Genomic DNA, 55,734 nt, shown 5'->3' on the forward strand with positions numbered 1-55,734 from the left:
CCAGCAGCATGGCCCACAGCCACAGGCCGCCTGCGCGGTGCAGGTCGAATATCAGTTTATAGCTGCCGCCGTGGCGGCGCAGCAGCCAGGACGGGCGCCAGCGCCGCAGCCACGGCTTGCCGCCCGGCGAGCGTTTTTTCAGGCGCGCGGGAAAGGTCAGGGCGGCGCCGATGAAGCAATCGACCGTCCACACGATGGCGACCAGGCCGAAGATGAACAAGCCCGTGTCGCCCAGCGCCAGCGCGTAATGCAGGCGCTCGATGAAGGGCAGCAGGTTGATGGCGCCCTGGCTTATCGCGCCCCAGCGACGCTGGCCCAGCACGGCGCCCGTGTAGGGATCGACGAACACTTCGTCGCTGGCCAGCGGCGCGTCGCCGGGCGGGCGCAGGTAAAACACCATGCTGCGGCCGGGCGGCGCGGACAGGGGCGCGTACGTGACGCTCGCCTGCGGGAAGCGCGCGGCGATGGACTCGCGCAGCAGCAGGGCGTCGAGCGGCGCCGCATCCGGCGCGGGCGGCGCTGCGAGGAAGACGGCGGGCAGCATGGCCGCTTCCAGTTCATCCTTCCATGCGAGCGCGCTGCCCGTGACGCCGGCCACGATGAGGAAGCCGGCCATCAGCAGGCCGGCGTAGCGGTGCAGCGCCGCCAGTGCGGGGCGCATGTGCAGCGATGGCATCAGAACCTGTACATCGCGCTGACGTTGGCCGTGCGTTCCGCATTGCGGTAGCACAGGTTCGGCAGGTAGCCGCAGTCGTACAGGGTCTGCTTGTCGAGCACATTGTTGACGTTGAGGGAAAACTGCCACGGCCCGCGCGACACGCCCAGCGCCGCATCCCACTGCGTCAGGCCGCCATTGCGGATGTTCAGGTTGTCGCCGTCGGAGTTCGAGCGCATGGCGCCGAGAAAGCGCATGCCCAGCGCCGCATACGCGGGCAAGGCCGTGCCCAGGTCGAACGCCTGGCGCGCCCAGGCCGAGGCGCTGTGGCGCGGCGCGCCCGACTGCTGCAAGCCCAGGTCGCCGTTATTGCTCTTCCTGACCTCCGTATCGAGGTAGGTGTATTGCGCGATCAGGCTCAGACGGCTGGCGAACTCCGTGCGCGCTTCCAGTTCCAGGCCGCGCGAGCCCACTTGCCCCGTCTGCAGCAGGCTGCCCGGGTTGCCGATGTCGGAGGTGGTGACGTTGTCGCGCACCAGGTCGAAGACGGCGGCCGTGTAGCTGGCGCGCTGGCCCACGGGTTCATAGCGCACGCCAGCCTCGAATTGCTTGCCGCGCGACGGCTTCAGGGCGTCGCCGTTGGCCGTGACGCCCAGTTCGGGCGAGAACGAGGTGGCGTAGCTGACATATGGCGCCCAGCCGCCATCGAACAGGTAGACGGCGCCCACGCGGCCCGTGGTGGCCGACGGCGACTGGTGGTAGTCCGCTTTCACGCTGCCGGCATGGAGGTCGGTGACGTCGCGCGATTGCGTCGCCTTGTCGCGGCGCAGGCCCGCCGTCACGACCCAGCGGTCCCATTTGATTTGATCCTGCGCATACAGGCCCAGTTGGCGCGACGGGGCGTCCGCGCGGGTCGGCGACTTGGCCGGGACCAGGGGCTGCTTGCCATACACGGGCTGGTACAGGTCGATCGGCTCGATAAATCCCTGCTGGTGGCGGTATTCGTCCGTGTTGCGGATGTTCGCGTAATCGACGCCCAGCAGTACCTGGTGCGCCAGGCTGCCCGTGGCGAAGCGCGCCTGCAGCTGGGTATCGGCGAACAGGCTGTTCGACGCCGTATCGACGGGCATGAAATAGCGCTTCACCGTGCCATCGTCATTCAAGCCCAGGGGGAACATGTCCGTGCGGTCGTTCTTCAGGTGCGTGTAGCGCAGGTTCTGGCGCAGCGACCACGTATCGTTGAACGCATGCTCGAACTCGTAGCCCAGCATGGTGTTGCGGCGCTTGAAGCGGTTGTCGTCGCCCATCAGGTTGACACCGGGGTCGACCTGGCCGCGCTGGCCCGGTACCAGCAGCTGGTTGGGAAACGCGTATTGCTGGTTGTCCTGCTCGTAGCGGGCCAGCAGGGTCAAACGCGTGGCCGGTCCTGCCTGCCAAGTGAGGGACGGCGCGAAGTACAGGCGGTTGTCGCGGTCGCGATCCAGCCGCGTGTTCGCTTCGCGGCCCAGCATGACGACGCGCCAAGTCCAGGCGCCCGGCGCGTCGAGCGTGCCGCCCACGTCGGCTTTCAGCTGGCGGCGCTGGTAGCTGCCGTACTCGATGCCTACTTCGCGCACGGCGTCCGCGCTGGGACGCTTGCTGACGGCGTTGACCATGCCGCCCGGCGGAATCTGCCCGTACAGCACGGACGCGGGGCCGCGCAGCACTTCCAGGCGCTCCAGGCCATACGGCTCGATGGAGGCGCCAAACGTGCGGCCCGAATTGCGCAAGCCATCTTGCAGGATGCCGTTCGTTTCGATGGTGAAGCCGCGCAGCAGCGAGGAATCGTCACTGCCCAGCGGGCGCTGGTTCGGCGTCACGCCCGCCGTGTAGCGCAGGGTCTCGTCGAGCGATTCGGCGTTGCGGTCGCTGATTTCATCGGCCGTGACGACGGACACGGATTGCGGGTTTTCATTCAGGGCCGTATCCGTCTTGGTGGCCGAGGCGGCGCGCCGCGCCACGTAGCCGCGCACGGGGCCCGTCGCCGTTTCGCGTTCGGCCGTGGCATTGATGGTGATGGCGGGCAGGGTGGCGCTGGCCTGCGCCGCCTGTGCGCTTGCCGGCGCCGGCAATGGCGTTGCGGAGGCGTCCGCCCGCAGCGCATAGGCGCCGTTGGCGCCCGCGACGACGCGCACGCCCTGGCCGCGCAGCAGTTCGTCGAAGCCCTGGCGCACGGTATAGCTGCCCGCCAGGCCGCCGCTGCGCTTGCCCTGCAAGAGGGCCGCGTCGGCCGACAGTTCCACGCCGGCCGCGCTGGCGAACGCGGTCAAGGCCCGCTCCAGCGGTCCGGCGGGGATCGCGTAGGGGCGCTTGGCTTGCGCATTCTCAAGCGTTTGCGCGTGGGCGGCAGGGGCCGTGGCGGCCACGGCGCCCATGGCGGCGCCAGCCAGGAACAGGGCCTGGATGGCGACGGCGAGGGGGAATGGACGCAGCTTGGGGGCGGTCGGGCGAGGGGGCATGGTGCAGATCCTTGGAAAGTGGAAGGAAAAAATCGGTTCTTCCCGTATTCCGAACGAAAAGCCAAAACCCTCAACGTTTTTTCATTTATTTTGCCTATATTTTTCAGGACGCCTGGCGCGGCCCCACGCTGACCCAGTAGCGCGTGCGGTAGCGCAGCTGCACGGGCAGGCTCAGGGCCAGGTTGGCCAGCGAGCGGTCCGTGTCGCGCAGCGAATACACGCCCGTCACGCGCAGGCCGGCGATGGATGCGTCGCAGCGCAGCACGCCGTGACGGTAGCGTCCCAGCTCGGCCAGCAGTTCGCCCAGCGGCATGCGTTCGGCCACCAGGCGGCCATCGGCCCAGGCGGCGGCGCTGTCTTCCACCTTGCCGATGTCTTGCACTGCGCGGCGCGTATAGCCGGCCTGCTGGCCCGCCTGCAGGTGTACGGGCGCGGCGCCGTCCTGCCGCGGCTGCAGGGCGACGGCGCCCTGGAACACGGCCACCTTGCTGGCGTCGGCATCGAGGCGCACGCCAAAGCGCGTGCCCAGCGCCGTGGCCGTGCCTTGCGGCGTCGCCACCAGCAGCGGACGGTAGACAGGCGCCGTTTCGTGCGCGCTGGTGACGAGGATGGCGCCCGCGCGCAGCACGATGCGCCGTTCGCCGGCGCTGTATGCCACGTCGATGGCGCTGGCCGTGTCCAGCACCACCTGCGTGCCGTCGGCCAGCACGATGGCGCGCGTCTCGCCCACAGCCGTGCGGTAATCGCTGGCGGCGCGCTGCCACAGGCCCGATTCGTGCGCCAGCAGGGCCGTGCCGCCGCCCGCCGCGATCAATCCCAGCAGCTGCAAGGCGCGCCGGCGGCCGGCGGCATGGCGCCGGGCCGGCGCCAGCGCACCGCGCGCCACCTCGCGGGGCAGGGCCTCGAATTGGCGGGCGAAGCGTTGCAGCCGGGCCCAGGCCCGTTCGTGCTCGGGGTGGGCGGCGCGCCAGGCGGCGCAGGCGTCGGCATCGGCCGCGCTGGCGTCTTCCGCCCACAGCCGCGCCATCCACTCGGCGGCGCGCTGCAGCACGGCGGGGGCGATGGGAGGGCTGTCCAGTTGGGGGGTCATGCGCATTGCGCCATGCAGCAGGCCAGCAGCGCGCGGGCGATGTATTTTTCCACGGAGGAGACGGACACGTCGAGGCGCGCGGCGATGTCGGCGTAGGCCATGCCTTCGAGCTTGCACAGCAAAAAGGCGTCGCGCACCTTGTTCGGCAGGCTGGCCAGGATGGCGTCGATTTCCACCAGCGCTTCGACGATCAGCGCGCGCATTTCCGGCGTCGGCACGAGCGCTTCCGGCTGCGCGGCGATGGCGTCCGCGTAGGCTGACTCGATATGCCGGCGGCGGAACAGGTCGACCACCAGGCCGTTGGCGATCTGCGCCAGGTGCTGGCGCGATTCCACGGGAGCGGGCGCGCGGCCGCGCGCGAGGATGCGCAGATACGTGTCGTGCGCCAGGTCGGCCGCGTCGAAGGCGTTGCCCAGCTTGCGGCGCAGCCAGCCCTGCAGCCAGCCATGGTGGTCGCTGTAGAGGACTTCGATTTGCCGATGCAGTTCCAGTTCGGGGCGTAGCATGCAACCTTTCCATGCCACGGTCCACAGGACAGACAGGCCTTGATGCGATTGAGAATTGTTCGTATTGTAGCCCGATTGCCGGGACTTGTGGCCCGGCAGTGGCTGTCCAGCAACGCTATCGGGCGGCTATCACGTTGAAATCAGCTTGATATCGGCTACCCGCTCCACCAGCCACACGCAAGCGACCAGGGCGATGGCCAGCGAGCCGCCGGTCAGCACTTGCCGGTACAGCCACGTCTTGCGCAGCAGCCAGGCGAGCGGCAGGAAGGCGGCGACGATGGCCAGCTGGCCGATTTCCACGCCCACGTTGAAGCCGAACAGGCTGGCCAGCAGGGAACCCTGCGGCAAGCCCAGGTCGCGCAGCACGCTGGCGAAGCCGAAACCGTGGATCAGCCCGAATACGAAGGCGGCCACGGGGCGCTTGCCGCGGAACAGGGGCAGCAGGTTGTTCAGCGCGGCCAGGATCACGGAAGCGGCAATCGCCGATTCCACCCAGCGCGACGGCAGTGCGACGAGCGACAGGCTGGCCAGGGTCAATGTGATGGAATGGGCCAGCGTGAACGCCGTGACGACCTTCAGCACGTCATAAAAAGCCGTTTTCAAGCCTTGCCGCTGTTCACGCAAGCCCGGCAGCAGCACGGCCGGCAGCAGCAGCGACAGCAGGAACAGGATATGGTCATAGCCGATCCAGATATGCCAGATGCCGTGTTTGACATACGCGCCGAACTGGGCCAGGCGGTCGGGTGCGGCCAGGGACAGCGTCTGGCGCGGGCTGTCCGGGTCGAAGATGGCCGTTTGCGTGGCGCCGCCGCTGTCGATCTTGAGCAGCCCCTTGTGCTGCGGGTCGAGGTCGGCGAACAGGGTGTAGCCGATGCTCAAGGTGGCTGGCGCGGCGTTGCCGGGGCAGGTGGCCGCAAAGCGCAGCACGCTGTAGGCGCCGTCCGTATGCCGGTCGATCAGCTGCTCGACGGCCTTCAAGGGGCACACGCCCCGGTCGCTGGCCACCTGCAGGCGTTGCAGCGCGTAGGCGGCAATGGCGTCGTGGCGCGCGCGGATCTCCTCCCAGGTTAGCGCGCCGTCGCCATTGCCATCGAGGCCGATGGCGAAATCGAGGTCGCGCAGGGCGATATCCCATTGCCCGTCGATCTGCTGGCCGTGCACGGCCAGGCTCAGGTAGCTGTCGCTGGGCTTGTGCGCCTGCGCGGGGGCCAGCCAGGCGCACAGGGTGAGCAGCAACGCGAGCATGCGGGCGTTCACAGCGCACCTGCTTTCTTTGCGGCACTAAGTTTTTGCCCATCCTGCGGCCCCAGCTGCCTGACGAGGCGCTGCAGGGCCACGTCTTCCACGCCATGCGCCGTGATCCAGGCCAGCACCGGTTGCGCCGCCGCGTAGTTGCGCGCGGCCACGGATGCTTCCAGCAAGATGCGCATGTCGGGCACTTCCTTCTGGATGGCCCAGTTTTTCTGCGCCAGTTGCAGGGCGGCCGGCACATCCTGTTGCAAAAACAGGGCGAAACGGGCCTGTTCCCGCTGGTGCACGGTGTCGCCGCGTTGCATGGCGGCATTGAAACGGGCCGCCAGTTCCGCTTTTGCCGCCAGGAAGGCCGTCTGCTGGCCGGGCAGCGCCTGCAGCGCCAGCGCGTAGCGCAGCAGCAGGGCGTCGATGCGCTGCTGCTCTTTCAGCAATTTGACGACTTCCTGCGGGCGCTGCCGGTCGAGCAGGAAATCCGCGTAAGCGCCCAGCAGATAGCTGTCGCGCGGCTGCCGCGCCAGCGCCGTCGTGTAGCGCGCCTCGGCCAGCGCTGCCTCTCCGCGCCGCGTGGCCATTTCCGCCAGCAGGGTTGCGGCCCAGCTGTCGAGCTCCGGCGCCGCGCCGGCGCTGCGTTGCAGGGTCAGGTCCAGCAAGCGCTCGCTGCTGGCGGCCCGGCCCGTGACGCTGGCGATACTGGCAAGGCAGGTGACGGTGACGAGCTGCGTCGTCAGGGCGGACAGCCGGGCGCAGCTGGCTGTCGCCTGGGCGTAGTCGCCCTGCACGGTGAGCACGGTGGCGCGCGTCAGCCAGGCCTGGCCGTTTTGCGGCTGCTGGGCGATGACGGCGTCGAGGTCTTGCAGGGCCGGGCCGAAATGGTGGGTGCTTTGCAGGATGGTGGCGCGCAGCAGGCGCACGGGGACGGGCGGCGCCGCTTGCCGCCACCAGGGCGCCAGCGCCGCTTGCGCGTAGCCCAGGTAGCGCGGGTCCGTTTCGCTGCGCGCCAGGGCAATGTAGCGCTGGGCCAGGCTGGAGGCCAGGGCAAGGTCTTGCGGCGTGTCATTCAGTTGCTGGCGCAGGCCGCGCAAGGCCAGCTGCGTGGCGTCGGCGCGGCGCGGCAATTGCTCGATGACGGCGCTGCCGTCTTTCGGCGTGTAGGGCGCGGCCAGCGCCAGTGCGGGCAGGCAGGCGCACAGCAGGGAAATCGGTGTTTTCATCGTGGACGCCATCGACGGTGGAGTAGGGCGGCAAGGGCGGGCGCCGGAGTACGCTGTCTCCGGCGCCCGCACTCGGTGACCGCGCGTTACAGCGGTACCGGCTCCGTATTTTCCGGAGAGGTCGCCATGATGGCGTCGATGGCGACGCCATCCTTGTCATCGCTGGTGGTCAGGATGACGTTGCTGACGGCCACATAGAAGGCGTCGAGCAAGACCACGGGCGGAGGGGTGACGCCGCCGTCGCCGTTATCGCCGCCGTGGCTGCTGCCGCCGCCACCGCAGCCGGCCAGCAGGGTGGTGAGCGCCAGGGCGCCACATGCATGGAGCTTTTTCATCGTATTCTCCTCGTAGGCTTACAGTTGCGGCGAACCGGCGATGGGGTTTTTCAGGTAGGGAAAACCCGCCGTGAAGTAGGTTTCATCGAGGAAAGCGCCGTCCGTGAAGTGCAGGCCGCCGGCCGGTGCATCGGCCGGGGCGCAGCCGATGTTCAGGGTGCACAGCTTGCCCATGGCCACGCGCAGCACCACGTCGACCACGTCGTCGCCGGGGCGGCGGCCGTTCGGGAAGCCCGCGTTATCGCCATCGATGACGCCCAGGCGCTTTTGCGCGCCGACGGCGGTAGGGGCGATCGAGGTGTTCAGGCGCAGCATTTCGGACGCCGTCACGGTGACGGGCTGGTTCACGCCCTTGATGCCCGTCAGGAAAGTGGCCACCAGGTCGTTGCGGGGGAAGTTGGTGGGCGCCTTGGCGCCTGCCGAGCCAAACAGCACTTCCACCAGGGCCGGCGCCGTGGGGTTGGTGACGTAGTCGGCAAATTGCGCGTCGCCCGACGGCTTGCTGGCGTTGAAGCGGTCCTTGTCCTTCAGGCCGATGACCAGTTCATTCACCAGCGGCATGCCCAGGCGCGACACTTGCACCCACGCGCCGCCTTCCTTCGAGGCCGTGGTGGCCGTGCCCGGCGCCGGGTTCAGCAGGCGGCCCTGGCGCAGGCTGGCCGTGGTCCAGCCGCCGATGACGGGGTCGCTGCCAGCCGTCAGGCAGGCGGTCGGCACTTCCATCTCGATGGCCGTGACGTTTTTCCTGGCCAGGTCATCCTTGGCGGCCGACTCCGCATTCGCGGCGAATTCCGTGGCGGGCGCCTTGATATTGATCAAGTCGAACGTTTCGCCCAGGTTCACGACGAACGGGTCCTTGCGCTGGCCGACGAACATGCGCGCCGGCGTGGCGCAGCCGGGAATATTGACGGCATACACATGTTGCGCAGCATACGCAGCATAGTTGGGGATGGCCTTGTTGCCGATATTGTCGACGGGCTTGTCGAAGGTCGTGCCGCCGCCGCTGGCGTTGGTGACGGCGCTCCTGGTGCCCGTGCGGCGGTCGCCCCGCACCACGGTGACGCTGTACGTTTCGCGCACGTTCAGGCCGGCCGGATTGACGCTGTCGATGGCGCCGCCGTTGATGACGAGCGGAATCGAGACTTTCTTGCCGCCCACGGTGAACTGGCCATCCTTGATGGTGTTGGTGAAGCGGAACTGGAAGGTGAGGTCTTCCTTGCCGTCGCCATTGTTGTCGATATGGATTTCGTACAGGGCGTTGGGGTCCATGGCGAAGTAATTCGGGCCGCCGTAGGCGTCCTGCAGGGGAATGTAGTCGGCCACCAGGGTGGTGTAGGCGCCGCGGCCCGCTTCATAGCTGCGGAACATATAGAAGTCGGTGGCGTCGACTTTGGGGTTTTGCGTGATGAATGGCGCTTCGCGGTGGCTGGAAGCGTGGGCCGCTGGCGCGATGGCCAACGTGAAGGATACGGCGAGCAGGTTGCCCATGAGGGCGGCGCCCAGCGCGGTTTTCGAGTGTGACAAGGACATTTCGATTCTCCCGATTTTTGTTAGCGTTGACAGACAAGTCCAAGAAACTGCAGGCTGCCTGACTTATACGCACGGGGGAGGGAAATGGATTCAACTCTTAGATGGGATCGGAAAAATCAATTTTGGTGTGATATCGGTGAGTGCAATGTTGTGCCAGTCTTGATGCAACGTCCACCGCCTGCGTGCAAAATAATCGTTTTTGTTGAGCGTACCAAGTAGTCGATGGGCTTGGCTATCGTAGCCAACTGTGTGGATGTAGCTCTCAAAAGCACGCGCTCCAATGCGGATGCTTCAGGCGGATATGGCATTCTTCACCGTCTGTTGTGGCGGAGGAGGGCCACAACGTGACCCAGCCGTTCATGGCGCAGAACTAACTTGCTCAAGTGCGCCGCTTACGGACGACCTCACGGCGTTTCTCTACCGACGCGCGCCATTTTTCTAACGTCTCTATATCACTGGAGAGTTCCTCTGGAGACGGGGTAGGAAGATGGGCACCAGCGGCCGGATCGTGGGCAAATTTTGAACATTTCGTCATGCCTGTTTCGATTTGCATGTAGTCATCGTCCTCGACGATTACTGAACGTAATCTCTGAGTTGATATCCCTTCTTCAAAGCGGGTGACGGTGCCAAATAGAAGTACCTCTTCCACTGCTCGCTCCCATGCCAGTCGAAGATGGTAGTAGGCATCACGTGTCCACTGTGTCTGGGCTTCATCATCACCAGTTTTTTTTGCTTCTTTGACCTTGTCGTACATTTTACGCAGTGCTGAGATGCGTTTTGTTGTGACCATTGCATCAAACGGGACGCGTTCCGAATGTACGCCGAACCCCCCTGGAGCTTTGCGGATGCACTGTGGGGTGAGCTCTAAGTCAAGTTCGGTCGCGCATTGCTGCAAGATGCACAGGAAGTAGATGTCGTGCGTAAAGATGATGACTTGCCGCTTAAGCGCTTCCTGTGCTAGCCGTTTGGCAACAAGCCAGCGGCGTCGATGGTCTAACGAGGAAACCGGATCGTCGAAAACCACACCGCCTAGTCCACCACCAAGAGTCACCTCCGCCAGAAAAGCTGCGATGGCGATAGCACGTTGTTCCCCTTCGCTAAGAATGTCTTTGGCGGCTAAATTTCCGGGTGTTTCCAGTACCAGCTTGTATTGGGTCTTCCCTCGCGCCGTTTCCGCCTTCATCACGGCCTTGAGCTCATGTATGTTCAACTCTTCCAGTTCATGATTTAGTGCAGCCACGACCTCTTGGGTTGCAATGGAATTGGATAGCATTGTTGACTGCCGTGATATCCCATTCGTGGTACCAGATCTGGAAGCACAGCTCTCAAGCTTACCGACCAGGATAAGGTTTTGAATAGCGTCCAGTAAGGCCATTTTTACTTCAGCTAGCCGGAAACGCGCTTCGAGTTCAGCGTGCTCCGCGATCATTGCAGCTTTTGCCAGTTCGTTGGCCGACTCGTCCAATGCTTTAGCTTCGGCCATGAGCTTGGTGGTTATGCCTTCCAGTCGAGCTTGAGGACTTTGCGTCAAGATTGGAATCTCACCCCATTTTTCTCCTGGGGCGCACGCTTTTATTGCGGCGGCACGGCGCACTGTCAATGATTGTTGAAAAGTCAAGCAGTGCGCGAGCAGTTCAGGATCGGTTATCTCAAGCTCTGCGGCCAGGCTTCCCTCAATCATTAAGTTAAGCGGGACATCACGCAGTTCCTTGAATGCGAACAAAGCGGCCGCACGTGCCGTCTGCTCACGTTTTTCCGCTTCTTGCTGGACGAACTGGTCGAATAGTACCAAGCGTTCCGCTCCCTCTTTCTCCAGGCGGTTTTGACAAAGAGGACACTCGGACTCCGCACTCAAACGCGGGAATTGGTTCCCTCTGTGGGACTCGGTGGCGAACTGACGCGCGGCTTCAAACAAGACCTTCCATAGTTCACCGCCCGTACCGGGCAAAAGGCCCGGCGTGTCTTTGAACGCTTTGCTCGCAAGCTCTGCCGCTGCCTTTGTCAATTGAGCTTGTTGTACAAGGTCTCGCAGAACGCCCAACTTGGCGTCGGTCACCATGGTATAAGATGAACAAATACGTACGTCCAACTCGTTATAGCGACTTGCTTTGGCCTTTAGTTCTAGCGCTTTTTCTTTCGGATCGCGCTCCGTGAGCGCTTTCACCAATATGGCAAAGCGCTCCTTGTCGACATCGCTGATGGTTGCGAGCAGTTCGAGTTCAGCTGTCTTGGTCTTTGATGATAGCCCACGTATCAAGGCGCCGACCTTCGTTTGCGACTGCCCTAAGTGGGAAAACGCGTCAAGTTTTGGCCGAACGACTTCAAGCTCGGCAGATGCCATTGTTTTGAGTTTGCCGCAGACACCGACCAGCTTTTCAAGAATGTCCAAGCCATAGGGGATGTAAGCAAAATCGCCTTTGTTGTCCACATAAGCGCGTGCGCAGTACGAATCGAAGATTGCGATCGCCGACAAAGATTCGGGTGCGGCTTGATTTGCTTTCCATACGACCTCAGTAGGCAGATCGTCAATAAAGAGATCAAAGCTCGCTTGAGGAGTGCCAGCTTGGCCTGGGGCAAGTCTAGCGTCGGGATGGATCGATTCACTCTGAGCGCGAGCACGACAAGCTTTCTTTAAGGCTCGGGAGTAACCAGATTTGCCAGCACCGTTCTCACCATAGATCACGCTCAGGCCGGTTCTTGCGATCAACAGATGTTGGTCGGGTGCCAAGGCATTGACGTTGAGCAGATTCTTGATTGACGCTAATTGCACACGCTGGCCAATTGGTGCTGCGCCTGCAATTTGATCGGCGGCAAACTTACGTGGCTGGCGTCCAGCAGGGTCCGGGATGCCATGCTCTGCCTTCAATAGCGCATACAGATCGTCCAGGTCTTCTGCTGAAAGGTCGCTCTGGTTATAGATGCGCGCGATGGCATCTTGCTGCCAATCAGGCTGTTCGGTGGACCATTTTTGAATCGCTAGAAGTATGGACATGGCGCCTAGTTGTATTTTTATCTATTAATGATTGATAGTAGGCTAAAGTAAAGTCCCAATGCAATAAATATCGATGACATGTTGCTAAAATTGTCTATATTTGTAAAATTAAAAACTTATTGATGACAGTTTTTTAGTCGCCTCTTGCTCTGAGTGAGAGTGACTTGACCATGATGCGGAAAGATCCAACGGATAAATTCATCCGACCTAAAATGGCACTAAATTGAATATGAGGCTTGCTTCCATATTTATTCAATTTTCAGAATAATGACTAGGACGAATGTGATTGATTTTACGTAGTTTTCTGTCGAAAATATTGTCCACTTTGTGAACGATAATTTCGAACAATTTGGTAGTGATAAGGACGAAGAATTTCCGGCCAACGTACTCGAGTATCTAGCCAGAGGATTTTTTGCCATCATACGACTACAGGAAGGCTTTGCAATTGCCTATAAGGGGAGGTGCCACAGCTTTGGCACCGGTTTTCAGGAAGCAGACCTCATGTTTTTGTATGTGCATCCAGAGTGCAGTCGAATGGGGGTAGGGACGAAACTGATCGAACAAGTGAAGATATCAGTAGCCCCCGATATCGCGATCATTCTCAAATGCGAAACGAGAAAACGAAAAGAATTTTTTGAGAAGCGTGGATTTTCTGTTGTCGAACACCACATGGAAGGCGATCACTATTTGATGCGCTGGACACCGATGAATACTTAGTGGGTGTAGACAAAACCAATACCGAAGTTATTGCATGTTATCTCGATCTGGATACTGCGTTGAAGCCCAATATAGCTACGCCAAGTGCTCACCAGGCCAGCACCTTGGGGCCAAGGGCCGCGCCGATGGCGGTCGGCACCAGCATGCCCAGCACGTACCAGAAACCGACGAAGCTGGCCGCCAGCTCGGGGCAATGCAGGCAATAGACGAGCGCCGCCATGGCGCCGGCCGCGAAGCCGGCAGCCGCGCCCGCCAAGCGCAGGCGCGTGGGCGCCAGCTGGCGCATCAGGCGCAGCACGGCGGCCAGCAGGGGCAAGGAAAGGGTGGCGATCAGCAAAGGGCAGCTGCGCCAGGTGGCGCCCCAGAACAGTTCGGCGCGCTGCTCGGGCGGCGCTTCGTTCAGGATGAGGGCGCCAAGCGCCCACATCAGCAGCAGGGGCACGGCGAGCAGCAGGGGCAGGGCGCGCGTCGGCGCCCCGGGTACACACAGGCGGCGGGTGACTTGCCAGGCCGCCAGGGAGAGGCATATGACGAAACCGACCTTGATCCAGAAGTCCGGCAGCAGGGCCAGCTGTTCCAGGTTGGGCCGCACGCCCAGCAACAGGGTCATCAGCGTCACGCTGGCCAGCAGTCCTGCGCCCAGGGTGGTGGCGGCGCGCCGGCGGGCGCCCGGGGGCGGTGCGGCGGCCACGTCGGGGCCGCTGGCCAGCATGGCGATCAAGTCATCGGTTTTCATGGTGTCCTTATCCTCAAGTTGGCTGCCAGTGCCTTCAAGCCGCGATGCACGGCCACTTTGACGCTGGCTTCCGAAATCTGCATGGCGGCTGCCGTGTCGCGCACGGACCAGCCGTCGAGCTTGGTATGCACGATGGCGTCGCGCTGCTGCGCCGGCAAGCTGGCCAGCAATTTGCCCAGGTCGCGGCTGGCTTCGGCCGCCTCGGCATCGGCGCTGGAAAACAGTTCCTGCGCGCTATCTTCTTCGTCGTACGGCAAGTGCTGCGCCTCGCGCCGTCCATGCCGGCGCAGCCAGTCGATCAATTTATAGCGGGCGATCGCATGGATCCACGACGTCAGCGGCACGCCCGTGTCATACGTCAGCCGCTGGTTGTGGATGGCCAGCAGGCACTCCTGCACCAGGTCTTCCACCTCGTCCGGCCAGCGCTGCAGGCGGCGCCGCAGGAATGCGCGCAAATGGCTGCTGCTGGCCTGCAAGAAACTGCGATACGCCGCCGCATCGCCCTCGAGCCCGCGCAGCATCAAGCCATGCAGCCGCAATTCCGTGCCATGCAGGTGCTCGCTTACAGGTATTCGTTGCATGCAGGCCTTTGGTGACAGGCGTTGAAAAAAATAAATATCATTAATTTTGCCGGCGGCTGTAACCAATCCGGCCATTGCGGCGAATTGACAGGCAAGCACGCTTCTTCATTCACTATAACGGGTAGTCATCATGCATATCAAGCACCGCCTTGCCGCCAGCCTCGTTCCGCTCTGCCTGTGGGCCGCGACGGCACCCGGGTACGCGCAACTGGCGGCCGGCCAGCGCTGCGCCGTGCAAAGCGGGCCGCAGACGGCGGCGCTGGTGGAACTGTACAGCAGCGAAGGCTGTTCCAGCTGCCCGCCCGCCGACCAGCGCCTGAACGCCTTGCGCAAGGAAGCGGGGGAGGCCAGCCTGGTCGTGCCGCTGGCCTTGCACGTCACGTACTGGGACCAGATCGGCTGGACGGACCCGCTGGCGCAGGCGCAATTCGATGCGCGCCAGGCCGAATTGCTGCGCTACCAGCCCCGTCATGTGGCCTACACGCCCCAATTCTTTGTGGGCGGCACGGAATTGCGCGGCTGGGATACGCAACTGCCGGCCGCCATCCGCCGCATCAACGCGACCGCCGCGCCCGTCAATATCAGCCTGTCCGCCACGCCTGGGGCGGGTGGACAATTATTGCTTGAAGCCAATGCCAGCGCGTCGGATGGGCAGGCGGGCGGCCAGCTGTACGTGGCCATCAGCGAAAGCGCCATCGTCTCGAAAGTGCTGCGCGGCGAAAACCGCGGCGCCACCCTGCATCACGATGCGGCCGTGCGCCTGTGGCTGGGACCCGTTGCGCTGGCGCAAGGCCACGCCCGGCTGCGCCGCGAAGTCAACCTGCCCGCCAGCTGGCGCCCGGAGCAGCTGCAAGTGGTCGCCTTCGTGCAGCGGGCCGACAGCAGCGCCATCCTGCAAGCCGTCAGCACGGCATCCTGTGCGAAGGGAGTGATGTGATGAACGGACAAGCGAACGTGATCCACCCCGCCTGGCTGCGCCTGACGCACTGGCTCAATGCCGTGGCCGTCGTGGTGCTGGCCACCAGCGGCTGGCGCATCTATAACGCGGCGCCATTTTTCCCCTTCGAGTTGCCGCGCGCGCTGACCCTGGGCGGCTGGCTGGGCGGCGCCCTGCAATGGCATTTTGCCGCCATGTGGCTGCTGGTGGCCAATGGCTTGCTGTATCTGATCATCAACATCGCCTCGGGCAGGCTGCGGCGCCAGTTCTTTCCCCTGACGCCGCGCCTGTTGCTGGCCGATTTTGTCGCCGCGCTGAAAGGAAAGCTGGCGCATGCGGACCCGCGCCACTACAACATGGTGCAGCGCGCCGCCTACCTGTTCGTGATGCTCGACTGCATCGTGCTGGTGCTGTCCGGCCTGGTGCTGTGGAAGTCCGTGCAATTTCCCCTGCTGCGCGAGCTCATCGGCGGCTACGAGAGTGCGCGCAGGGTCCACTTCATCGCCATGGCGCTGCTGACGGGCTTTGTCGGCGTGCACTTGCTGATGGTGGCGCTGGTGCCGCGCACCCTGGTCGCCATGCTGCGCGGCCGCTGAAGGAGATGAGCATGAAAAAAACCATCCTCGTGCAGGAGCAGGGCCAGGCCATGCTAGACGACGCCTTGCGCCAGATCAAGCAGCCGTCGCGCCGTTTGTTTTTGCAGCGCAGCCTGACCCTGGGCGGCCTGTCCTTGTTGACTGGTTGCAACGTCAGCGACCCGTCCGGCATCGAGACAGCCTTGACGGCCGTGTCGCGCTTCAACGACAGGGTACAGGGCTGGCTGTTCGACCCGACCAAACTGGCGCCGACTTACCCGGACTCCATGATCACGCGGCCGTTTCCCTTCAACGCGTATTACGGCGAAGACGAGGTGGAAGAAGTCGATGGCGACGCCTGGCGCCTGGAATTGAGCGGCTTGATCGCCGACAGGAAGCCGTGGACCCTGCCGCAATTGCGCGCCTTGCCGCAGGAAACCCAGATCACGCGCCACATCTGCGTGGAAGGCTGGAGCGCCATCGGCAAGTGGGGCGGCGTGCCGTTTTCCCACTTCCTGAAGCGGGTCGGCGCCGACACGACGGCGAAATACGTCGGCTTCAAGTGCGCCGACGATTATTTCACCAGCATCGACATGGCCACGGCCCTGCATCCGCAAACCATCATGGCCCTGAGCTACGACGGCCAGGAATTGCCGCCCAAGTACGGCTACCCGATGAAATTGCGCATGCCGACCAAGCTGGGCTACAAGAATCCCAAGCACATCCAGGCCATTTTCGTGACGAATACGTATCCGGGAGGGTATTGGGAGAATCAGGGCTACAACTGGTTCGGCGGCTCTTGAACAATTTTGGCAGTACCCGTAGCACGGCAACAGCTTTACCACCGGGCAATCTCGCCCATATAACCCAGAGACAAGGACATATCATGAAAACCACCATCACCGCCCTGATTGCTTCCGCCATCCTCATGTCGGGCGCCGCGTTTGCCCAGGATGCCATGAAGAAAGACGCCATGGCCAAGGACGCCTCGGCCGACGCCATGCACAAGGACGCCATGGGCAAGGACGGCATGCACAAGCCGATGGCGAAGAAACACATGAAGAAGGACCACATGGCCAAGGATGGCATGGCGAAAGATGCCATGGCAAAAGACGGCATGAAGAAGGATGAGATGAAAAAGGATGGCATGGCCAAGGATGCGATGGCCAAATAAGCGGGCAAGCAAGGTTTTGCATGGGCAGGTGCGCCATCCTCGCCGGGTGGCGCGCCTGCCGTCGTTTCGCCAGCGGCTTGCTGGTGTTCATGGCAATTTGCTAAAATTGAAAACTTATTTAATAGCAATTGCTGGAGTAACGATGCCGATGCATGAAGCAAGCTTCCCATTACGCTGTGCGGCAGCGGTGCTGGCCATCCTGCCCGCGCTTGGCCGGGCGATGCCGGGCGCGACCTGTCCGCCGCAAGTGTATCCGCACGAGGCGCGCCTGTATGAACTGGAAGGTAAAACGAGCATGCGCTTTTCCGTGGGGCAGGATGGCAAGGTGGCAACGGCATCCGTGGCACGCAGTTCGGGGTGGAAAGTGTTGGACGATGCGGCGCTGAGCAATGTGCGGCAGTGCGTGTTCCCTGCTGATAGAGCGGCCAAGGAAAATTTTAGTGTTCAATATGTATGGGACCTGGACGATACCGAGCTCTTGCGTCCCTTGCTGGTACCGGGCAGCTGCCAGCCTTCCCAGCGCGTCCAGGGCTATAACAACCTCGACAAATCGGCCAGCAATGACAGCGGCGTCGTGCTGCGCATGTTTATCGGCAGCGAAGGTGCCCCTGCACGCATCGTGGCCGAAGCGCCAGGCCTGCCAGCGGAACTGGTCGAGGCGGCGGTTACCTATGTGCAGGGTTGCCGTTTTGCCATCGATCCTGAAGTTGGCGGCACGCGTAGCTGGAGCACGTATGGCAAGGTGCTGCTGCGCCGCCAGCCCCTGTAGTAAGCTTGCACTGTCCACATCGTTTTCCTGCCGAAGTCATGACCGAACCATCCGCCGCTGTTGCCACCGCATCGTCCCCCTCCGACAAATCGATCCGCCGCCGCTCGCTGTTCGCCGCCTGCAGCGCGCATGCCGTGCATGACGGCTTGACGGATGTCATCTATGTACTCCTGCCCATCTGGCAGGCGCAGTTCGGCATCAGTTACGCCATGGTGGGCCTGTTGCGCGGTTCCTACTCGGGCATGATGGCCGGCTTCCAGCTGCTGGCCAGCCGCATGGCGAAACGCTGGGGCCGCGAGCGCCTGCTGGTGGGCGGCACGGCGCTGGCCGGCGTCGCCTACCTGATCGCGGGGCAGGCGGGCGGCCTGGCCGTCTTGCTGATCGCCTTGCTGCTGGGCGGCCTGGGCGCCAGCACGCAGCATCCGCTGGCGTCTTCCATCGTCACCGACACGCACGAGGCGGGTGGCGGCGTCAAGGAAGCGCTGTCGCACTACAACTTTGCCGGCGACATCGGCAAGACCCTGATTCCCGCGCTGGTGGGCTTGCTGTTATTGGTGTGCAGCTGGCAAGCCAGCGTCTCCTTGCTGGGCTTGCTGGGCCTGGCGGCGGCCGGCTTGCTGTGGTGGCTGCTGCCGAAAGCGGGCGAGCTGCAGGCGGGTGCGAAGAAGGCGGGCAAGACCATCGCCGGCAGCGGTTCGAAGGCGAGCTTTCGCGCCTTGCTGGCCACGGGCACCCTGGACAGCGCCGTGCGCATGGGTTTTCTCACCTTTTTGCCATTCTTGCTGAAAAGCAAAGGAGCGGGCACGGCCGGCATCGGCGTGGCGCTATCGCTGCTGTTCGTGGGCGGCGCCTTCGGCAAGTTGCTGTGCGGCTACCTGGGCGCGCGCATCGGCATGATGAAGACCGTGTGGCTGACGGAATCGATGACCTCGCTGCTGATCGTGCTGGCCCTGTGGCTGCCGCTGGCCGGCGTCATGGCCATGTTGCCCCTGCTGGGACTGGCGCTCAATGGCACTTCATCCGTGCTGTATGGCGTGGTGCCTGAACTGGCCGAACCCGGCAAGCGCGAGCATGCGTTCGCCCTGTTCTACACGGGCAGCATCGGCGGCGGGGCGCTGTCCCCCGTGCTGTTCGGCGCGCTGGGCGACCATACGAGCGTGCACACGGCCCTGCTGGCGCTGGCGGCCGTATTGCTGCTGACCTTGCCGCTGGCGTGGAAGGTGCAGCGGGGCCTGGCGCACGGCGGCACCGCATGAGGGGACGCTTCGCATGAGCCTACCATTGCCGCGCGATAAACACGATACGCCGAACGCGCGAGCCCTGATCACCTTGAGCTGGGAGGAAGTCCATCCGGCCATGCCGCAGATCCTGGAATGGGTGCAGGATGTGAACTGGCCCGTGGCCGGCGTGCTCCTGCCTTACCTGGCCGGCATCGGTGTGCGCCTTGCCCCCTATATAAAATCGGTGCTGGCCGGTAATGACGAACAATGGAAGTATTTTGTATTGCAGGGCATCGTGCGCCATTCACGGGAGCTGGCATTCGAATTGGACGAGGAATTGCAACGCTTCGCCCATGCACCGACAATGGGAGAACGGGAAGAAGGCGTGGCCGAGGTGGCCCGGGAAATTCTGCAATGCCAGATAATAACTGCGGCCGGCCAGCAATCAGGGGCATTATTGTAAGAAATCAGTATTGAATGTGCGTGCGTGTGGCCATTCCAGTAATAGATAGGAGACAATCCGGTCCGAATATATTTCGACCTCCGGGTTGTAAAACCCTCCCTATCATTTAACAGGAAGATTACATGGGTAATTTTAGTATCCCGCACACGAATAAAGCACTTGCCGTGTATTTTCACGGCAAGATGGTGCCTAGGCTGTTTGCGGTATTTGCGGCGATCCTGGCGGCAGTGGCAGGTTTTGTCTTGTACCTGAGCACGACCATCCCTCAGAAAACACTGACCGATACGCAGGCCATGACCTTGCGTAATGGCGCCAAGCTGGGCACGCACAGCAATTTGACTATTCTGTACGGCTCGGCGGCTTTTCTATTGTTGCTCGCCGTGCTGGTGCTGGTCATGCGCGCGGTAATGCTCAAGCGGCAGAAAAGCCGTTTTGAATTGCATGAAGACGGTGTGGTGCATGAATTGAACGGCATTCGCAGCTACGCCGCCTTTGCCGATATCGAGGACCTGTATCTGTTTGCCGGCGGCTCCACCGCCATGACAGGCATGATCAATAACTTTGCCTACCGCACGGGCGCCGACCAGCCCTGGATATGGGCTACCGGAGAACTCAAGCGCTTTGACGAATTCATGGACGAATTTCGCTCCCGTTACCTGGATTACCGCATGCCCGTCTTGAAGCAAAAGCTGGCGGACGGCGAGCGCGTGACTTTCCGCTACATCAGCAGCGGCGAGGTATACAAGAAACGCTTCTTCGGCAATTTCCTGAATGTCAAGACGCAGGAACTGGCCTTCTCGGCGCAGGGCTTGCATGTGGACGGCGTCACCTGGCCTGGCGCCAGCCTCAAGTGCATGAATCAGAATGACTGGACCGAGAGATTGACGATCAAGGATGCGGCGGGTACGACAGTCTTTTCATGCATCGGCACGGGTATCCTGAGTTTCGACCTGTTCGCCAATATGATAGACGACGAGATTAATCAAGCGTCGTAATTCTGGCGGAAATAAGCCTCCCGATACGGGGAGGCTTGCGACCGGCTTATCCCGGTCGGCGGCCAAATGCAGATAAAAAATGAAAACACAGTTACTGTCGAATGACGAATATCAAAAAACCTTCCATGCGCCTATGCTGAAGGTGACCGAGACCGCCAGGGAAGTCGTCGATCTTTGGGTATATGCCGATCTGGTCATCGGGAGTGACTTTGGCGACGCCGCGGACTGGAATTGGCAGGTCGCGCATATTTATGAGTCGTCAGATGGAAAGTTTCAGCACATCGGCATTCCCGTTCCCCGCGATGATACTTATCTGACTGTGATCGTCGATATGCACGGCAGAAAAATCCTGGGGCATGTTTTTCTTGATTTGCGCGCCAGGCAGTCAAGCCGCAGTGAGGAATAACAGGCAGCGATTGGTGCTGCATGTCGCATTGATAAGTTATTGGCAAGCCGATACGGCATGACTTGCCCGCCAGTCCCCCCATCGTCTACACTCGCCGCATGAAAAATTTTGAAAAGCGGCGCGACCGCTACGACTTGTTCCGGGCATTCGACAATCCCCTCGTCAATATCAACTTCCAGCTCGACGTGCCGGACTTCCGGCCCTGGTGCAAGGAACGGAAAATCCCCGTGTTTCATTTTTTCCTGTTTTGCCTGCTCAATACGGTCAGGGATATCGATCAGTTCATGTACCGCATCTACCAGGGTGAAGTGATCAGGATTGACGATTTTCCCGCTTCCTATACCGTCATCAATGGCGACGATAACCTCAATTACACGCGTTTCACGATGACGGACCAGCTCGACCTGTTCATCGAACGCAGCCTGGCAGCCAAGCGTTTCGCGGAAGCCAGCTCCGCGCTGATTAATACGGGCGAGGGGGAAACCGAGCGCGAGCAGCGCAACAATATCTTCATCACTTGCCTGCCGTGGCTGGAACTGGCGGCCATCGAACACCCGATACACCGCCACCGCGACGCCGATATCCCGACATTTACCTGGGGCAAGTTTGGCCCCGCGCAAGAGGATGGCCGCATGCGGGTGCCGTTTTCCGCGCAAGCCCACCATGGCTTTGTCGATGGCTACCACGTGCAGAAACTGGCACAGGCATTGTCGCAGCGCATCGCCGCCATCATTTCTTAGGCTAAGTAATCGCTGGGCGCCTGCCCCAGCACGCGGCGGAAGGCGGCCGTGAAGGCGCTGGGGCTGGCATAGCCGAGGTCGAGCGCGACACGGGTGACGGCTTGCCCGTCCGCCAGCCGCGTGATGGCCGCCAGCAGGCACGCTTGCTGGCGCCATTGGGCAAAGGCCAGCCCCGTCTGGGCGCGGAATTGCCGCGTAAAGGTGCGCCGGCTCATGCCGGCCTGCGCCGCCATCGCATCCAGGCTGCTGTCCAGGCTCGGCTGCCGCAGCAAGTCCAGGCACAGGTGCGCCAGCCGGGGTTCCTGCGGCAGCGGGGCGCTCAGGGGCAGGGGCTTGGCGGCGGCAATTTCGTCGAGCAGCAAGGCCATCAGTCGTCCGGCGCGCGATGCTTCCGCATACAAGGCATCCACGGTCACGGCCTCGGCCAGCAACTGGCGCAGCAGCGGCGAGGCGTCCAGCACCTGGCAATGGGGCGGCAAGCCCATCCCGGCGATGGCCGGTGCGTCGATAAACACATTGTGCATGGTCACGGCGCCATGCATGCGCATGCCGTGCGAAAGCCGGGCCGGTACCCAGCAAGCCCGTTGCGGCGGCACCAGCCAGTTGCCTTGCGGTGTGTGCACGCTGATGACCCCGCGCGCCGCATAGGCGAATTGCCCGCGCGCATGGCTATGGCTGGGAAAGACGGCATCGGCGGCATGGTCGCGCGCCGTGGCGATCAAGGGGCGGGGCACTTCCGTATAAAAATCATCCATGGCCCATACTCTACAGTATTTGACCTGCCATCGAAGGCGGGCCGCATGCCGGCCGCTTACCATCACACTCTTTTCAGGAGTGAACATGCACAATACCTATCATCGCGTGGGCCATGGCCCGCACGCCGTCATCGTCCTGCACGGCTGGTTTGGCGACGCCCACGCTTTTTCCCCGATGGAAGCAGGTCTCGACGGCGGCGCTTTCAGCTATGTCTTCATGGACAATCGCGGCTATGGCGGCATGCGTGGCGCGGCGGGTGAGTATTCGATGGAAGAGGTCGCCCGCGACGCGCTGGCCTTGGCCGATGCGCTCGGTTTTGCCACCTTCAGCGTGGTGGGCCACTCGATGGGCGGCATGGCGCTGGAACGGCTGGCCTTGCTGGCGCCCTTGCGCTTGCGCAAACTGGTGGCCGTGGCGCCCGTGCCCAGCTGCGGCCTGGCGTTCGACGGGGCGGCGCGGCAACTGTTTCTCGACGCCAGCGGCAACCAGCAGGCGCGGCGCGCCATCATCGACCGCAGCACGGGCGGGCGCTTGCCTGCCGCCTGGCTGGACTGGAAGGCGCAATATTCGTGGGAGAGTGCGGATCGGGCCGCGTTTGCGCGCTACTTCCTCGCGTGGAGCGGGACGGATTTCAGTGAAGAAATCAAGGCGGCGCGCGTGGAACTGCCGTTGCTGGCGCTGGTGGGGGAGCATGACCCCCGTTTTGACGCGGCCCTGATGCGCCGCACGTATCTGGCGTGGTACCCGCAAGCCCGGCTCGAGGTGCTGGGCAATGCGGGACACTATCCGATGAATGAAACGCCGCTGGCCCTGGCGGCCAGCATCGAGGCGTTCTTGACGGAAAAAGACTAGTTACGCGGCCTTGCTGCGCAGGCGCAGCAGGCTCAGGCCCAGCAAGACGAAGGCGCCGCCGCAGATGCGGTTGAACAGCTTGGCCCGGCCCGGCGTGGCCAGCTGGGTTTTCAGCAGGCGCGCCAGGTTGGCGTAGAACAAGTGGGCCAGCATGGCGCAGGCGACAAACGAGGTCGTCAGCACGGTGAACTGGATGGCCACCGGTTCGCCCGGCGTGATGAATTGCGGGAACAATGCCGAGAAGAACAGGATGGCTTTCGGATTCGTCAGCGCCACCGTCAAGCCCTGGCGAAACAGTTTCCAGAACGTGTTGGGATTCGCCGCGCCGGGTGCCACGGGTGCATCGGCCACGACACTGGTCTTGCTGCGCCATTGTTTGATGCCCAGAAACACCAGGTACAGGGCGCCAGCCAGTTTCAGCAGCATGAAGGCCGTGGCCGAGGTGGCCAGCACGACGCCCATGCCGGCCATGGCCACGCCGGAAATGATGAACAAGCCGAAACCGTTGCCCATGCTGCTGATCATGGCGCGGCGCGGTCCGACGGCAATGGCGTTCGAGATGGCCAGCAGGACGGCCGGGCCGGGAGAAAACGTGACGAGCAGGGCGACGCTGCAGAAAAGCAGCCAGTTCGAGAGATGCATGGGTGTTCCTGGGTGGGGCCGGAGCCGGTTCGAGAGTCAAAACACGCTTATTGTACGAAGTTTTCGACTCCCGTGTCGGCTACCCCGGCCCGACACGGGCGAGTGTCATGCAAACAGGCTGGCGACCACATGGTTGATGGCGGCGCCACCGGCGATCAGCCAGCCGAACAGCAGGCCGGCCAGCAGCAGGGGCTTGATGCCGGCGCGGCGGATGGCCGACATGTGCGTCGTCAAGCCCAGGGCCGCCATGGCCATGGCGAGCAAGGCCGTATCGATATCGGTGATGGTGGCTACCATGCTTGCCGGCAGCAGGCCCAGCGAATTGAAGGCGACCACGCCGATGAAGATGAAGGCGAACCAGGGGATGGCCAGCTTGGCCGCCTTGTCGTGGCCGCCGTTGCCACTCCTGGCCTTGCTGCGCGCCAGGACCGCCGACAGGATGACGAGAAACGGCGCCAGCATCATCACGCGTACCATCTTGGCGATCACTGCCGCATTCGCCGCCTCTTGCCCGATCGACTTGCCGGCCGCCACCACTTGCGCCACCTCATGCACGGTCGAACCGATGTACACGCCGAACGCGGTGGGCGTGGCGCCCAGCACATGCCAGTCCAGGTTCCACCGGTACAGCAAGGGATACAGGAAGATGGCGATGGTGCCGAACACGACAACGGTGGAGACGGCCACGGTGACATCCTCGCTGCGCCCCTTGACGACGGGCTCGGTCGCCATCACGGCCGCCGCGCCGCAGATCGAGCTGCCCGCGCCGATCAAGATGGCGCTGTTGCGTTCCAGTTTGAATACGGTGGTGCCAAGGAACATGGCCAGGCCAAACGTGGACGCCAGCACCAGCGCGTCGATGGCGATGCCGGCCAAGCCGACCTGGCCGATATCCTGGAAGGTCAAACGGAAGCCGTAGAGGATGATGCCGAGTCGCAATAATGTCTGCTTGGAAAAGGCCACGCCCGCGCCACAGGTGGGCGCCAGGCGGCCATACACGCTGTTGCCCAGCACGATGCCGAGCATGATGGCCAGGGTCAGGGCGCTCATGCCGTGGCTTTGCATCCATTCCAGCTTGCCCAGTTGAATGGCGCCCCAGGCGATCACGCCGCTGAGCAGCAGGCCGGGCAGCAGGCGGCCGTAGCGGTCGCTGAAACTTGTTGTATTGGTGCTTGAGAGAGAAGACATGCCGTACTCCATGTTTTTATGCGTATGGCATGACTGTACAGTTCGTCGATTAAATGGTAAAACGGATTGTTTTTGTATGTTTAACCGACAAAATAGGTAAATAAAATGGCGTTGACCTTGCGGCAGTTACAGATTTTCCTGGCCGTGGCGGACACGGGCAGCACCAGCGCGGCGGCCGAACACATTGCGTTGTCGCAATCGGCCACCAGTGCGGCCCTGAATGAACTGGAGGCGCTGCTGGGCGCGCAACTGTTCGACCGGGTGGGCAAGCGTTTGCTGCTCAACGACAATGGCCGCCTGCTGTTGCCGCAAGCGCGGCAGATGCGCGACGGGGCCGCCAGCATCGAGCGCCAGTTCGCGGGCGCCGACCCGTCCGTGCCCGTCAGCCTGCAAATCGGCGCCAGCACCACCATCGGCATTTATCTGCTGCCGCAGATACTGGCGCAGGCGGCGCAGCAGTACGGCCGCAGCATTCCCCAGGTGACCATTGCCAACACGGCCGACATCGCGGCCGCCGTGGCGGAATTCCGTGTCGATATCGGCCTGATCGAAGGGCCGTGCCACGAAGCGGGTTTGCTGGTGGAGCCGTGGCTGACGGACCAGATGCTGATCGTGGCCGCGCCCACGCATCCGCTGGCGCAACTGCGCCATCTGCTCAGTTTTACGGAGCTGAATCAGGCGGGCTGGCTGCTGCGTGAAGCGGGCTCGGGTACGCGTGAAGCCGTGGAACAGGCGCTGGTGCCGTATCTGCACTATCTGCGCGCCGCAGGCGAGTTCAGCAACTCGGAAGCCATCAAGTATGGCGCAGCGGCCGGGCTGGGCATCGCCTGCCTGTCGCGGGTGGTGGTGGCCGATTTGCTGGCCAGCGGGCAATTGGTGGAACTGGAAACCATGCTGCCGCCCCTGGAACGCAACTTTTACCTGATTCGCCAGTCCAAAAAGATCCTTTCGCCCCGTTTGACGGGTTTCCTGGAATTGTGCCGCCACGCTTCGCGCATGGCGGGGTAACGCGCTCAAACAGCTTGACTGTTTTTCATATGAGGGATAAATTCCCATATATGGAAAATTCAGCACTCACAGAGAACGATACGGAACAGCGGCTGGCGGCCCGTTTAAAACAGTTGCGCGTGGAGCGGGGCTGGTCGCTGGACCAGCTGGCCAGCACCAGCCAGGTCAGCCGCGCGACATTATCGCGCCTGGAAAATGGCGAAGTCAGCCCGACGACAAACGTGCTGGGCAAATTGTGCGCCGCGTATGGCTTGGCCATGTCGCGCCTGCTGCGCATGGTGGAAGACGATTTTCCGCCCCTGCTGCGGCGGGCCCAGCAAAGCGTGTGGACGGACCCGGACACCGGTTTTATCCGCCGCTCCGTCTCGCCCCCGGCGCGGGCGCTGGCCGGCGAAGCGCTCGAATGCGAGCTGGGCGCGGGCGTGACGATCGCCTATGCCGCCTCGCCCCGGCCCGGCATGGAACACCATCTGTTGCTGCAGGAAGGCAAGCTGAACGTGACCGTCGACGGCCGCTCGCACGACTTGCTGGCCGGCGACTGCCTGCGCTACCAGCTGCACGGCGCCAGCGCCTTCATGACGCCGCCGGACAGCGGCGCCCGCTATTTTCTCTTTCTTGTCTGAGGTCGCCATGCCCGCATCGCTGCGCCATTTCTCATCCGCCGACATTCTCGAACGCTTGCCCGAGCTGGGCGCGCTGCTGCAGGCATGCGTGCACGACGGCGCCAGCATCGGTTTTATCTTGCCGTTCGACACGGCGGCCAGCCAGGCGTTCTGGACGGATAACGTCTTGCCGGCCGTCACGCGCGGCGTGCGCCTGCTGCTGGTGGCCGAGGTGGAAGGGGCGGTGGCGGGCGCCGTGCAGCTGGACTGGGATACCAATCCCAACCAGGCGCACCGGGCCGAAGTGCGCAAGCTGCTGGTCGCACCCGCTTTTCGCCGGCGCGGCCTCGCGCGCCAGCTGATGCAGGCGCTGGAAGAGCAGGCGCGCCTCTTGCCGCGCAGCCTGCTGACCCTGGACACGCGCAGCAGCGACCATGCCGAACCGTTGTATTTGTCGCTCGGCTACGTGGCGGCGGGCAGCATCCCCGGCTATGCGCTGGCGCCGGCCGGCGACCGGCTGGACGCCACCACGGTCATGTACAAGCAGCTATAGCGATTTTGTCGCGGCGCGGCGATGAGCTGGGGAACTCAGGCTTTCAGCCGCGCTCTAACGCTTGTGGCAGTGCGGTTTGCCGGCGCGGTGACGACGTGGCTGGCCGGTGCGGTCACCAGGGTGATGCCGTGCGCCGTCTGGGCGTGGTCACGGCTCAGCTTGAAGATGCCAACCGTGCCTGACAGCAGCGTGGCGCGCTGCTGCATGCTGGCTGCCGCGGACGATGCCTGTTCCACCAGGGCCGCGTTTTGTTGCGTTACCTGTTCCATTTGCACGATGGCGGCATTGACTTGTTCGATGCCGGACAATTGCTCGCCGCTGGCCATGCTGATTTCGCCCATGATGTCCGTTACGCGGTGCACGCTGGCCACGATTTCGCGCATGGTGGCGCCGGCCGTGTCGACCAGGCGCGCGCCTGCGTCGACCCGCTCGACGGAGTCGCCGATCAGTTGCTTGATTTCCCTGGCCGCGCCGGCCGAGCGTTGCGCCAGGGTGCGGACTTCAGCGGCCACGACGGCAAAACCGCGCCCTTGCTCTCCGGCCCGCGCCGCTTCCACGGCCGCGTTCAAGGCCAGGATATTCGTCTGGAAGGCGATGGCGTCGATGACGCCGATGATGTCAACGATCTTTTTCGATGAAGCGTTGATCGAGCTCATGGTATCGACCACTTGCGCCACCACTGTGCCCCCTTTGCCTGCCACTGCGGCGGCCGATTGCGCCAGCTGATTGGCTTGCCGTGCGTTATCGGCATTTTGCTTGACGGTGCCCGTCAGTTCGTCCATCGAGGCGGCCGTGCGTTCCAGCGAACTGGCTTGCGCCTGCGTGCGCTGCGACAAGTCCAGGTTGCCGGCGGCGATTTCGCCCGAGGCGCCCGCGATGTCGTGCGTGCCGCCGCGTACCTCGCCCACGATCGTGATCAAGCTGGCATTCATGTCTTTCAGGGCTTGCAGCAGTTGCCCCACTTCATCGCGGGAATCGACGCGGATATGTTCGCTCAAGTCGCCGCCAGCCACCTTGCGCGCCACTTTGACGGCATGTCGCAAGGGCCGCACGATGCCGCTGCTGATGAACCAGGCCGTCGCCAGGCTCAACACGCCGCCGACCAGGCCTAGCGCAATGATCAGCACGCTGGTATCGTGCGCGCGGGCCATGGCCGCCTCGGCCGCCGTGCGCATCTGCGCCGATTGCGTGGTGATCTGCTGGTCGAGTTCGCGCAGGGCTGGTTGTTCTTGCGTACTGTTGCGCGTGGCCTGCAATTGCGCGATGCGCGCATAGCGCTGGTTCACGCTGCTATCGATTTCCCCGCTCACGGTCGACAACTGCCACGTGCTGATGACCACTACCACGGCCAGTAAAAGCGAAGTGAGCAAAAAGCCTGTGGTCAGGCGCACACCGATACGTATGTTTGAAATATTCATGTCCCCTCAGCTGTTGTCCCATGGTGGCCGTCTCCCATGCCTGCGGCATGGCGTGGCGCTTGTCCCCTGAAGTTGCTGGGGTGAAATGAGTGTAGCAGTGCGGTACTAAGTAATCTATAAATATTTCCATATTGGAATTAGTCACTGCCTGTTTAGCAACAGCGGCATGATTTGTTGCCAGATAAAATCACTCGCCGTATTACAGACGCGTCCTACCTCGATACCCGGTATCGTCCGACTGGCGCATGCCGGTGCAGCGCCTACACTGTTCCTTGCACAGACCCGACGGCGGGTCTTTCTTCTTATTCACAGGAGGCTGACATGGCGAATATCCAGGCAGGATCGGACGGTGCGGCAAATGAGGAAATGTCGGCCAAGCGCCTGAACGTGGTCGACTGGATCTCGATGATCCTGTTGATCGTGGGCGGCTTGAACTGGGCGCTGGTGGGCTTGTTCGATATCGATATCGTGGCCCGCATCCTGGGCGCCATGTCGACGGCATCGCGCGGCGTGTACGTGCTGGTAGGGCTGGCGGCGCTGTATTCCATCTATCTGTGCGTGCGCAAGCTGCCGGCCAAGCCCTAGAGTCGTCTGCGTGATTATGAGGCGGCGGACAAGAAGCGCAAGGGCGTGCTGCAAGCGCCGGGAGTTTGATCTGGCGTCACGGGCTTGATGCCGCCTTGTGCGCGTGCATGTGCCAGCCTGCGTGCAGGTTGGCGCACAGACAGCTTGGACGCTGTCGTCGTTGCATATATTTATTGCATGCGCTTACTGCGTGCGCAGATAGGCCAGCAAATCGGCTACCTGCTGGGCGTTGCCGATGCCCCAGAAGCGCATGTTGTTGCCAGGAATGAAGTCGCTCGGTGCTTTCAGGAAGCCGGCCAGGTTTTGCTCGGTCCAGACGATATTCACGTTTTTCATGGCCGCCGAGTATTTATAGTCGGTAGTGGCACCGGCCTTGCGGCCGATCACGCCCGTCAGCTTGGGGCCGAAGCCGCCGCGCGCCGATGGCCCCACCTGATGGCAAGAGGCGCACTTGCGAAAGGCCGCCTTGCCCGCTTCGGCATTGCCCGTGAGGGCGGCAGGAGCGGCCGCCTGTGCGGCGGCGACTGGCGCCAGCAGCAAGGCTGCGGCGGCGAGAGGGGAAAACCAGTGAAAAAGAAATGGGTATGTCATCGGTGAGGCGGAAGTGCACGATATGGCAAGCAATGACGTATTTTACAGGCGGGCATCAAAACCTGTCCGTCAGCGGCGCAGCGATGCCCGGCGGCGCAGGAATGGCTGCGGGAATGGCGGCAGGAAGGGAAGCGCGCAGGAATCGATACGGGATGGCCTGAAGGCCGCTAGCGCTTGCCGCCCTGTGCGCCCAGCGCCGCCATGGCCGACGCGAACACGATGCAGGCGATGGCCAGCCATTGGGTCAGGCTCAGCAGTTCTCCCAGCACGGCCATGGCGGCCAGTGCGCTGACGGCGGGCGCCGCGCTGCTGAACATGCCGAACACGCCTTGCGGCAAGCGGCGCAAGGCAAAGATTTCCAGAGAGTACGGCAGGGCGCTGGACAGCATGGCAATGGCCAGGCCCATCAAGGCAATCGACGGCGCCAGCAGGGCCTTGCCCGAGTAGGTGATGCCGATGGGCACCGTTACCATGGCCGCCACCGTCATGCCCCAGGCCACGGCTTGGCCACCCTGCAAGGTCGAGGCGCGCTTGCCGAAGATGATATACAGCGCCCAGCACAGGGCTGCCCCCAGCGCATACGCCACGCCGACAGGGTCCAGGCTGCCTGGGCTGCCTTGCAGCGGTAACAGTAAATACAAGCCAAACACGGCGCACGCGACGGCCAGCAAATCGCGCGGGCGCCGCGACGACAGCATGGCCACGGCCAGCGGCCCCGTCACCTCGATGGCGACTGCGATACCGATCGGTATCAGCGCAAACGCCCGGTAAATGAGCAAGTTCATCAACCCCAGCACGGAACCGTAGACCAGCAAATTCAGCACATCCTTGTGCGTCAGCCGGTAGCGCCAGGGCCGAAAGATGGCCAGCAGTATCAGCGCCGAAAACCCCACCCGGTACGCCGTAATCCCTTCCACGCCAATGACAGGAAACAGATTCTTCGCAATCGCCGCCCCCAGATTGACGGAAATCTGCCCTCCCAGGACGGCTAGGGACGGGAGCAAGATGCTGTCTGGGAGGGAGGAGGTCGAGGCGGGGGAGGTCATGGGACGGTATTTTAATATGCCTGAGGCTGGCAGTCGCTGGCAGATTGGTAAGCCGAGGAGATTTAACGAGGTAGTTGCTGACATGACTGGTGCATCGCGGCTTCTTTTTCGATATCATGTTGCAAAATACGCTACAGTTGCGGAATTGTTTACGAATGGTCAGAAGTCGCCGCTCCTAATCGAACAGCCTTTACCATTAGCACGTTAAAGATTGATACTAATGCTAATCGGCATTTTGACTAAAAGAGTCGGTAATCAGCTGCAGATTCAATCGGTCAACGCAACACACTGTTCAAATCGTTGAGCCGGTGTTTGGTAGTGTAGCGTCTTCCTGGGGCGCTCGTTGAGTCGTCTGGCTACCGCATCGAGTTGCTCTTGTGAATAAGTAGAAATATCCAGCCCCTTGGGGAAATACTGGCGCAACAGGCCATTGGTATTTTCATTTGAACCGCGCTGCCATGGATTCTGTGGATCGCAGAAGTAGACCTGGATATCGGTGGCCAATGTAAAGCGTTTATGCCCGGCGAGCTCGCTGCCACGATCCCAGGTCAGTGACTTATATAGTTCCTGAGGCAGCCTGCGGGCATTGTCGATCAATGCGTTGACCACCGTTTCGGTATTCTTGGCCGCGACCTTGATCAGCATGACATAGCGCGTCTGGCGCTCAACCAACGTCACGATCTGGCTGTTGTGGCTGCCGCAGAGCAGGTCGCCCTCCCAATGCCCGGGCACTGCTCGATCCGCTGCCGTCGCTGGACGCTCGCTGATCGGCACGGCGTCGACAATTCTGCCATGGTTGTCCGTCTTTTGGGTGTGATGACGAGAGCGGCGCATGGCACGCGTTCGGCGCAAGTGCTCCAGTAACTCCTTCTTTAGGGCGCCTCGGGCCTGGATATAGAGGCTGCGGTAAATGGTTTCGTGCGACACGTGATACTCCTCGTGGCTCGTGAACAGCTGCTTGAGCCAACCAGCAATCTGTTCCGGCGACCACTGCAATTGGAGCTTGCTGGCAACCATGTTGGCCAGCATGCGGTTCTTCGTCAGCTTACAAGGTTTGGGGCGCCGCGTCTGATCCCAAGCATGCTGATCCGCCTGAGTTGCACGATATGCTTCGCGGCCACCATTGCGCTTGAGTTCCCTGCTGATGGTCGATGGTGCGCGTCCGAGGCGTCTGGCAAGTGCGCGAATGGATACGCCGGTAACGATGGCACGCGATACCTCCTCGCGCTCGGCCAGCGTCAGCGCCAGTCTGGAACGGCATCGCTGCGCTGGCCGTATGCCACCAGATTCAGCCAGAATCCGCTGTATCGACGAGTGATTCCGATTAAACAGCTGGGCTATCATCTGCAGAGAGTCGCCTTGCTTCCAGCGTTCCCACATCAAGGCCTTCTGCGTCTCGGTGTAATAAATGCGTGGTTTCTGTTTCATCTTCAACACTCCTGTAACCTAGGAATTTAGGTTAGAGTGTTGCGACCACCGATTGAATCCGCAGCCAGAAGCAGCCATTCGCGTTGACGTGACAATGCGTGACTTTTCTCGCGGGGTGATTCGTTATGCTCATTTGCCGATGGCAGCGAGAAGCCCTGATCGTTTAGGGCATTTTCTGAAAATTGAAAAATGAGATTAAATCTACTTTCGGACATTAATTGGGAATCTAAGATAGACCATGCTTTTAAGGTGGTGGACACAACATCTTTGGCTGATGTGTATTATGGAAAAGGATTGTCTGCGCTAGTGGTAGTGCTGAATTGCCGGGATCCGGAACTTGGCCATAGGCAGCGAATACGACTCACCAAGGCAACTAATACCTTATACATTGATGTTATGTTGGATCTGCAGTTTTTTGTTCAAGCAACGCATGTCGAGCGTCGGAAAGCACTTTACGAGGATGTCACTGGCCAAGTTCGAAAAGTGCTAGAAAAAAGGCGACTGAAGGACTTTGAACTTGAGCGTTTTCTTGCGGACATGGATGCATTGTTAAATAGCCAGTTAAACGGCGAAACCTCCACCCGATTCGACGCCCTTTGCCTGGAACGTGCATCTGGATTTTAACTGAGTACTATTACGGTTGACGAGTGCAGTGTACTTCTGCATACGGCCAAAAGCAGACAGCCAGTACCTTACTTCAACCTCATCAGATTTGTAATGACCTCAACGTTCATATTCTCACCGGATTCATTTTGGCTACGTATTCCGGCACAAGTAGAAACTATTTCGATAAAGCCGTTTGTCACGTCCTTCGGAGAGACTGACGAATTGCTTTGCTATGTGGGCGAGACTTTGCTTGGCAAGATTGTGAAGTCTGGCGACGGTGAGGGAAAAATGATTGCTCTACTGCCTACACTTGACCGTAAGCGTGCATATCTTTGGCCAAGCCCAGATATGTTTTTGCAAGCGTTGTTGCATGTTCTGCGCTGCGAATCCAACGCTGTCTTGTCTTGTGAGCGTGATACCGACCAGGACAAGGTGTTGCCGCTGAGCGAGTATCATGACGTCGCCGCTGTCCTGACTCAGGTGGTTAAATTTAGCAAAGATGGGGCGGGAACGTGTCCAACATTTCTGTATCAGAAACGGTGATGCCGATTCCGGCCAAATCCAGACGTTCACAAGCGACTCGAACTTGTAAAAACTTTAAAATAAAATATGATTGCAATATCTTAATATGCAAATTATCTCTCTGATCATCTGGCTTGGCTTATTATTCACTTCTGCAAAAATAGTGAATTATTTTGCTAAACGTCCCATGTTAAATCCTTGGGTTTGGCTTGCCGCGAGTTATGCCTTGTTTTATATCCTAGGCTTATTCTTTGGGTTGGCGCGACACGCGCCAAATCTTGCGTATACTTCTGGCTACTTTCTTCCGATTACTTTTTTAGCAGTCGTTATTGGAATTTGGCGTGCGCCCAAGTGGCGTGCTGCGCAATTGGCGCTTCCAAGGAATGAGGCGGTGGAGAAAGATGACTGACGGAAAAGAAAATTCATGATTTCGTGAAATTCTGTCCTGAAGATTTATGCTGAGTTCGGCCAAAAGCAGAAAAACAAGGAATTTGTTTCACCTGCCAACAGCGGCAATCTGCCATTTGCAGGCGAAGATAAAGCGCGAATTTACATCATATGAACGAGCATATAAAATCTGAAGTTCACATAACACTAACTGCTGACGAAGCCCTTGTGTTATTTGAGTTTTTGAGGCGCTACTCTGATTCAGGTCAATTGAACATAATAGACCAAGCAGAACAAAGGCCACTTTGGAATTTGTGCTGCATTTTTGAGAAGAAATCAGTAGCTCCATTTAATATGGAATATGGTCAAGCTCTGTTAGAAGCTCGGGCGAAATTGCGTGACGAGGAATAATTTCGAACTTCCTCTTTGGGGCGGAACCTGCCAACGACAGCAGCCAGCCATAAGCCGCCGTTTAATCCGGTCCCGTACACTTAGCAACTACTTGAATTCGCCCTCACCATGCCTTTTTTTCGTGCCTTCGCCATCTGCCTGCTCGCCATTTTGCTCCATCCAATGAATACCTCTGCGAGCGAAGAAAGCTATCGCATTCAAACTCAGTTGGGTGCTATCGAGGGCTGGCGAGTAGCTCCTGAAGCCATACTGCGTTACTGTAACCGTATAGACCCAGCTAACGACGGCACACGGCGCGTCCGATATGAGGTTTGGATAGACGACAACCGCGAACTGATCGCTGGCATTGATCGCCGGTTCTATGAACTCGTCCCGCTGTTTCCGTTGCCACACTCCGGTGCCGATCCTATCGCTTTTGTAAAGGCGCGGTTGATTATGGATATTCTTCGATCGACGTTTCTGGAGAAAACTCCGGATGAGCAATCTGCGTATTGCCAGAGCTACACTGATTCTCACTTCCCCTGGTTTGATAACAGTAGATTGGAACGCGTCCATGCAGCGATCGCGATCTTAGACGAATGGAGCAAGGAACACGACCGAACGCACTGAACTGCAACCCCAAATCGCTTACTTTGATACCAATTATGATTGCTACGTTCACAGAGCGATAAGGCTATTTAGCGGGGGGGCGCTTCGGGGCGGAAGCGGATATTACAAGTTTTACCTGTTTTACAGAGTAAACGCCCCTTTCTTGCATTCATTGGTATTATTAAAGGTGTAAAGTTTAATGTCATTGCTGTGCGCATTGACAATAGTTAAATTAATATGGTGAAGACACGGCAATCCTGCATTTCTTGCTGTTTATCGCGCCGTCTATTTGCTTGTAACTCAGGAGAAGTATTGAATGACTGTTTTTAGTATCGGCAACACCAATTTTGAAGTGGATGTAGCGAAATCAAGCATTAGTCTGGAAACGCATGGCAGCGGCATGCTGGAGCTGAATATCGATATCCATGGCGACGATGATGTGTTCATGCGCTTGACCGAGCCGGAGGATGCGGAATGGTCGTGGGCGCTGTATCCGCCGGTTTTTTTCCTGCATGGCTTGCGCATACAGGAAGGGCCGGGAGGAGCGTTTGCGATCGGGATGCTGGATATGCATCCCGAGGCGGAGGAATCGGGTATCTATATGATGGAATATGGTGACGTGTCGGCCGTCAACATCATTGAATTGTCGGCGGATCGACTAGCCGTGTCGGGTAGGGTGGACTTGTGCGGCAAGCGCCTGCCATTTCATATCGATATGCCGCGCAGATAGTATCGGGGCCGGGCTCCTCGGGATTGGAATGCGCCCCATTGGTGCGCATTCCTCCGGCGGGGCCGGCCCCGCTCCAGTCTGATTAGTCCAGCTTCAACGCCTTCGCCACATCCCCCCACGCCACATACTTGAAGTTCTGCGGTCCATCGGGCAGGCGCTTGTAGCCGTCCTGGATTACCAGCATGCCTTGCGCGTACGCGCCGCCCAGGTTGGCGGAGGTGACGTCCAGACCATCCGTTTCCGAGGTGCCGTCGATGCCGGCGGGCAGGTTGAATCCCACCTTGAAGCGCCCGCGCACTGCATATGGCGCTTGCGCGTCGAGCACCACGTAGCTGCTGTCGCCCTGGCTGGAAACGATCAGGTAGCCGGTGTCCGGCTTGGCGCCTGGCTGGCGGTAGATGGCCATGCCTTCCACGTCGGCCGTCAGGTGCGTGCCCACGGGCAAGACCATGGTGAGGGCGTCCGGCTTGGCGGCGTCGGCCGAGGTGGTCCAGATGCCGCGCGTTTCTTCGCCCAGGAACAAGCGGGCGTTGGCGTCGTCGGCCACGCAGCCTTCCGGTTGGGTGGCGACCTTGAAGCTGCGCAAGAGGGTGGCGCTGAACTTGTTGCCGTTGAAGCCGATGCTGTATTGCTGGAAAGTGCCGTCCTTGTCGTTGATGAACGCTTCCACGCCGCCGCTGGCCGGCTGGTACAGACACATGCCGTAGATGCTTTTCAGGCCCGTAGGGAAGCGGCCCGCTTCCGCCACCACGCCCTCGGCATTGATTGTGAACAACATCATGCTGTTGTCGTCGCGCTGCGTGGCGACGGCCAGGTCGACCTTGCTGCCATTCAACTGGATGTTCTGCCGCACGTCGACGTTGTTCAGGCGGCCCACTTCCAGCAGCTGGGTCTGTTTGCCTTGCCGGTCGTAGACCAATAAGCCTTGCTTCTTGTTGGTGCCGAGGATGCGCGCGTCGGCCGGGTTGCTGGACAGCCAGATGGCCGGATCATCGGCCGCGTCGCCCTGGCGCGCCATCGGCTCCGTCTGGGCTTGCGGGGCGATGATGGCTACCGCAGGCTGCGTTTCCGCCTTGCCAGCCCATTTCAAGGGCCGCGCCTGCCAACCGTTCTTGCCGCGCAGCAGCAAGGAGTCCTTGTCCAGCGCCAGTTGGCTGTCGCCCTTGCGCACGTTCAAGGCGACGGCTTGGGCTGGCTGCGCCGTCCACTTGCCGCCCTGGTGTGCCAGCAGGTGCAGCTTGTCCGCCTTGCCATCGAGCACGGCGACGCCGCCCGGCAGCACGGCCAGCGCGCCGGCGCCACCGTCCAGCTGGCCATACGGCTTGCGCAGGGCGACTACTTCGCGCTTGCCCATGCCTTCGGACTCGGCGTCATACGCCCATACGCCCATGTTGGACTCGCTTACCAGCAGGCGCTGGGCGCCATCGTCGACCCGGCAATGCTTGGCGTGCGGCGGCAAGGCCAGTTTGCGGACCAGGCTGCGCTGCTCGTCCTGCATCACCCACTGTTCGGCTTGCCCATCCTTGCCGATCAAGAACAGATGGGCCAGCTGCTGGGCGTCGCGGTACAGGCACGACGCTTCCACGGAAAACGTCGGCACGGGAAACGGAGCCAGGCGATTCAACTTGCCGGCCTGCACGTCGACGGAGACGGGCAGGGGGCGCTGCGTGTCCGCCTCGAGGAACACGGCCAGCACCTTGCCGCCATCGCTGCGCGTGTCCAGTTGCTTGGCGCGCACGGCGATGCGGTCCTGTTCCAGACCGGCTGCGTTGAACAGGCGCAAGCCGTGCTTGTCGAGTAGCAGCCAGCCGCCGCCGGGCAGGCGCGCCAGTTCTTCCGCTTCCTGCGTGAAGGAAGGCACAGCGTTGGCAGGCGCGGCTTGCGCCGTGCCCGCGAGGCAAAAGGCAGCCAGCAGGGCGCTGCAGAGTACTGTTTTTTTCATATTGTTGGAAATCATCATCAGAAGGCGCTGGCTTTCAGGCTCACTTTAAAGGTGCGGCCATATTGTTCGTTTTGCACGTTGTATTGCTTCGTACCCTGGTAAACATAGTATTTCTCGTTGTTCAGGTTGGCCGCCTCGAACATCAGCTGGAACTGCTTGTTGATCTGGTACGACAGCGAGAAATCGAGCTGTTTCTGACCGGCGACGATATGGTCCTGGCTTTGGTCGAGGATGTCGTTGCCCATTTCCAGCAGGTAAGGCGACTTGTAGTTGAGGGCCAGGCGGGCGCTGACCGGGCCCGTTTCATAGCCCAGCATCAAGTTCATCACCTGGTTCGACTGGCCCGGCAGGCGGATGTCGCGGTTCAGCTGCTTGTTGCTGGCCTTGTCGAAGCGGCCGATTTGCGCGCTCGAGGTGCTCAGGGTGCCGTTCACGCCGACGAGGAAACGATTGAACGGCGCCGGCAGCATGCGCAGCGGCTGCATGTAGGCCAGTTCGATGCCCTTTACTTTGGCCGCGTCGCCATTCGCATAGGACGTTGCCGTCGTGTAGCCGGCCCACTGTCCCGTGCCGGCCAGGTTCGTCGTGTACGTGAAATTCTTGATGTCCTTGTAGAAACCATACGCCGACATCACGCCGTCATTGCCCAGTACTTTTTCGATGCCCAGGTCCAGGTTGTTGGCCTTCAGCGGCTTCAAGTCCGGGTTGCCGATCACGGCTTCCGTGTTGCTGGCCAGGCTGATGCCGGGAGCCAGCTGGCTGAAGTTGGCGCGCACGACGGCTTGCGTCCAGGCGGCCCGCACGCTGGTATGTTGATCCAGGTCATAACGGGTTTGCAGGTTTGGAAGCCAATTGGTGTACGAGCGTTCGCGCGTCAAGGCCGTGGCGACGCCGGCGCTATCCACCTGCGAGCCGGCCGCTTCGAAACTGGTGCGCTCGGCGCGCACGCCGCCCAGGATGTGCCAGGCGTCGAAGTCGTAGCTGTTTTGCACATACATGGCGTTGATGTCTTCATGCATGCGGTAGTCGTTGATGATGGACTCGGTCGCCAGGCGCGCCTTGGTGCGGTCCAGTCCCGCTACGCGGGCGCGGATGAGGGACGGGTCCAGGGCCACGCCGATGTTGCCCAGGTCGTAGTCGAGCGTGTGGCCTTGCACGAAGTTGCTCATCGACGTGGAACCGGCGCCCCAGTAATTGCCGCTGGAAGCCTTGCTGCTGTTATATGCCCATTGATCTGTGTCATTGGTTTTTTCGCGGCGGCTGACTTTCGCGCCGAACTTCAGGGTGGCGATGTCGAACTTGCGGGCCAGGTCGATGCGCGCGTGGTGTTCATTGTCCTTCGAATAGCGTTTTTGCAGGGTGATGGCGTTGAGCGCGTAGCTGGCCGGGTCGTACAGCGAGGCGGGGCCGCTCAATTTCGGTTCCTGCGTATCCGTGAAACTGATGCCGGCGAAATTGCTGGTGCCGCGGAAACGGCCGTCGTTCAGGGATTCCGGCGTGTCTTCCGTGGCGCGGCTCAGGCCGCCTTTCACGTCCAGGGTCCAGTCGCCCGATTTCTGCTGCGTGCCCAGCACCAAGGAACGCACTTGCTGCGTGTACTTGCGCTGGCGGATGCGGCGCTCGGCGCGCGCGCTGGCCGTCTGGCCTTCGGCCAGGCTGCCGCCCGCGATATTGCTGATGGTCAGGCGGTCGCGCACTTCATTGTCGGAAAATTCGCTGAGGAACGAGCGCAAGAACCAGCTGTTGCCCGCTTCGGGACGGTAATCGAGGTTGACGGCCAGGGCGCCGCGCTTGCGCACGGGCAGGTAGTCGCGCAATTCCAGGCCCGACAATTTACCCTTGCTCCAGGCGCCGCCCGTTTCCACGTCATCCGAGCCGAACGAGCGCTTTTCCGCGCTCAGGCCGGCTGCCACGCCCAGCTTGCCGTCGAGGAAGCGCTGGGCCCACAGGGCGCCGCCGCTGGGGCTGGTCTTGCCCGTCTTTTCATCATAGCTGGCGCCCACGTTGGCCGACAGCAGCTTGCCCGGCAAGTCGAAGGCGGACAGCGACTTGACTTCGACGGTGGCGCCCAGCGAGTTGGCGTCCATTTCCGGCAGCAAGGTCTTCGAGACTTCCAGCGTGCGGATCAGGCCGGCAGGCAGGATGTCCAGCGCCACGGCGCGGCGGCCCGCTTCCGGCGACGGCACCAGCGCGCCATTGATGGTGACGGCGTTCAAGTCCGGGCCCAGGCCGCGCACGGTGATGTAGCGGCCTTCGCCCTGGTCGCGCTGCACGGACACGCCCGGCAAGCGGGCCAGCGCCTCGGCCGCGTTTTTGTCCGGCAAGCCGCCGATATCGTCGCTGCTGATGACGCTGATGATGTTGTCGGCTTTCTCTTGCGCGGCGATGGCGTTGCGCAGGCTGGCGCGCTGGCCGCTGACGACCACGGTGGCGGCCGGCTGGCCATCCGCATCTTGCGCTTGCGCATGGCTTTGGCCGCTGAAGACGGCCATGATGCCGAGGGCCACGGCCGTCAGGCGCAGCGGGGAGGGGAACGATGTGTGCATGGTTTTCATGAAGAGCTCGGTTAGGGGAGGGAACCGGGCGGATTCTAGGCAGCAAATATGACGGTTGCGTGACAGGCAAGGGCTTGCCACCTTGAAAAGAACGCCATGGGAGCGCTTTCCAGCTGGAAATGAATCATGGTGAGCTGAAATGACCTGCCAGCGCAGGGCGCATGGGATGCGGCTTGCCGGATTTGCATCGGCTGCGCTGTTAATGATGAGCCGTTTGCACCTGCCGCACGGGCGTGGGGCATGTCATCGTGCCGTCATGGGCGGGCGCTATCGTGGCGACAGCACCACTTTTAAAGGTTTCCCACATGCTGCCGTTGCACCGTAACAGCCTGATTGCCGCAGCGCTCGCGTTGCCCTTGTTCTTGTTCCTGTACGCCACACTGGGGCACCTTAAACCGTTTGCCATCTGGAAGTGGATGGATATCGTCTGCGAAGGCGGCACGGCCGTCATGGCGGGCATCTGGTTCTTGTTTACCCTCAGCAGCCGTCCCCGCGGGCGGGTGACGCGCTTGATCGCCGGCGGCCTGTGCGCCATCATGCTGGGTTCCTGGGCCGATTGCCTGGACGAATTCTTTGCCGTCGATAAGAGCGCCGTGTGGGATAACTGGCTGGAAGCCTTGATTCCGTTCGGCATGCTGGTGCTGACGATCGGCATGTATTACTGGCGCCAGGAACAGTTCCGCCTGAACGAGCACCTGCAAAAGCGCGAACGCCTGTTCCGCGACCACCGCGCCTTCGACCGCATCACGCAGCTGGCCGACGCCAGCTACCTGCGCACGCAGATGCGCCTGGAACAGGAGCGCCGGCCCGGCCTCGATTGCGCGCTGGTCTTGCTCGATATCGACAGCTTTCATTTGATTAACCGCGAATACGGCCACCGCGAAGGCGACCGCGTGCTGCAAGCCGTGGGCCACATGCTGCTGTTGAACTTGCGCAATGACGACTTGCTGTGCCGCTATGCGGGCGACCGCTTCGCCGTGCTGATGCCGGGCGTGTCGCGCGAGGATGCGGCCGCGAAGGCGCGCCACCTGTGCGCCATGGTGGGGCAGATGCGCCACCACGCCAACGACAACCGCGAAATCCGCCTGAGCCTGCGGCATGCGTGCGCGCTCACCGATGGCGTGCCGGAAGTGGTGTTGGCCGAGCTGAGCCGGGCCGTGGAAACGCCCGGCCGCAGCGCCGGTCCCAGGGCCAGTTCCGCCGCGCCCGCCTGATGCCGCTGAACCAGCAGGGCGACCCCAGCATCGCGGCCCATCACCAGCCGGCGCTGGTGCTCGATTTTGCGCGCAGCCGCGAACTGGCCGTGGCGCCGCTGCTCAAGGGCACGGGCCTCGATGGCGGCGCGCTGCCGTCCGCGGAAAGCCAGGTCAGCGCCGCGCAATACCTGCAATTGCTGGCCAACGTGGCGCGCGGCCTGGACAGTGCCGATACCAGCTTCATGCTGGGCCAGCAAATGCTGCCCGGCCATTACGGCGCGGCCAGCCACGCCTTGCTGCAGGCGCAGAATCTGCGCCAGGCGCTTGGCATCCTGTGCGAATTCCACACCTTGCTGTGTCCGCTGTTGCAGCCGCGCTTGCGCGAGGCGGGCGACATGCATGTGCTGTACTGGGTCGATGCGTTCGGCGCGCCCAGCCAGCTGCCGTTTCTGGTGGAGATGCACATGACGGCGCTGGCGGCCATGTGCCGCTGGCTGGCGGGCGAAGCGCTGCCGTGGCGCTTTTGCTTCAACCGGGCGCGGCCCCGCCACGTCGAGCAGCACGAAGTGCACCTGGGCCAGGCGCTGCGCTTCGATTGCCAGGTCGACGCCATGCTCATCGATTCCAGCTGGCTGGATAAGCCCTGGCCGCGCGGCAATGCCACGGCGGCGGCGCTGGCCTTGCGCGCGGCGGCCGTGGCGCCCGTGCCGGCCGCGAGCCTGCTCGGTGCGCTGTACGACTATCTGCTGGCCAATATCCGCTGCGCGCCGACCCTGGAACGCACGGCGCAGGAGTTCGGCGTCAGTCCCGCCACCCTGAAACGCCACCTGGCGCGCCATGGCACGCATTTCCAGGCCGAGCTGGACCAGGTGCGCGCGCACAAGGCGATCTATCTGTTCCAGGCGCATGGCTACGACAACGACGCCGTGGCCGCCTATCTTGGCTTTCATGATGCCACCAACTTCCGCCGCTCGTTCAAGCGCTGGACGGGCCAAACGCCGCAGTTGCTGCGCCATGCTTTGGCCCTTTTTGTGGCAGGTTGACCGCCGGCGTTGCGCGCCAGCGCCACGGACAGTCGTTCCTGAGGGAACAATTGCCCGTTCTGCTACATCCATAGTACACTCGATCAGAGAGCGAACAGACGCGCTTTGAGGCGCTCCGGCACGGCGTCAAACGACGCCGCAATACCGCCGTCTTGATGGCGGTGCCGGCGGCAGACGACCGGTGTGCCGTGCCTTAACCCAGCCTGGAAACTGGCGTCACCCGTGGGGTGCGCCGGAAACCGGGCAACTTGATAATGCTCAATCGTGTATTCACAATCGCAGATCGATCCAGTCGTCAGTTTCCGCAACACCCAGGGTGAGGCGGTGCGCGGCACGATTTTCAACTTGCAGCGCAATTCGCTGGTCATGGAAATCTATAATCCATACTCGATTGTGCAGGTCAGCGAGGTGCTCAATGACGTGACGGTGCGCATGGGGGCGAAAAATGCCTACGTGGGCAAGGCCGTCGTCATCAGCAGCGTCAACACGGGCCTGACCGCCATCGTTTCCGTGACCCTGATCGACGAGTGGCGCGAGCTGAGCGACGTGGTGGTGGTCAAGGGCGCCGTGCAGAAGGAGTCCAGCGCCTTCGTCGCCGGCTGGGGCGAGCGCTTCCGCATCCGCCGCGATTACCAGATCGTCGTCAACGAAATGCGCGCCTTCCTGTCGGAAGTGTCGCGCTGGGTCGAGCAAGTCGACTTGTCCGACTCGCTGCCCAAGGAAAACGGCCGGCTGCGCCCCGATATATTCGACGAGCTGGCCTTGCCGCTGATGGAGCAAACCCAGCTGTACCTGCGCCAGCTCGAAGTGGAAGCGTCGCTCGTCGAGGAAGAGCGGGCGCCCGCGCACCGCGCCTTCGCCCAAGCGGCGCTGCATCCCTTGATCCTGCGCGCGCCGTTCGTCTTCCGCACGTTTACCAAGCCGCTCGGTTACGCGGGCGATTACCAGATGGTCAACCAGCTGCTGGACGACCCGCGCCAGGGGCCGAGCACGTACTTTCAGATCGTCAATGCGGCCTTCCTGCAGGCGGCCGTGGCCACGGCGCACCGCAACCGCATCGATATCCTGACGGAATTCCTCTCGCAAAAGGCGGCCGCGGCGCGCGCTGCCGGGCGCGTGTATAAAGTGCTCAACGTGGGCTGCGGCCCGGCCATCGAGGTGCAGCGCTTCCTGGAAACGTGCCCGGACGCGCAGTGGCTGGCCTTCGAACTGGTCGACTTCAGCAGCGAAACGCTGGACTGGACGCGCGCGCGCCTGACCACCATCATGCAGCGCACGGGGCGCGTGGTCGAGATCGATTATGTGCACGATTCCGTGCACAACCTGCTCAAGCGCCGCCATGGCGCCGGTATAACGGGCTTGCCCGGCAGTTTCGACGCCGTGTATTGCGCCGGCCTGTTCGACTATCTGTCCGACAAGGTGTGCGCGCGCCTGCTGATGCATTTCGCCTCGCGCGTGGGACCGGGCGGACGTTTGCTCGTCACCAATGTGCACGCGAACAACCCCGGCAAGTTCGGCATGGAGCATTTGCTGGAATGGCATTTGATCTATCGCAATGAAGAGGGCTTGTCGGCCTTGCTGCCCGAGCACGCGACGGACCCGCTGATCTATGTCGATGCCACGGGCGTGAATGTGTTCGCGGAAGTGAGCATTCCTTGATGGATACTCCAGGCCTGCACGCCGGCTACACGGCCGTTTTGCGCGACTTCCGCCTGGAATTCAGCCGCGGCGGGGCGTACACGGGCATCGTGCTGATCCTGCTGGGCATGGGCCTCGATTCGGCCCTGTATCCGGACAAGCAGTCGGCGTTCACCAGTGCGCGCATCCTCGTGTCCGTGCTGATCTTTTGCGTCGTGCTGGCCATGCGCACGCGCTGGGCGCAGGACCGCATCCAGGGCTTGACCTTTGTCTGGCTGATCTTGCCGCAAATCATGATCGCCTGGATGATCGCCGTCACGGAGGGCGCCACCTCGATCTATTACGTGGGCATGACCCTGGCCATCTATTCGTCGGGCATCGTGCTGGCCTTCGGCTTGTGGCAGAATATGGTTTTCGGCGCCATCTCCTGCCTGCTGTATGTGGGCGCCTGTGCCTGGCATGCGGGCGGCTTCGACCTGGCGGGTACGTTTGTCGTCAATTGCTTGTTCCTTATTATGTCGGCCAGCATCAGTGCCGTGTTTACCTATTTCAATGAGCGCGCCCGCTTCATGCTGTTCCAGCTGAAGGCGGAAGTGGCGCAAAAGAACACGCAGCTGGAAGAAACCAACAAAAGTCTGGCCGATATCAAGGGGCAGATGCTGCAGCAGGAGAAAATGGCTGCCATCGGCACCCTGGCCGCCGGCATGCTGCATGAAGTCAATAACCCCGTGAATTTCTGCATGATGGCCATCGAGGTGGCCATCGAAGACCCGGCCGCCAAGCAAAGCGCGCTCGTCAGCGAATGCCTGGCCGACGCCAAGCAGGGCATGCTGCGCGTGCAGCACATCGTGTCCGACTTGAAGACCTTTGCCTACCGCAAGAGCGGCAACCAGCTGGAAACGGGACACTTCCAGTTCCGCAGCGCGCTCGACGCGGCCATCCGCCTGGTGGGCCATGAAACGAAGAATGTCAGCATCAGCCACGACTTGCCGGTCGACACCCTGGTGCGCGGCGACGAAGCGGCCATCGTGGGCGTGCTGATCAACTTGCTGGGCAATGCCGTGCTGTCCATGCGCAAGGGCAATGCGCCGCCGTTCGAGATCCGCATCACGGCCCACTGGGACGAGAACCGCCTGCGCATCAGCGTGCGCGACAACGGCCCCGGCATCGCCCCGGAAAACCTGGCGCGCGTGTTCGAACCGTTCTTTACCACGCGCGAAGTGGGGCAGGGCCTGGGCCTGGGCCTGAGCATCAGCTATGGCGTGATCGAGCGCCACGGCGGCACCCTCACGGCCGAAAGCGAGCTGGGCGCGTGGGCCAGCATGAATTTCGACTTGCAGCGCTCCGATTGGGAGGGCCGTTAGCATGGATAACGATAGCCGCGCCAGCGTGCTGTACGTGGACGACGAAGCGCTCGCCTGCAAGTATTTCGAACGCGCCGCCGGGGCCCGCTACCGCGTGCTGACGGCGCTGAGCGTCGATGCGGCGCTCGCCTTGCTGGCAGACGAGGCCGGCCAGATCGACGTGCTCGTCACCGATTACCGCATGCCGGACCGCCTGGGCAGCGAATTGCTGCAGGAAGTGGCGCAGCGCTATCCGCACATCGTCTGCATGCTCGTCACCGCGTATGCGGACAAGGATGTGCTGCTCGAACTGATCAACGGCGGCGCGGTGTTCCGCCTGCTGGAAAAGCCGCTCGACCTGGCCGCCATGCAAACGGCGCTGCAACTGGCCGTGCAGACGGGACGCGAGCGCGCCGCGCGCCGCCAGGGCCTGGTGGCGATGGAAGAATCGCTGGCGTTTCTTGCGCATGAATTGAACACGCCGCTGGCGGCCATCGCCAATTTTGCGCGCGGCATCGCCCGGCGCGCGCAGGCGGAATCCGCGCCGCAGGCCGAGATCGGCGAAGCGGCCGCCTTGATGCACGACAATGCGCGCTATTGCCTGTCGGTGCTGGCCAGCTTTGTCGACACGGTGCGCCTGGCAAGCGCCGGGCCCGGCATGCAGGGCGGACGCCGCGCCGGCAGCGCGCGCCAGCTGCTGGCCGCCTTGCTTGACAGCTATCCCTTGAGCACGGCCCAGCGCGCCGCCATCACGGTGGACGTGGGCGACGATTTTTCCATCGCCGAGTCCCCCAATTGCGTCGCCCTGATTTTATCGTCCGTGCTGGCGAATGCCTTGCGCTCGGCCGGTGAGCAGGCTCATCCGGCGATCGGCATCCGCATCGACGCCGGCCGCATCAAGGTGCGCGACAATGGCGCCGGCATCGCCCCCGAGATTGTCGAACAGCTGTTGATCGACCCCGTCAGTGCCAACGGCGACGAAGGCAAGGGCTGGGGCATGGTGTTTTGCCACCGCATGATGCAGTCGTTCGGCGGCAACCTCGACATCGCCACCGAGTTTGGCACTTCCACCACGGTAACCCTGAATTTTCCAGTACATATAAGGAACGAGCATGATTGACGCCAATCTGCGTTTACCGGCTCAGCGTGAGCCGGCGCAAGGCTTGCCGACGATACTCTATGTCGATGACGAGGCCAACGCCCTCAAATACTTCCAGCGCGCCATCGCGCCGCTGGCCGACGTGCTGACGGCGACCTCGGTCGAGGAGGGCAAGCGCATCCTGGACGAGCAGGCCGACCGCATCGCCGTGCTGGTGTCGGACCAACGCATGCCAGGCGCCTATGGCAACGAGCTGCTGTCGTACGCCTGGGACCGCCATCCGCACATCGTGCGCATCCTGACCACCGCGTATTCCGAGCTCGAACACACGGTGGAAGCCGTCAACCAGGGGCAGATCCACCGCTACATCCAGAAACCGTGGGATATCGCGGCCCTGCGCATGGAACTCAAGCAGGCGCTGGAACTGGCGCGGCTGCGCAACGAACACGCCCAATTGCTGCGCGAAAAGCTGATGGTGCGCCAGCGGCAAGCCGTCGCCAACCGCATCGGCACCCTGTACGCCCTGTGCGCCAGCCTGGCCGGTCCGGAGCAGCAGCTGCCCGTGGAAGCGTATTTGTCGGCGGCCCTGACGGCCGGCGTCACGCCGCCCGAGCCGGACTGGCTGTTGATGGATTATGCCGACCTGGTCAGTTCAGAAGCCTTCCGCGGCACGGCCTTTGCCGCCGCCGTGCGCCAGCAGCTCGACACGCTCGAGCGCGAGCATCCGGGGCGCGGCGTGGAACAGGCGATCGACATGCTGCTGCCCGTGTTCGGCGCGGCGCTGCAAAACCAGGGCGGCACGGCGCTGTTCCTCGATGGCCGCCTGCTGACGGAATTCCTGGAAACGCCCACCACCACGCCCGTCTCGGCGATTCACTCGTTCTGGCTGGCCAGCTTGCTGTGGCTGGCGCGGCGCGGCTGGTCCTTGCAGCTGAGTAAAACGGAAATGGGCTTGCAGGGCAAGGTGGTGCAGGCTGAACCGGCGCTCACGCCGGACCACCTGGCGGCCTGGATCGAGCAGTTCTGAGCCGGCTGCCCCGCAAGGGGCGGCGCCAATGACAACAGGGCCGCGCGGCCCTGTTTTTCATCGCGACGGGAAAGGCTTAGCGCTCCGCCGCCGCCTTCAGGTTGTTCAAGCCCTTCTCGAAATCCTTGCCGATCATGGTATCCATGCTGACGAAGACCGTCATGACCTTGCTCACGTAAGGGCTGGGACCTGTCATGGTCCAGTTCACCTTGGTGCTGTCGCCCTCGGGTGTCATGGCAAACGTGGTGGTGTTGTGGCTTTCGAACGGCTTGAGGAAGTCCAGCTTGATGACGGTGCGTTCGGGCTGGGCCGCTTCCATGATTTCCATGCGGCCGGCGCCCACCTTGTCATTGCCCGTCCACGCATATTGCGCGCCCAGGCCATTGGCGGGGCCCGTAAACGTGCGGCGCATGGCCGGATCGAGCTTTTCCCACGGCGACCAGGCGGCCCAGTAGTGGAAGTCCGTGATCAGGGCGGCGATTTTCTCGGGCGGTGCCTTGATGGTGATTTCGCGCTGGACACTGAAAGTGTCGGGTTTGGTGGTGGCATAGCCGAGGATGGCGGCGACGACGACAACGATCAGCAGCAGGGTTTTTTTGATCATATGCTCTCCAAATCTTGAATGGTCGATGCGAACGAATCAAGGCAATCTTAGCAGATATGAATGGCTGTGCGCGGCCTGTTGGCCTTTATTTGCGCCAGCTCTGCACAGGGCCGCCCGCACGCACGCCCGCCTGCACGCCCGTTCGCCGCCGCGCACGCCAGGTTGGTGCGGGTTTGTGGCGAGGGCCGCCGTCCGCTAGAATGCTGGCCTGCAAAGATTTCAGAGGGAAATATGTTTCAACGATCGATCGCCAGGCTGACCCTGGCGTGCGGCTTGCTGGCTTCCGCCTTTGCCGCGAACCTGGCGCATGCCGATGCCTGTCCCGCCCACTACGTCGATGGCCGCAAGCCGGAAATCACCAACCCCAAGCTGGACGTGGCGACCAGGGAGCTGTGCTACAACGTGTTTGGCGTGATGCATTCGGGGATTACGCGCACGCCCCTGTGGTCGGCTGAACACTTGACGGCGAACAACCTCGAAGCGGCGCAGGATTTGTCGCGCGAAAATTCCTTCCACGCGGAACGCAAGCTGCCCGCCGCCCAGCGCGCCGAGCTGGCCGATTATGCGCGCAGCGGCTTCGACCGTGGCCACATGGCGCCCAACGGCGACATGCCGGACCGCCAGAGCCAGCGCGACAGCTTTACCCTGGCCAACATGGTGCCGCAGGATGCGCGCAACAACCGCTATGTGTGGGCCGGCATCGAGGGCGCCGTGCGCAAGATGGCGAAGAAAGAGGGCGACCTGTACGTGATCACGGGGCCGGCTTTCATTGGCGGCAACCTGCGCAAGGTGGGAAGAGTGATTGTGCCCAGCCATCTGTACAAGGCCGTGTACAGCCCGCGCCAGCGCGCCGGCGCCGCCTACTTCATTGAAAACGTCGATACCAAGGCGTATGAAGTGCTGAGCATTGCGCAACTGGAAGACAGGATAGGCATCGATCTGTTACCGTCGCTGACGCGCCAGCAAAAGTTGCGCATGCTGAGTTTGCCCAAGATCAATAGCAAGTCGAAAAAATAATCCCTTTGAAAGGAAATCCCATGTGCGCAAAGAAATTCGTCCCGTACGCCAATGAAAGCGATGTGCTGGAGATCGGCAGCCTGAGCATCGAAAACAGGATCGACCGCATCAGCATCAGCGGCGACATCGACCTGACCCTGGACAAGCCGGGCCTGGCGCTGGCGAAACAGTTGCAAAAACTGCTGGGCGACGTGGTGGCGCAACTGGAAAAGCAGGACTTGCCCGACCAGCTGCCGCCGCCCGAAGTGACGTCGGTGGCCAATCCCTTCGAGTGATGCTGGCGGGGACGTCTACGGCGCCGCCTTGGCGGCGCGATAGTAGCCTTTCCTGTTGATCTCTTCCGGCGCGTTCGCCACTTCATACGCGGTCAAGGCGATGGCGATGGCCGAGTATTGCTGCGCCGCGCTGAAAGGCTGCACGTTGTCGTAGGTGTCGAGCACCGTGTGATGCACGCGCGCATAGTCGAAATCGCCGAGCACGGTAAATTTCGGCGTCGGCACGCCATGCAGGCTGAAGACGGCGTCATCGCTGCCTGCCCGCGCGCTCATCGCCTTGCTGGCGTCGCGCGGCACGTCATTGATGCTGGCGGCGAAGCCGAACACGGGATGGATGTCTTGCAGGGCCAGCTCGACCCGACCAAACACGCTCTTCCAGGCCGAGGGAATGGCGATGCCGTCGATGGCGCCGGGCCGCCCGTCGCGGTTGAGCATCATCACGATATGCTCCAATTGCCCCGCATGCCGCTCGGCGAACGCGAACGATCCCTTGCGGCCGATTTCCTCCGCGCCGAATGCCACCAGCATGATGGTGCGGCGCGGTTTCGCCCCGGAGAGCGCCAAGAGGCGCATCGCTTCGAGCATCGTGGCCACGCCGCCGCCATTGTCGGCCGCGCCCGTGCCGCCGTCATAGCTGTCGAGGTGGGCGCCGATCAGCACGATTTCCTCCGGCTTTTCCGTGCCCGGAATGCGGGCGACGACGTTGTGATACGTCACCGGGCCCGGATAGAACCAGTTGCGGACGTCAAACTCCAGGGTGACGGCTTCGCCGCGCGCCAGGCGCTGGCGGATGTCGGCGTACTGTGGCGCGGCCAGCTTGATGTCGGGCAAGGTCGGCAGGGCTGCCCACGCGGTGGGCGCGGCGCTGGCGGCATACAGCGGTTCTTCGCCGGACTGGATGGTGCCGAGGGCGCCCGCCTGCATCAGCACGCGGGTGATGGCCCTGGGCTGGTGGATGGTGCTGCCATCGCGCCCGCCGCCCCCGTTTTCACCGCCGATCAGCACCCATTTGCCCTTGAATTGCGCGGCGCGCGCCTGCGCCTCTTCCAGGGTGGCCGGTCCCATCATGGCCAGGCCCTGCTGCACGCCGCGCGTGCCGGCCGAATAGGCGGGCGTCGCCAGGCGCAGCGGCTGTTCCTCGGGCGCCAGCATCTTGCCCGACCACGGGCCGCGGTTGAAGCCGACGGGCACCTGGCCCGCTTCTTCCAGCTCCGCTTGCACGCCCCATTGCCGCAGTTGCAGGCGCGCCCATTGCGCCGCATGCGTGTAGGCGTCGCTGCCGGCCATGCGGCCGCCGAAGCGGTTGCTGAGGATGTCGAGCCAGTCCATCGCGCGCGGCTCGCCGGTACCCAGCGCCACGATCCGGCGCGCCGTGGCGTCGCTGGACGGCGACGTGGCGGCGTCGATGCCGGCATTCCTGCCGGACAGCGTGGCGAGGAAGGCGGGCAGCCTGTCTTGCCGGCGCGCCGCCAGCGCCGCATCCAGCTTCGCGGAACGGTTCAGCTTATCCTGGCGCAACAGGGTTTCGTAGGCGCGCAGCACGCCCTGCATGCCCGCCAGGTCGCTGGCGCTCTGCTGCCCGGCCTGCTCCGGGTGTTCGATCTGGAAGGCCATCGCGCTGGCCAGGTATTGAAAGACCGTTGCCTCGCGGATGGCCGGCCGGCTGGCGATGGCCAGCCAGCTTTCCAGCGCGCTGGCCGGTAAGGTGAAGTCGGGAATCGCTTCTATCCATGCGCCCAGCCAGGCGCCGTCGCGCTGTTGCACGGCCAGGGGATCGCGCTGCGCCTCGTTCGCCATCTGCACCACGCGCGCGCGCTCGGCCGGCGTGGAAGGGCCGCGCGCGGCGCCGCTTGCCGCCGTCGCCAGCGCTGCGGCCGGCAGCGCGGGCGGCACATAGCGTTCCTTGAGCCGCGTACCGGTCACGGGCTTGGGTTCGTTCTCATCGGTTTCGACCAGGCGCTCGCCGCTCAGCACGTTGCCCCTGGCTTGCAGGGTCCAGCGTATCGTCACGTCGGTGCTGATCTCCTTGCCGTTGCGCCCCGTGCTGACGCGCTTGCCGCCATGCCGGAAGACGGCGCCGGCGGGGCCGGCCGTGCCGTCGACCGTGCGGGGCGGCGTGAGCTGGCCCCCTTCGTCGAGCCACGCGATCGTCGCGCGCAAGCCGCCTTGCTCTTCGCTGATGTCTAGGATGCCCGTGTCGATCAGGTCGACCTCGACGCCATTCGTCGTGGTCGTGCCCGTCGCCGTCTGGAATTGCCACTGTCCGGCGAGGGCCGGCGCTTGCGCGTACAGGGTACCCGGCAGCGCGGCAGCGGCGAGGAAGCAGGTGGCGTAAAGGTGGGGATGGAACAGGTGCATGGTTGTCCTTGTCATGGTTTTCACTCGGGAAGAGTCGAAAAACAGTATGGGGAAAACCAGATTGCCAAGATGCTACTTTCCGACCAAGGCCGGGATTTGCGGAATGAAGGCGGGTTTGGCCGCGCCGAATGCCAGACCAACCCCATCCGGCAAGCTGCACCGGACGAGGTTGATCTGGCACAAACTTACCTGGCGAAGGCCTGTGCCGCCGGCGTGACGGTGACGGCCGCCGGCTTGATGTCCAGCTTCATCGCGCCGATGACCTTGTCTTCATCGAGCAGCGCCTGCGGCTTGTTGCCGTCGTACTTGATGGGAGAGAACGCGTCGCTGACGAGCTTATCCTTCAAGCCGGCCGCATCCTTGGCGACGATCACCACGGACAGGTTCTTCGCCGACAGGTGCTGCTGGATGGCGCGGTTGACGTCGGCCAGCGTCAGTTTCGACAAGCCATCACGCATCAGCTTGGTAAATTCCGGCGTGCCATACCATTGCGAATCGAGCGCATAACCGAGTTGCTGGTCCTGCGTCGACGTCATGACGAAGACGTTCTTCATCAGGTAGTCGCGCGTGGTGGCGAAATCGTCCTGCGTCAAGCCGTTGTCGACCAGCTTGCCCAGTTCCGTCAGGGCCACGCGCAGGGCGAAATGGGCGTTGTCCGGCGCCACGGGGCGGATCCAGATTTCGAACAGCTGCGCCTTGCGGCCCAGGTTCGGGTTCGGGAAGAACTGGTACATGCCGCGCGGGAAGGCTTCGATGTATGCGTAATCGCCATAGTTCATGCCGCGGATTTCGCGGATGCGCTGGTACAGGTAGGAATTCGAGGCGCGGTGCTCGCCCAGCCACGTCTTCGCCAGCCACAGGGCGGGGAAGTCCGGGTGCGTGCGCGTGACGTCCAGCGGCAAGCCGAAGGAAATGGCCGTGGCGCGCGTGTTTTTCTCGATGATTTCCACTTCCAGGCCCTGCGCCTTGCGGCCCGCGGGTTTCACGGTGGCGGGCAAGCCCGGGCCGGCCGGCAAGCTTGCCAGCGCCTGCGTCAGCGAGGCCGTCATGGCATCCGACACGTCGCCGGAAATGCCCACCTTGACGGCGCCTTGCGCATACGCGCTCTTCCAGAACTGTTTCACGTCGTCGAGGGTGATGGCGTCGATGCCGGCGACCGTGCCCAGCACGGGGTGGCCGTAGGGCGTGCCCGCATACACATTGGTTTGCAGGCGTTCCTTGGCGAATTCCTCTTCGTTATTGTCCTTCAGGTCCAGCAGCAGCGCGTTCTTTTGCGCATCCTTCAGGCGGCGGAAGTCGTCTTCGCGGAAACCGGGCGAGAGCAGCAGCGGCAGGGCGATGGCGTTGAACTGGGTCCAGTTATCCCGGTGGATGGAACCCGTAAACGTCGTCATTTCCTTGTCCGTCTGCTGGCTGAAACTGCCGGCCAGCGGGAACAGGGCCTGGTTGACTTCGTCGATCTTGCGCTCGGACGAACCACCGGACGCCACCATGGACGCCGTCAGCGCGGCCAGGCCTTCCTTGCCTTGCGGGTCTTGCGCGGAACCTGCCGTAAACAGCAGCTTGTAGCGGATTTGCGGCAGCGCCGACTTTTGCACCAGCACGTCGAACTTCGCGGTCGGGGCGGCCGGCAGCAGGCTGGCCAGCGTCGGCGTGGCGGCGATGGCGGCCGCCATCGGCTGGTGCGACAGGGTCGTCACCACCAGGCCCTCGTCCGTCAGGTATTTGCGCGCGGCCGCCTGCAGGTCGGCCGGCGTGAGCGTATCGATCAGGCGGTAGTACTGGTTGATGGTGGCATACGAGCGGTCGAAATGCACGAAGGAGGCCAGGGTGCCGGCGATCTGCTCCGTGTTGTCGAGCGAGCGGATCAAGCCGTATTTTTCCGCCGACTTGGCGTCCGCCAGGTCTTTGTCGCTCACGGGCGTGTCGCGCAGCTGCGCCACGGTGGCCAGGATGGCGTCGCGCACGTAGACGGCGTCGTCGATGTTTTTCACGCGCGCGCCCAGCACGGCCAGTGTCGGGTCGACCCGGTCCGGCGTCATGTCGAACAACTGGTCGACCTTTTGCTCGTTCTGCACCAGGCGTTTATATAAAGGCGAGGTGCGGCCGAACGACAGCGACAGCAGGGTCGCCAGCGCCGCCTGGTCCTTGTCCTTCACGGAAAACGCGGGCGCATGGAAGCCCACGGCCACCCACGGCAGGGTCGGCGTGGGCCAGGCCACGTGCTTGTAGACGGGGCCGCGCGGCTTTGGTTCCACGGGCACGGCCGCCTGCTGCTTGCCGCGCTGCCAGCTGCTCCAGTATTTTTCCACCAGCGCGATCGCTTGCTGCGGTTCCACGTCGCCGGCGATGATGATGGTGGTGCGCTCGGGACGGTACCAGCGGTCGAAGAAGAGCTTCGAATACGCGTACTGGTTCGGCATGTCTTCGATGTCCTGGATGAAACCCATCGTCGTATGCTTGTAGGTATGCGTCGTGTAGGCGCTGTCGCGCATCACTTCGAACAGTTTCGACACGGGATTGGCGCTGTTCTTGTTGTATTCGCCCAGCACGGCCCGCGATTCCGTCTTGAACGCGTCTTCCGCATAGTCGAGGTGCTGGAAGCGGTCCGCTTCCACCTTCAGCACGGTTTCCAGGTCTTGCTTGGCAAACGTCGTGTGGTAATTGGTCAAGTCGTCGCTCGTATACGCATTCTGGCGCGCGCCGGCGCGGGTGATGACTTCCTGGTATTTTTCGGGCGGATACGCCTTGGTGCCGCGGAACATCATGTGCTCGAAGAAGTGGGCGAAACCGGACTTGCCCGGCTCGACTTCGTTGCGCGAGCCCGTCTGCACGGGAATCTGCAGCGAGACGAGGTTCGGGAAACCGGTCGGCACGATGATGATCTTCAAGCCGTTGGGCAAGGTCTTTTCTGTCGCCTTGAATGGCAGCAAGTCGGCCTTGCTGGCCGCGGCGCCATGGGCGGCGGCCGGTTTGACGGGCGCGGCGCCCAGGTTCGACGCGGCCATGGCCGACAGGGCCAGGGCGAAAGCGGGTAATAAAGCGGGCATGATTCTTGACACGAAGGCTCCTTCTTTTTTGGATGTTATGAAAGTGCAACGCCGCAGCATAGAATATTCACGCCGCCCTGCATAGGGGCTAAGAGTCGGGCCGCAGGATGCGCGCCGTCAAGTGGGCGAGGAAGTCGCGTTTGGTGGGCAGGAACATGCGGATGTGCACGACGTCGTGCACGGCGTCATGTCAATCCTGGTCGAGGCGGGACAGGGAGTCTTCTTCGGATACCACGTCGCCGCGTGCGATGTCCTGGCTGCCTACGTGAGCGTCGTTTCCGGCAGGCTGATGCGGTTGCGGCCCAGGTGCTTGGCGCGGTACAGGGCGCAGTCGGCCGTGTGGATCAGCTGTCCCAGTTCCGTGCCGGGGCCGGGCAGGGCCGTGGCGGCGCCGATGCTGACGGTGACGCAGGCGCCGTCGGGACGCTTGCGCGGCAGTTGCAGCCGTTCCACGCGCTGGCGGATGCGTTCGGCCACGATGGCCGCGCCCTTGAGCGACTGGTTCGGCAGGATGACGGCAAATTCTTCGCCGCCATAGCGGGCCACCAGGTCGTTCGTGCGCATTTCGCTGGCCACGGCGCCGGCTACCTTGCGCAGGCACAGGTCGCCGCCCTGGTGGCCATGGCTGTCGTTGTATTCCTTGAAATTGTCGACGTCGACCATCAGCAGCGACAGGGGCTGGCCCTGCCGCTGGGCGCGCTGCCACTCGGCCAGGATGGTGTCGTCGAAGCAGCGCCGGTTTGCCAGGCCCGTCAGGCCGTCGCGCGTGGCCAGGCGTTCCAGTTCCACGTGCGCGCGTTTTTCATCCGTCATGTCGCGCAGGGTTTCGACGACGGCGATCAGCTCGTCGTGATTGCCATAGATGGGGCTGGCATCGACGGCCAGGTAGCGCCGCCGCCCCGTGCGCGGCATGTCGCACCAGTTTTCCGCGCACAGATTGCCGCCCGTGCTGCTGCGGTACTGCTGCTGGGCGTGCAGCGCGCGCATGTCGCCGCCGCGCCCGGCCAGCAGCAGGTCGGCCAGGGTGGGGCGCTCGTCGTTGTAGAAGCAGCGGCCCGGCTCGCGCGTGCGCAGCACTTCGGCCGCCGGCACGCCCGTCAGCTGCTCGCAGGCGCGGTTCCAGATCATGACCTGGCCATGCACGTCGAGGACAAAGGTGGGCACCACCAGCAATTCCATCATCTTGACGGCGAAACCCTGGGCTTCATCGCAGGGCGATGCGCTGGCATGAGCATGGCTATCCGGCATGTAAGCATCCTTCTTGGGGTGAATGGGGCTGGCTCGTTGGCC

At 62.4% G+C, this 55,734-nt stretch carries 53 protein-coding genes (1 of these 53 cut by a window edge); 29 read left to right on the forward strand and 24 right to left on the reverse strand.

The features are described 5' to 3' along the window. The 9 genes from CLU94_RS26105 to CLU94_RS26145 all read right to left on the reverse strand — a co-directional run. On the reverse strand, nt 1-676 hold the 5' portion of the coding sequence (locus CLU94_RS26105; protein WP_218965318.1) for a PepSY-associated TM helix domain-containing protein. 539 nt of this gene lie to the left of the window's left edge; only the first 676 of its 1,215 coding nucleotides appear in the window; it begins with the start codon at nt 674-676; the stop codon falls past the left edge of the window. Then, nucleotides 676-3,153 carry a TonB-dependent siderophore receptor gene (locus tag CLU94_RS26110; RefSeq protein WP_099667807.1) on the reverse strand — a complete coding sequence of 826 codons (2,478 nt, stop codon included), beginning with the start codon at nt 3,151-3,153 and terminating at the stop codon, nt 676-678. The genes CLU94_RS26105 and CLU94_RS26110 overlap by 1 nt, the downstream gene beginning before the upstream one ends. A gap of 103 nt (nt 3,154-3,256) precedes the next feature. After that, entirely contained in the window at nt 3,257-4,243 is a 987-nt protein-coding gene (locus CLU94_RS26115) for a FecR domain-containing protein (RefSeq protein ID WP_218965319.1), read from the reverse strand. After that, nucleotides 4,240-4,749, reverse strand: a complete 510-nt coding sequence (locus CLU94_RS26120; protein WP_099667809.1) for a sigma-70 family RNA polymerase sigma factor — start codon at nt 4,747-4,749, stop codon at nt 4,240-4,242. Before CLU94_RS26120 ends, CLU94_RS26115 begins: the two co-directional genes overlap by 4 nt. A gap of 129 nt (nt 4,750-4,878) precedes the next feature. Beyond that, nucleotides 4,879-5,994, reverse strand: coding sequence for a HupE/UreJ family protein (locus tag CLU94_RS26125; protein ID WP_099668505.1), 1,116 nt, complete (start codon nt 5,992-5,994; stop codon nt 4,879-4,881). Nucleotides 5,995-6,002: 8 nt separating this feature from the next. Next, nucleotides 6,003-7,214, reverse strand: a complete 1,212-nt coding sequence (locus tag CLU94_RS26130; protein ID WP_099667810.1) for a hypothetical protein — start codon at nt 7,212-7,214, stop codon at nt 6,003-6,005. Nucleotides 7,215-7,300: 86 nt separating this feature from the next. Next, the gene (locus tag CLU94_RS26135) at nt 7,301-7,549 is read right to left on the reverse strand and encodes a hypothetical protein (protein ID WP_099667811.1); all 249 of its coding nucleotides are present in this window, start codon (nt 7,547-7,549) and stop codon (nt 7,301-7,303) included. Between the two features lie 18 nt (nt 7,550-7,567). Next, nucleotides 7,568-9,079 carry a DUF4331 domain-containing protein gene (locus CLU94_RS26140; RefSeq protein WP_180278780.1) on the reverse strand — a complete coding sequence of 504 codons (1,512 nt, stop codon included), beginning with the start codon at nt 9,077-9,079 and terminating at the stop codon, nt 7,568-7,570. A gap of 379 nt (nt 9,080-9,458) precedes the next feature. After that, nucleotides 9,459-12,071 (reverse strand): AAA family ATPase, encoded by a 2,613-nt coding sequence (locus CLU94_RS26145; protein WP_099667812.1) that lies wholly within the window; start codon nt 12,069-12,071, stop codon nt 9,459-9,461. A gap of 327 nt (nt 12,072-12,398) precedes the next feature. Here CLU94_RS26145 and CLU94_RS26150 point away from each other — a divergent pair, with 327 nt between their 5' ends. Then, entirely contained in the window at nt 12,399-12,788 is a 390-nt protein-coding gene (locus tag CLU94_RS26150; RefSeq protein ID WP_180278781.1) for a GNAT family N-acetyltransferase, read from the forward strand. Nucleotides 12,789-12,876: 88 nt separating this feature from the next. Here the strand turns inward: CLU94_RS26150 and CLU94_RS26155 are convergent, their stop codons facing one another. Both CLU94_RS26155 and CLU94_RS26160 read right to left on the reverse strand, forming a co-directional pair. Further along, nucleotides 12,877-13,524 carry an NrsF family protein gene (locus tag CLU94_RS26155; protein WP_099667814.1) on the reverse strand — a complete coding sequence of 216 codons (648 nt, stop codon included), beginning with the start codon at nt 13,522-13,524 and terminating at the stop codon, nt 12,877-12,879. Then, nucleotides 13,521-14,105 (reverse strand): sigma-70 family RNA polymerase sigma factor, encoded by a 585-nt coding sequence (locus CLU94_RS26160; RefSeq protein WP_099668507.1) that lies wholly within the window; start codon nt 14,103-14,105, stop codon nt 13,521-13,523. Before CLU94_RS26160 ends, CLU94_RS26155 begins: the two co-directional genes overlap by 4 nt. Before the next feature lie 130 nt (nt 14,106-14,235). Here CLU94_RS26160 and CLU94_RS26165 point away from each other — a divergent pair, with 130 nt between their 5' ends. The 10 genes from CLU94_RS26165 to CLU94_RS26210 all read left to right on the forward strand — a co-directional run bounded on the left by CLU94_RS26165 (nt 14,236) and on the right by CLU94_RS26210 (nt 21,384). After that, nucleotides 14,236-15,042, forward strand: coding sequence for a DUF1223 domain-containing protein (locus tag CLU94_RS26165; protein WP_099667815.1), 807 nt, complete (start codon nt 14,236-14,238; stop codon nt 15,040-15,042). After that, nucleotides 15,042-15,638 (forward strand): cytochrome b/b6 domain-containing protein, encoded by a 597-nt coding sequence (locus tag CLU94_RS26170; protein ID WP_099667816.1) that lies wholly within the window; start codon nt 15,042-15,044, stop codon nt 15,636-15,638. The genes CLU94_RS26165 and CLU94_RS26170 overlap by 1 nt, the downstream gene beginning before the upstream one ends. A 50-nt stretch (nt 15,639-15,688) precedes the next feature. After that, complete coding sequence (locus tag CLU94_RS26175; protein WP_373610687.1) at nt 15,689-16,420, forward strand: molybdopterin-dependent oxidoreductase; 732 nt, start codon at nt 15,689-15,691, stop codon at nt 16,418-16,420. Between the two features lie 83 nt (nt 16,421-16,503). After that, the gene (locus CLU94_RS26180) at nt 16,504-16,791 is read left to right on the forward strand and encodes a pentapeptide MXKDX repeat protein (protein ID WP_099667818.1); all 288 of its coding nucleotides are present in this window, start codon (nt 16,504-16,506) and stop codon (nt 16,789-16,791) included. A gap of 142 nt (nt 16,792-16,933) precedes the next feature. Then, complete coding sequence (locus tag CLU94_RS26185) at nt 16,934-17,560, forward strand: energy transducer TonB (protein WP_180278782.1); 627 nt, start codon at nt 16,934-16,936, stop codon at nt 17,558-17,560. Nucleotides 17,561-17,598: 38 nt separating this feature from the next. Then, nucleotides 17,599-18,816, forward strand: coding sequence for an MFS transporter (locus CLU94_RS26190; RefSeq protein WP_099667820.1), 1,218 nt, complete (start codon nt 17,599-17,601; stop codon nt 18,814-18,816). A 13-nt stretch (nt 18,817-18,829) separates the two neighbouring features. Continuing rightward, nucleotides 18,830-19,243 carry a DUF5071 domain-containing protein gene (locus tag CLU94_RS26195; protein ID WP_099667821.1) on the forward strand — a complete coding sequence of 138 codons (414 nt, stop codon included), beginning with the start codon at nt 18,830-18,832 and terminating at the stop codon, nt 19,241-19,243. Nucleotides 19,244-19,365: 122 nt separating this feature from the next. After that, nucleotides 19,366-20,238, forward strand: a complete 873-nt coding sequence (locus tag CLU94_RS26200; RefSeq protein WP_257219009.1) for a hypothetical protein — start codon at nt 19,366-19,368, stop codon at nt 20,236-20,238. A 79-nt stretch (nt 20,239-20,317) separates the two neighbouring features. Beyond that, entirely contained in the window at nt 20,318-20,644 is a 327-nt protein-coding gene (locus tag CLU94_RS26205) for a hypothetical protein (protein WP_099667822.1), read from the forward strand. Nucleotides 20,645-20,742: 98 nt separating this feature from the next. Then, nucleotides 20,743-21,384: a CatA-like O-acetyltransferase gene (locus CLU94_RS26210; protein ID WP_099667823.1), complete on the forward strand. Its 642-nt coding sequence runs from the start codon at nt 20,743-20,745 to the stop codon at nt 21,382-21,384. Here CLU94_RS26210 and CLU94_RS26215 read toward each other — a convergent pair. Then, nucleotides 21,381-22,139, reverse strand: a complete 759-nt coding sequence (locus tag CLU94_RS26215; RefSeq protein ID WP_099667824.1) for an AraC family transcriptional regulator — start codon at nt 22,137-22,139, stop codon at nt 21,381-21,383. The two genes, CLU94_RS26210 and CLU94_RS26215, sit on opposite strands and share 4 nt — an antisense overlap. Nucleotides 22,140-22,224: 85 nt before the next feature. Here CLU94_RS26215 and CLU94_RS26220 point away from each other — a divergent pair, with 85 nt between their 5' ends. Beyond that, a complete protein-coding gene (locus CLU94_RS26220) occupies nt 22,225-22,992 on the forward strand; it encodes an alpha/beta fold hydrolase (protein ID WP_099667825.1) in 768 nt (255 codons plus the stop codon). Here the strand turns inward: CLU94_RS26220 and CLU94_RS26225 are convergent, their stop codons facing one another. Together CLU94_RS26225 and CLU94_RS26230 are read right to left on the reverse strand one after the other, a co-directional pair. Beyond that, nucleotides 22,993-23,634: a LysE family translocator gene (locus CLU94_RS26225; protein ID WP_099667826.1), complete on the reverse strand. Its 642-nt coding sequence runs from the start codon at nt 23,632-23,634 to the stop codon at nt 22,993-22,995. 105 nt (nt 23,635-23,739) lie between these two features. Next, nucleotides 23,740-24,822, reverse strand: a complete 1,083-nt coding sequence (locus tag CLU94_RS26230) for a YeiH family protein (protein WP_257219010.1) — start codon at nt 24,820-24,822, stop codon at nt 23,740-23,742. Nucleotides 24,823-24,927: 105 nt separating this feature from the next. Between CLU94_RS26230 and CLU94_RS26235 the strand changes: the two genes are divergently transcribed. From CLU94_RS26235 to CLU94_RS26245, 3 genes are read left to right on the forward strand one after another with little or no spacing between them, the layout of a single operon-like run. Next, nucleotides 24,928-25,830, forward strand: coding sequence for a LysR family transcriptional regulator (locus tag CLU94_RS26235; RefSeq protein WP_099667828.1), 903 nt, complete (start codon nt 24,928-24,930; stop codon nt 25,828-25,830). A 50-nt stretch (nt 25,831-25,880) separates the two neighbouring features. Next, entirely contained in the window at nt 25,881-26,453 is a 573-nt protein-coding gene (locus CLU94_RS26240) for a helix-turn-helix domain-containing protein (RefSeq protein ID WP_099667829.1), read from the forward strand. Nucleotides 26,454-26,460: 7 nt separating this feature from the next. Further along, nucleotides 26,461-26,985, forward strand: coding sequence for a GNAT family N-acetyltransferase (locus tag CLU94_RS26245; protein WP_099667830.1), 525 nt, complete (start codon nt 26,461-26,463; stop codon nt 26,983-26,985). Between the two features lie 35 nt (nt 26,986-27,020). Here CLU94_RS26245 and CLU94_RS26250 read toward each other — a convergent pair whose 3' ends face one another. Then, nucleotides 27,021-28,403, reverse strand: a complete 1,383-nt coding sequence (locus CLU94_RS26250) for a methyl-accepting chemotaxis protein (RefSeq protein ID WP_099667831.1) — start codon at nt 28,401-28,403, stop codon at nt 27,021-27,023. A gap of 321 nt (nt 28,404-28,724) precedes the next feature. On the opposite strand from CLU94_RS26250, the gene CLU94_RS26255 reads away from it, so the two are divergent. Continuing rightward, complete coding sequence (locus CLU94_RS26255) at nt 28,725-28,988, forward strand: DUF378 domain-containing protein (RefSeq protein ID WP_218965320.1); 264 nt, start codon at nt 28,725-28,727, stop codon at nt 28,986-28,988. A gap of 183 nt (nt 28,989-29,171) precedes the next feature. Here CLU94_RS26255 and CLU94_RS26260 read toward each other — a convergent pair whose 3' ends face one another. From CLU94_RS26260 to CLU94_RS26270, 3 genes are all read right to left on the reverse strand, one after another. Then, entirely contained in the window at nt 29,172-29,579 is a 408-nt protein-coding gene (locus CLU94_RS26260) for a c-type cytochrome (RefSeq protein WP_180278783.1), read from the reverse strand. 167 nt (nt 29,580-29,746) lie between these two features. After that, complete coding sequence (locus tag CLU94_RS26265) at nt 29,747-30,625, reverse strand: EamA family transporter (RefSeq protein WP_180278784.1); 879 nt, start codon at nt 30,623-30,625, stop codon at nt 29,747-29,749. A 267-nt stretch (nt 30,626-30,892) separates the two neighbouring features. After that, entirely contained in the window at nt 30,893-32,053 is a 1,161-nt protein-coding gene (locus tag CLU94_RS26270; RefSeq protein WP_099667454.1) for an IS30 family transposase, read from the reverse strand. A 189-nt stretch (nt 32,054-32,242) separates the two neighbouring features. On the opposite strand from CLU94_RS26270, the gene CLU94_RS28225 reads away from it, so the two are divergent. From CLU94_RS28225 to CLU94_RS26295, 5 genes are all read left to right on the forward strand, one after another. Next, nucleotides 32,243-32,677, forward strand: a complete 435-nt coding sequence (locus CLU94_RS28225) for a hypothetical protein (RefSeq protein ID WP_143451556.1) — start codon at nt 32,243-32,245, stop codon at nt 32,675-32,677. Between the two features lie 93 nt (nt 32,678-32,770). Beyond that, on the forward strand, nt 32,771-33,202 hold the full coding sequence (locus CLU94_RS26280; protein WP_099667833.1) for a hypothetical protein: 432 nt from the start codon (nt 32,771-32,773) through the stop codon (nt 33,200-33,202). Nucleotides 33,203-33,287: 85 nt separating this feature from the next. Next, nucleotides 33,288-33,590 (forward strand): hypothetical protein, encoded by a 303-nt coding sequence (locus CLU94_RS28230; RefSeq protein WP_143451557.1) that lies wholly within the window; start codon nt 33,288-33,290, stop codon nt 33,588-33,590. A gap of 497 nt (nt 33,591-34,087) precedes the next feature. After that, a complete protein-coding gene (locus CLU94_RS28235) occupies nt 34,088-34,588 on the forward strand; it encodes a hypothetical protein (RefSeq protein WP_143451558.1) in 501 nt (166 codons plus the stop codon). A gap of 295 nt (nt 34,589-34,883) precedes the next feature. Next, nucleotides 34,884-35,297: a hypothetical protein gene (locus CLU94_RS26295; RefSeq protein ID WP_099667836.1), complete on the forward strand. Its 414-nt coding sequence runs from the start codon at nt 34,884-34,886 to the stop codon at nt 35,295-35,297. Between the two features lie 82 nt (nt 35,298-35,379). Here the strand turns inward: CLU94_RS26295 and CLU94_RS26300 are convergent, their stop codons facing one another. Together CLU94_RS26300 and CLU94_RS26305 are read right to left on the reverse strand one after the other, a co-directional pair. Continuing rightward, the gene (locus CLU94_RS26300; protein WP_099668511.1) at nt 35,380-37,239 is read right to left on the reverse strand and encodes a phytase; all 1,860 of its coding nucleotides are present in this window, start codon (nt 37,237-37,239) and stop codon (nt 35,380-35,382) included. A 17-nt stretch (nt 37,240-37,256) separates the two neighbouring features. After that, nucleotides 37,257-39,794 carry a TonB-dependent receptor gene (locus tag CLU94_RS26305; protein ID WP_099667837.1) on the reverse strand — a complete coding sequence of 846 codons (2,538 nt, stop codon included), beginning with the start codon at nt 39,792-39,794 and terminating at the stop codon, nt 37,257-37,259. A gap of 305 nt (nt 39,795-40,099) precedes the next feature. Here CLU94_RS26305 and CLU94_RS26310 point away from each other — a divergent pair, with 305 nt between their 5' ends. The 6 genes from CLU94_RS26310 (at nt 40,100) to CLU94_RS26335 (ending at nt 47,140) form a co-directional block, all read left to right on the forward strand. After that, nucleotides 40,100-41,008, forward strand: coding sequence for a GGDEF domain-containing protein (locus CLU94_RS26310; RefSeq protein WP_099667838.1), 909 nt, complete (start codon nt 40,100-40,102; stop codon nt 41,006-41,008). After that, nucleotides 41,008-42,033 (forward strand): AraC family transcriptional regulator, encoded by a 1,026-nt coding sequence (locus CLU94_RS26315; RefSeq protein WP_099667839.1) that lies wholly within the window; start codon nt 41,008-41,010, stop codon nt 42,031-42,033. Before CLU94_RS26310 ends, CLU94_RS26315 begins: the two co-directional genes overlap by 1 nt. A gap of 264 nt (nt 42,034-42,297) precedes the next feature. Further along, complete coding sequence (locus CLU94_RS26320; protein WP_099667840.1) at nt 42,298-43,692, forward strand: class I SAM-dependent methyltransferase; 1,395 nt, start codon at nt 42,298-42,300, stop codon at nt 43,690-43,692. Further along, nucleotides 43,692-45,035, forward strand: coding sequence for a sensor histidine kinase (locus CLU94_RS26325; protein ID WP_099667841.1), 1,344 nt, complete (start codon nt 43,692-43,694; stop codon nt 45,033-45,035). The genes CLU94_RS26320 and CLU94_RS26325 overlap by 1 nt, the downstream gene beginning before the upstream one ends. Nucleotide 45,036: 1 nt before the next feature. Then, the gene (locus tag CLU94_RS26330) at nt 45,037-46,134 is read left to right on the forward strand and encodes a hybrid sensor histidine kinase/response regulator (RefSeq protein WP_099667842.1); all 1,098 of its coding nucleotides are present in this window, start codon (nt 45,037-45,039) and stop codon (nt 46,132-46,134) included. Continuing rightward, nucleotides 46,127-47,140 carry a response regulator gene (locus tag CLU94_RS26335; RefSeq protein WP_099667843.1) on the forward strand — a complete coding sequence of 338 codons (1,014 nt, stop codon included), beginning with the start codon at nt 46,127-46,129 and terminating at the stop codon, nt 47,138-47,140. Before CLU94_RS26330 ends, CLU94_RS26335 begins: the two co-directional genes overlap by 8 nt. 76 nt (nt 47,141-47,216) lie before the next feature. On the opposite strand, the gene CLU94_RS26340 is transcribed toward CLU94_RS26335, so the two are convergent. Further along, nucleotides 47,217-47,744 carry an SRPBCC family protein gene (locus tag CLU94_RS26340; RefSeq protein ID WP_099667844.1) on the reverse strand — a complete coding sequence of 176 codons (528 nt, stop codon included), beginning with the start codon at nt 47,742-47,744 and terminating at the stop codon, nt 47,217-47,219. A 231-nt stretch (nt 47,745-47,975) separates the two neighbouring features. Here CLU94_RS26340 and CLU94_RS26345 point away from each other — a divergent pair, with 231 nt between their 5' ends. Together CLU94_RS26345 and CLU94_RS26350 are read left to right on the forward strand one after the other, a co-directional pair. Beyond that, on the forward strand, nt 47,976-48,761 hold the full coding sequence (locus CLU94_RS26345) for a DNA/RNA non-specific endonuclease (protein ID WP_099667845.1): 786 nt from the start codon (nt 47,976-47,978) through the stop codon (nt 48,759-48,761). Between the two features lie 20 nt (nt 48,762-48,781). Further along, nucleotides 48,782-49,036, forward strand: coding sequence for a hypothetical protein (locus CLU94_RS26350; RefSeq protein ID WP_077404902.1), 255 nt, complete (start codon nt 48,782-48,784; stop codon nt 49,034-49,036). A gap of 15 nt (nt 49,037-49,051) precedes the next feature. Here the strand turns inward: CLU94_RS26350 and CLU94_RS26355 are convergent, their stop codons facing one another. From CLU94_RS26355 to CLU94_RS26365, 3 genes are all read right to left on the reverse strand, one after another. Then, nucleotides 49,052-51,394, reverse strand: coding sequence for a M20/M25/M40 family metallo-hydrolase (locus tag CLU94_RS26355; RefSeq protein WP_099667846.1), 2,343 nt, complete (start codon nt 51,392-51,394; stop codon nt 49,052-49,054). Nucleotides 51,395-51,579: 185 nt separating this feature from the next. Then, a complete protein-coding gene (locus tag CLU94_RS26360) occupies nt 51,580-54,444 on the reverse strand; it encodes a M16 family metallopeptidase (protein ID WP_257219011.1) in 2,865 nt (954 codons plus the stop codon). Between the two features lie 261 nt (nt 54,445-54,705). Next, on the reverse strand, nt 54,706-55,692 hold the full coding sequence (locus tag CLU94_RS26365) for a sensor domain-containing diguanylate cyclase (RefSeq protein ID WP_099667847.1): 987 nt from the start codon (nt 55,690-55,692) through the stop codon (nt 54,706-54,708). Between the last annotated feature and the right edge of the window lie 42 nt (nt 55,693-55,734).

The sequence above is a fragment of the Janthinobacterium sp. 13 genome (assembly GCF_002749695.1).
Taxonomy (GTDB): Bacteria; Pseudomonadota; Gammaproteobacteria; order Burkholderiales; family Burkholderiaceae_D; genus Janthinobacterium; species Janthinobacterium kumbetense.

What these genes read in the sequence shown, in the direction of transcription:
- CLU94_RS26175 (WP_373610687.1), top strand. Translation starts at nt 15,689, where the DNA reads ATGCTAGACGACGCCTTGCGCCAGATCAAGCAGCCGTCGCGCCGTTTG.
- CLU94_RS26165 (WP_099667815.1), top strand. Translation starts at nt 14,236, where the DNA reads ATGCATATCAAGCACCGCCTTGCCGCCAGCCTCGTTCCGCTCTGCCTG.
- CLU94_RS26235 (WP_099667828.1), top strand. Translation starts at nt 24,928, where the DNA reads ATGGCGTTGACCTTGCGGCAGTTACAGATTTTCCTGGCCGTGGCGGAC.
- CLU94_RS26110 (WP_099667807.1), bottom strand. Translation starts at nt 3,153, where the DNA reads ATGCCCCCTCGCCCGACCGCCCCCAAGCTGCGTCCATTCCCCCTCGCC.
- CLU94_RS26270 (WP_099667454.1), bottom strand. Translation starts at nt 32,053, where the DNA reads ATGAAACAGAAACCACGCATTTATTACACCGAGACGCAGAAGGCCTTG.
- CLU94_RS26140 (WP_180278780.1), bottom strand. Translation starts at nt 9,079, where the DNA reads ATGTCCTTGTCACACTCGAAAACCGCGCTGGGCGCCGCCCTCATGGGC.
- CLU94_RS28225 (WP_143451556.1), top strand. Translation starts at nt 32,243, where the DNA reads ATGAGATTAAATCTACTTTCGGACATTAATTGGGAATCTAAGATAGAC.
- CLU94_RS26225 (WP_099667826.1), bottom strand. Translation starts at nt 23,634, where the DNA reads ATGCATCTCTCGAACTGGCTGCTTTTCTGCAGCGTCGCCCTGCTCGTC.
- CLU94_RS26340 (WP_099667844.1), bottom strand. Translation starts at nt 47,744, where the DNA reads ATGATCAAAAAAACCCTGCTGCTGATCGTTGTCGTCGTCGCCGCCATC.
- CLU94_RS26255 (WP_218965320.1), top strand. Translation starts at nt 28,725, where the DNA reads ATGGCGAATATCCAGGCAGGATCGGACGGTGCGGCAAATGAGGAAATG.
- CLU94_RS26345 (WP_099667845.1), top strand. Translation starts at nt 47,976, where the DNA reads ATGTTTCAACGATCGATCGCCAGGCTGACCCTGGCGTGCGGCTTGCTG.
- CLU94_RS26170 (WP_099667816.1), top strand. Translation starts at nt 15,042, where the DNA reads ATGAACGGACAAGCGAACGTGATCCACCCCGCCTGGCTGCGCCTGACG.
- CLU94_RS26120 (WP_099667809.1), bottom strand. Translation starts at nt 4,749, where the DNA reads ATGCTACGCCCCGAACTGGAACTGCATCGGCAAATCGAAGTCCTCTAC.
- CLU94_RS26260 (WP_180278783.1), bottom strand. Translation starts at nt 29,579, where the DNA reads ATGACATACCCATTTCTTTTTCACTGGTTTTCCCCTCTCGCCGCCGCA.
- CLU94_RS26265 (WP_180278784.1), bottom strand. Translation starts at nt 30,625, where the DNA reads ATGACCTCCCCCGCCTCGACCTCCTCCCTCCCAGACAGCATCTTGCTC.
- CLU94_RS26365 (WP_099667847.1), bottom strand. Translation starts at nt 55,692, where the DNA reads ATGCCGGATAGCCATGCTCATGCCAGCGCATCGCCCTGCGATGAAGCC.
- CLU94_RS26115 (WP_218965319.1), bottom strand. Translation starts at nt 4,243, where the DNA reads ATGACCCCCCAACTGGACAGCCCTCCCATCGCCCCCGCCGTGCTGCAG.
- CLU94_RS26250 (WP_099667831.1), bottom strand. Translation starts at nt 28,403, where the DNA reads ATGAATATTTCAAACATACGTATCGGTGTGCGCCTGACCACAGGCTTT.
- CLU94_RS26330 (WP_099667842.1), top strand. Translation starts at nt 45,037, where the DNA reads ATGGATAACGATAGCCGCGCCAGCGTGCTGTACGTGGACGACGAAGCG.
- CLU94_RS26215 (WP_099667824.1), bottom strand. Translation starts at nt 22,139, where the DNA reads ATGGATGATTTTTATACGGAAGTGCCCCGCCCCTTGATCGCCACGGCG.
- CLU94_RS26300 (WP_099668511.1), bottom strand. Translation starts at nt 37,239, where the DNA reads ATGAAAAAAACAGTACTCTGCAGCGCCCTGCTGGCTGCCTTTTGCCTC.
- CLU94_RS26130 (WP_099667810.1), bottom strand. Translation starts at nt 7,214, where the DNA reads ATGAAAACACCGATTTCCCTGCTGTGCGCCTGCCTGCCCGCACTGGCG.
- CLU94_RS26135 (WP_099667811.1), bottom strand. Translation starts at nt 7,549, where the DNA reads ATGAAAAAGCTCCATGCATGTGGCGCCCTGGCGCTCACCACCCTGCTG.
- CLU94_RS26240 (WP_099667829.1), top strand. Translation starts at nt 25,881, where the DNA reads ATGGAAAATTCAGCACTCACAGAGAACGATACGGAACAGCGGCTGGCG.
- CLU94_RS26185 (WP_180278782.1), top strand. Translation starts at nt 16,934, where the DNA reads ATGCCGATGCATGAAGCAAGCTTCCCATTACGCTGTGCGGCAGCGGTG.
- CLU94_RS26125 (WP_099668505.1), bottom strand. Translation starts at nt 5,994, where the DNA reads ATGCTCGCGTTGCTGCTCACCCTGTGCGCCTGGCTGGCCCCCGCGCAG.
- CLU94_RS26280 (WP_099667833.1), top strand. Translation starts at nt 32,771, where the DNA reads ATGACCTCAACGTTCATATTCTCACCGGATTCATTTTGGCTACGTATT.
- CLU94_RS26200 (WP_257219009.1), top strand. Translation starts at nt 19,366, where the DNA reads ATGGGTAATTTTAGTATCCCGCACACGAATAAAGCACTTGCCGTGTAT.
- CLU94_RS26350 (WP_077404902.1), top strand. Translation starts at nt 48,782, where the DNA reads ATGTGCGCAAAGAAATTCGTCCCGTACGCCAATGAAAGCGATGTGCTG.
- CLU94_RS26360 (WP_257219011.1), bottom strand. Translation starts at nt 54,444, where the DNA reads ATGCCCGCTTTATTACCCGCTTTCGCCCTGGCCCTGTCGGCCATGGCC.
- CLU94_RS26180 (WP_099667818.1), top strand. Translation starts at nt 16,504, where the DNA reads ATGAAAACCACCATCACCGCCCTGATTGCTTCCGCCATCCTCATGTCG.
- CLU94_RS26160 (WP_099668507.1), bottom strand. Translation starts at nt 14,105, where the DNA reads ATGCAACGAATACCTGTAAGCGAGCACCTGCATGGCACGGAATTGCGG.
- CLU94_RS26305 (WP_099667837.1), bottom strand. Translation starts at nt 39,794, where the DNA reads ATGAAAACCATGCACACATCGTTCCCCTCCCCGCTGCGCCTGACGGCC.
- CLU94_RS26310 (WP_099667838.1), top strand. Translation starts at nt 40,100, where the DNA reads ATGCTGCCGTTGCACCGTAACAGCCTGATTGCCGCAGCGCTCGCGTTG.
- CLU94_RS26355 (WP_099667846.1), bottom strand. Translation starts at nt 51,394, where the DNA reads ATGCACCTGTTCCATCCCCACCTTTACGCCACCTGCTTCCTCGCCGCT.
- CLU94_RS26195 (WP_099667821.1), top strand. Translation starts at nt 18,830, where the DNA reads ATGAGCCTACCATTGCCGCGCGATAAACACGATACGCCGAACGCGCGA.
- CLU94_RS26190 (WP_099667820.1), top strand. Translation starts at nt 17,599, where the DNA reads ATGACCGAACCATCCGCCGCTGTTGCCACCGCATCGTCCCCCTCCGAC.
- CLU94_RS26155 (WP_099667814.1), bottom strand. Translation starts at nt 13,524, where the DNA reads ATGAAAACCGATGACTTGATCGCCATGCTGGCCAGCGGCCCCGACGTG.
- CLU94_RS26205 (WP_099667822.1), top strand. Translation starts at nt 20,318, where the DNA reads ATGAAAACACAGTTACTGTCGAATGACGAATATCAAAAAACCTTCCAT.
- CLU94_RS26230 (WP_257219010.1), bottom strand. Translation starts at nt 24,822, where the DNA reads ATGTCTTCTCTCTCAAGCACCAATACAACAAGTTTCAGCGACCGCTAC.
- CLU94_RS26295 (WP_099667836.1), top strand. Translation starts at nt 34,884, where the DNA reads ATGACTGTTTTTAGTATCGGCAACACCAATTTTGAAGTGGATGTAGCG.
- CLU94_RS26315 (WP_099667839.1), top strand. Translation starts at nt 41,008, where the DNA reads ATGCCGCTGAACCAGCAGGGCGACCCCAGCATCGCGGCCCATCACCAG.
- CLU94_RS26245 (WP_099667830.1), top strand. Translation starts at nt 26,461, where the DNA reads ATGCCCGCATCGCTGCGCCATTTCTCATCCGCCGACATTCTCGAACGC.
- CLU94_RS26220 (WP_099667825.1), top strand. Translation starts at nt 22,225, where the DNA reads ATGCACAATACCTATCATCGCGTGGGCCATGGCCCGCACGCCGTCATC.
- CLU94_RS28230 (WP_143451557.1), top strand. Translation starts at nt 33,288, where the DNA reads ATGCAAATTATCTCTCTGATCATCTGGCTTGGCTTATTATTCACTTCT.
- CLU94_RS26145 (WP_099667812.1), bottom strand. Translation starts at nt 12,071, where the DNA reads ATGTCCATACTTCTAGCGATTCAAAAATGGTCCACCGAACAGCCTGAT.
- CLU94_RS26210 (WP_099667823.1), top strand. Translation starts at nt 20,743, where the DNA reads ATGAAAAATTTTGAAAAGCGGCGCGACCGCTACGACTTGTTCCGGGCA.
- CLU94_RS28235 (WP_143451558.1), top strand. Translation starts at nt 34,088, where the DNA reads ATGCCTTTTTTTCGTGCCTTCGCCATCTGCCTGCTCGCCATTTTGCTC.
- CLU94_RS26335 (WP_099667843.1), top strand. Translation starts at nt 46,127, where the DNA reads ATGATTGACGCCAATCTGCGTTTACCGGCTCAGCGTGAGCCGGCGCAA.
- CLU94_RS26325 (WP_099667841.1), top strand. Translation starts at nt 43,692, where the DNA reads ATGGATACTCCAGGCCTGCACGCCGGCTACACGGCCGTTTTGCGCGAC.